The 56,832-nt window shown below is 69.6% G+C and carries 50 protein-coding genes (2 of these 50 only partly in view); 24 read left to right on the forward strand and 26 right to left on the reverse strand.

Annotated elements, in window-relative coordinates; all coding sequences use genetic code 11:
* The 6 genes from ACWGJP_RS06700 to ACWGJP_RS06725 form a co-directional block, all read right to left on the reverse strand.
* A protein-coding gene (locus ACWGJP_RS06700) for a glycosyltransferase (RefSeq protein WP_452328968.1) crosses the window boundary here: on the reverse strand, window positions 1-1,213 show its 5' portion. It extends 698 nt beyond the left edge of the window; only the first 1,213 of its 1,911 coding nucleotides appear in the window; its start codon is at window positions 1,211-1,213; its stop codon lies beyond the left edge, outside the window.
* Window positions 1,213-2,613, reverse strand: coding sequence for an SDR family NAD(P)-dependent oxidoreductase (locus ACWGJP_RS06705; protein WP_452328969.1), 1,401 nt, complete (start codon window positions 2,611-2,613; stop codon window positions 1,213-1,215). The genes ACWGJP_RS06700 and ACWGJP_RS06705 overlap by 1 nt, the downstream gene beginning before the upstream one ends.
* Window positions 2,610-3,791, reverse strand: coding sequence for a CDP-glycerol glycerophosphotransferase family protein (locus ACWGJP_RS06710; protein ID WP_452328970.1), 1,182 nt, complete (start codon window positions 3,789-3,791; stop codon window positions 2,610-2,612). The genes ACWGJP_RS06705 and ACWGJP_RS06710 overlap by 4 nt, the downstream gene beginning before the upstream one ends.
* Window positions 3,788-4,912: a CDP-glycerol glycerophosphotransferase family protein gene (locus ACWGJP_RS06715; protein WP_452328971.1), complete on the reverse strand. Its 1,125-nt coding sequence runs from the start codon at window positions 4,910-4,912 to the stop codon at window positions 3,788-3,790. The genes ACWGJP_RS06710 and ACWGJP_RS06715 overlap by 4 nt, the downstream gene beginning before the upstream one ends.
* A 141-nt stretch (window positions 4,913-5,053) precedes the next feature.
* Window positions 5,054-6,109, reverse strand: coding sequence for a CAP and S-layer homology domain-containing protein (locus tag ACWGJP_RS06720; RefSeq protein WP_452328972.1), 1,056 nt, complete (start codon window positions 6,107-6,109; stop codon window positions 5,054-5,056).
* A 46-nt stretch (window positions 6,110-6,155) separates the two neighbouring features.
* On the reverse strand, window positions 6,156-7,550 hold the full coding sequence (locus tag ACWGJP_RS06725; RefSeq protein ID WP_452328973.1) for an MFS transporter: 1,395 nt from the start codon (window positions 7,548-7,550) through the stop codon (window positions 6,156-6,158).
* A 137-nt stretch (window positions 7,551-7,687) separates the two neighbouring features.
* Between ACWGJP_RS06725 and ACWGJP_RS06730 the strand changes: the two genes are divergently transcribed.
* Window positions 7,688-8,878: an MFS transporter gene (locus ACWGJP_RS06730; protein ID WP_452328974.1), complete on the forward strand. Its 1,191-nt coding sequence runs from the start codon at window positions 7,688-7,690 to the stop codon at window positions 8,876-8,878.
* A gap of 222 nt (window positions 8,879-9,100) precedes the next feature.
* Here the strand turns inward: ACWGJP_RS06730 and ACWGJP_RS06735 are convergent, their stop codons facing one another.
* The 8 genes from ACWGJP_RS06735 to ACWGJP_RS06770 form a co-directional block, all read right to left on the reverse strand.
* Window positions 9,101-9,562, reverse strand: coding sequence for a DUF3817 domain-containing protein (locus ACWGJP_RS06735; protein ID WP_452328975.1), 462 nt, complete (start codon window positions 9,560-9,562; stop codon window positions 9,101-9,103).
* A gap of 302 nt (window positions 9,563-9,864) precedes the next feature.
* Complete coding sequence (locus ACWGJP_RS06740; RefSeq protein WP_452328976.1) at window positions 9,865-10,758, reverse strand: helix-turn-helix transcriptional regulator; 894 nt, start codon at window positions 10,756-10,758, stop codon at window positions 9,865-9,867.
* A gap of 39 nt (window positions 10,759-10,797) precedes the next feature.
* Window positions 10,798-11,559, reverse strand: a complete 762-nt coding sequence (locus ACWGJP_RS06745) for an ABC transporter ATP-binding protein (RefSeq protein ID WP_452328977.1) — start codon at window positions 11,557-11,559, stop codon at window positions 10,798-10,800.
* Entirely contained in the window at window positions 11,556-12,419 is an 864-nt protein-coding gene (locus tag ACWGJP_RS06750) for an ATP-binding cassette domain-containing protein (RefSeq protein ID WP_452328978.1), read from the reverse strand. The genes ACWGJP_RS06745 and ACWGJP_RS06750 overlap by 4 nt, the downstream gene beginning before the upstream one ends.
* Window positions 12,416-13,276: an ABC transporter permease gene (locus tag ACWGJP_RS06755; RefSeq protein WP_452328979.1), complete on the reverse strand. Its 861-nt coding sequence runs from the start codon at window positions 13,274-13,276 to the stop codon at window positions 12,416-12,418. The genes ACWGJP_RS06750 and ACWGJP_RS06755 overlap by 4 nt, the downstream gene beginning before the upstream one ends.
* Window positions 13,273-14,235 carry an ABC transporter permease gene (locus ACWGJP_RS06760; protein ID WP_452328980.1) on the reverse strand — a complete coding sequence of 321 codons (963 nt, stop codon included), beginning with the start codon at window positions 14,233-14,235 and terminating at the stop codon, window positions 13,273-13,275. The genes ACWGJP_RS06755 and ACWGJP_RS06760 overlap by 4 nt, the downstream gene beginning before the upstream one ends.
* Window positions 14,236-14,312: 77 nt before the next feature.
* Window positions 14,313-15,806, reverse strand: coding sequence for an ABC transporter substrate-binding protein (locus ACWGJP_RS06765; RefSeq protein WP_452328981.1), 1,494 nt, complete (start codon window positions 15,804-15,806; stop codon window positions 14,313-14,315).
* Between the two features lie 41 nt (window positions 15,807-15,847).
* Window positions 15,848-16,561, reverse strand: coding sequence for a DUF1684 domain-containing protein (locus ACWGJP_RS06770; protein ID WP_452328982.1), 714 nt, complete (start codon window positions 16,559-16,561; stop codon window positions 15,848-15,850).
* A 213-nt stretch (window positions 16,562-16,774) separates the two neighbouring features.
* Here ACWGJP_RS06770 and dnaK point away from each other — a divergent pair, with 213 nt between their 5' ends.
* From dnaK to ACWGJP_RS06845, 15 genes are all read left to right on the forward strand, one after another.
* The gene (dnaK, locus tag ACWGJP_RS06775; RefSeq protein WP_452328983.1) at window positions 16,775-18,631 is read left to right on the forward strand and encodes a molecular chaperone DnaK; all 1,857 of its coding nucleotides are present in this window, start codon (window positions 16,775-16,777) and stop codon (window positions 18,629-18,631) included.
* Window positions 18,631-19,227: a nucleotide exchange factor GrpE gene (locus tag ACWGJP_RS06780; RefSeq protein WP_452328984.1), complete on the forward strand. Its 597-nt coding sequence runs from the start codon at window positions 18,631-18,633 to the stop codon at window positions 19,225-19,227. The genes dnaK and ACWGJP_RS06780 overlap by 1 nt, the downstream gene beginning before the upstream one ends.
* Window positions 19,228-19,234: 7 nt before the next feature.
* Window positions 19,235-20,215 (forward strand): DnaJ C-terminal domain-containing protein, encoded by a 981-nt coding sequence (locus ACWGJP_RS06785; RefSeq protein ID WP_452328985.1) that lies wholly within the window; start codon window positions 19,235-19,237, stop codon window positions 20,213-20,215.
* A gap of 109 nt (window positions 20,216-20,324) precedes the next feature.
* A complete protein-coding gene (locus tag ACWGJP_RS06790; RefSeq protein ID WP_452328986.1) occupies window positions 20,325-20,768 on the forward strand; it encodes a heat shock protein transcriptional repressor HspR in 444 nt (147 codons plus the stop codon).
* Between the two features lie 178 nt (window positions 20,769-20,946).
* The gene (locus tag ACWGJP_RS06795) at window positions 20,947-21,636 is read left to right on the forward strand and encodes a GntR family transcriptional regulator (RefSeq protein WP_452328987.1); all 690 of its coding nucleotides are present in this window, start codon (window positions 20,947-20,949) and stop codon (window positions 21,634-21,636) included.
* The gene (locus tag ACWGJP_RS06800; protein ID WP_452328988.1) at window positions 21,633-22,577 is read left to right on the forward strand and encodes a carbohydrate ABC transporter permease; all 945 of its coding nucleotides are present in this window, start codon (window positions 21,633-21,635) and stop codon (window positions 22,575-22,577) included. Before ACWGJP_RS06795 ends, ACWGJP_RS06800 begins: the two co-directional genes overlap by 4 nt.
* Window positions 22,577-23,398 (forward strand): carbohydrate ABC transporter permease, encoded by an 822-nt coding sequence (locus tag ACWGJP_RS06805; RefSeq protein WP_452328989.1) that lies wholly within the window; start codon window positions 22,577-22,579, stop codon window positions 23,396-23,398. Before ACWGJP_RS06800 ends, ACWGJP_RS06805 begins: the two co-directional genes overlap by 1 nt.
* The gene (locus tag ACWGJP_RS06810) at window positions 23,395-26,073 is read left to right on the forward strand and encodes a family 78 glycoside hydrolase catalytic domain (protein WP_452328990.1); all 2,679 of its coding nucleotides are present in this window, start codon (window positions 23,395-23,397) and stop codon (window positions 26,071-26,073) included. Before ACWGJP_RS06805 ends, ACWGJP_RS06810 begins: the two co-directional genes overlap by 4 nt.
* 65 nt (window positions 26,074-26,138) lie before the next feature.
* Entirely contained in the window at window positions 26,139-27,398 is a 1,260-nt protein-coding gene (locus tag ACWGJP_RS06815; RefSeq protein ID WP_452328991.1) for an ABC transporter substrate-binding protein, read from the forward strand.
* Window positions 27,399-27,469: 71 nt separating this feature from the next.
* Window positions 27,470-28,336: a dihydrodipicolinate synthase family protein gene (locus tag ACWGJP_RS06820; protein WP_452328992.1), complete on the forward strand. Its 867-nt coding sequence runs from the start codon at window positions 27,470-27,472 to the stop codon at window positions 28,334-28,336.
* 42 nt (window positions 28,337-28,378) lie between these two features.
* Entirely contained in the window at window positions 28,379-29,890 is a 1,512-nt protein-coding gene (locus tag ACWGJP_RS06825; RefSeq protein ID WP_452328993.1) for an exo-alpha-sialidase, read from the forward strand.
* 123 nt (window positions 29,891-30,013) lie between these two features.
* Complete coding sequence (locus ACWGJP_RS06830) at window positions 30,014-30,997, forward strand: LacI family DNA-binding transcriptional regulator (RefSeq protein ID WP_452328994.1); 984 nt, start codon at window positions 30,014-30,016, stop codon at window positions 30,995-30,997.
* A gap of 95 nt (window positions 30,998-31,092) precedes the next feature.
* Window positions 31,093-32,622: an FGGY-family carbohydrate kinase gene (locus ACWGJP_RS06835; protein WP_452328995.1), complete on the forward strand. Its 1,530-nt coding sequence runs from the start codon at window positions 31,093-31,095 to the stop codon at window positions 32,620-32,622.
* 22 nt (window positions 32,623-32,644) lie between these two features.
* A complete protein-coding gene (locus ACWGJP_RS06840) occupies window positions 32,645-34,279 on the forward strand; it encodes a fucose isomerase (protein ID WP_452328996.1) in 1,635 nt (544 codons plus the stop codon).
* 137 nt (window positions 34,280-34,416) lie between these two features.
* On the forward strand, window positions 34,417-35,778 hold the full coding sequence (locus ACWGJP_RS06845; RefSeq protein ID WP_452328997.1) for an FAD-dependent oxidoreductase: 1,362 nt from the start codon (window positions 34,417-34,419) through the stop codon (window positions 35,776-35,778).
* On the opposite strand, the gene ACWGJP_RS06850 is transcribed toward ACWGJP_RS06845, so the two are convergent.
* Genes ACWGJP_RS06850 through ACWGJP_RS06870 form a run of 5 tightly spaced genes read right to left on the reverse strand, consistent with a single transcriptional unit; the run spans window position 35,735 to window position 39,592 of the window.
* Complete coding sequence (locus tag ACWGJP_RS06850; RefSeq protein WP_452328998.1) at window positions 35,735-36,388, reverse strand: Pr6Pr family membrane protein; 654 nt, start codon at window positions 36,386-36,388, stop codon at window positions 35,735-35,737. The two genes, ACWGJP_RS06845 and ACWGJP_RS06850, sit on opposite strands and share 44 nt — an antisense overlap.
* Window positions 36,389-36,431: 43 nt before the next feature.
* Complete coding sequence (locus tag ACWGJP_RS06855) at window positions 36,432-37,793, reverse strand: DUF2252 domain-containing protein (RefSeq protein ID WP_452328999.1); 1,362 nt, start codon at window positions 37,791-37,793, stop codon at window positions 36,432-36,434.
* 53 nt (window positions 37,794-37,846) lie between these two features.
* On the reverse strand, window positions 37,847-38,497 hold the full coding sequence (locus tag ACWGJP_RS06860) for a hypothetical protein (RefSeq protein WP_452329000.1): 651 nt from the start codon (window positions 38,495-38,497) through the stop codon (window positions 37,847-37,849).
* Complete coding sequence (locus ACWGJP_RS06865) at window positions 38,494-38,952, reverse strand: MarR family winged helix-turn-helix transcriptional regulator (RefSeq protein WP_452329001.1); 459 nt, start codon at window positions 38,950-38,952, stop codon at window positions 38,494-38,496. Before ACWGJP_RS06865 ends, ACWGJP_RS06860 begins: the two co-directional genes overlap by 4 nt.
* Window positions 38,953-39,004: 52 nt before the next feature.
* Complete coding sequence (locus ACWGJP_RS06870; protein WP_452329002.1) at window positions 39,005-39,592, reverse strand: hypothetical protein; 588 nt, start codon at window positions 39,590-39,592, stop codon at window positions 39,005-39,007.
* Window positions 39,593-39,720: 128 nt separating this feature from the next.
* On the opposite strand from ACWGJP_RS06870, the gene ACWGJP_RS06875 reads away from it, so the two are divergent.
* The 3 genes from ACWGJP_RS06875 (at window position 39,721) to ACWGJP_RS06885 (ending at window position 43,550) form a co-directional block, all read left to right on the forward strand.
* Window positions 39,721-40,929, forward strand: coding sequence for a glycosyltransferase (locus tag ACWGJP_RS06875; RefSeq protein WP_452329003.1), 1,209 nt, complete (start codon window positions 39,721-39,723; stop codon window positions 40,927-40,929).
* 8 nt (window positions 40,930-40,937) lie between these two features.
* Window positions 40,938-42,245, forward strand: coding sequence for a glycosyltransferase family 4 protein (locus tag ACWGJP_RS06880; RefSeq protein WP_452329004.1), 1,308 nt, complete (start codon window positions 40,938-40,940; stop codon window positions 42,243-42,245).
* 177 nt (window positions 42,246-42,422) lie between these two features.
* On the forward strand, window positions 42,423-43,550 hold the full coding sequence (locus tag ACWGJP_RS06885) for an AI-2E family transporter (RefSeq protein WP_452329005.1): 1,128 nt from the start codon (window positions 42,423-42,425) through the stop codon (window positions 43,548-43,550).
* On the opposite strand, the gene ACWGJP_RS06890 is transcribed toward ACWGJP_RS06885, so the two are convergent.
* Entirely contained in the window at window positions 43,551-44,069 is a 519-nt protein-coding gene (locus ACWGJP_RS06890) for a hypothetical protein (RefSeq protein WP_452329006.1), read from the reverse strand. It lies immediately after the preceding gene.
* Between the two features lie 27 nt (window positions 44,070-44,096).
* Window positions 44,097-44,255 carry a hypothetical protein gene (locus tag ACWGJP_RS06895; protein ID WP_452329007.1) on the reverse strand — a complete coding sequence of 53 codons (159 nt, stop codon included), beginning with the start codon at window positions 44,253-44,255 and terminating at the stop codon, window positions 44,097-44,099.
* A 111-nt stretch (window positions 44,256-44,366) separates the two neighbouring features.
* Here ACWGJP_RS06895 and ACWGJP_RS06900 point away from each other — a divergent pair, with 111 nt between their 5' ends.
* Window positions 44,367-45,332, forward strand: coding sequence for a GlxA family transcriptional regulator (locus ACWGJP_RS06900; protein WP_452329008.1), 966 nt, complete (start codon window positions 44,367-44,369; stop codon window positions 45,330-45,332).
* Between the two features lie 308 nt (window positions 45,333-45,640).
* Here the strand turns inward: ACWGJP_RS06900 and ACWGJP_RS06905 are convergent, their stop codons facing one another.
* Entirely contained in the window at window positions 45,641-46,324 is a 684-nt protein-coding gene (locus ACWGJP_RS06905) for an NRDE family protein (protein WP_452329009.1), read from the reverse strand.
* Window positions 46,325-46,406: 82 nt separating this feature from the next.
* Between ACWGJP_RS06905 and coaBC the strand changes: the two genes are divergently transcribed.
* From coaBC to ACWGJP_RS06920, 3 genes are all read left to right on the forward strand, one after another.
* Window positions 46,407-47,603: a bifunctional phosphopantothenoylcysteine decarboxylase/phosphopantothenate--cysteine ligase CoaBC gene (gene coaBC / locus ACWGJP_RS06910; protein ID WP_452329010.1), complete on the forward strand. Its 1,197-nt coding sequence runs from the start codon at window positions 46,407-46,409 to the stop codon at window positions 47,601-47,603.
* A gap of 55 nt (window positions 47,604-47,658) precedes the next feature.
* The gene (locus ACWGJP_RS06915) at window positions 47,659-49,803 is read left to right on the forward strand and encodes an ATP-dependent Clp protease ATP-binding subunit (RefSeq protein ID WP_452329011.1); all 2,145 of its coding nucleotides are present in this window, start codon (window positions 47,659-47,661) and stop codon (window positions 49,801-49,803) included.
* Window positions 49,804-49,913: 110 nt separating this feature from the next.
* Entirely contained in the window at window positions 49,914-50,915 is a 1,002-nt protein-coding gene (locus ACWGJP_RS06920; RefSeq protein WP_452329012.1) for an AraC-like ligand-binding domain-containing protein, read from the forward strand.
* A 32-nt stretch (window positions 50,916-50,947) separates the two neighbouring features.
* On the opposite strand, the gene ACWGJP_RS06925 is transcribed toward ACWGJP_RS06920, so the two are convergent.
* Complete coding sequence (locus tag ACWGJP_RS06925; protein WP_452329013.1) at window positions 50,948-52,510, reverse strand: GMC family oxidoreductase; 1,563 nt, start codon at window positions 52,508-52,510, stop codon at window positions 50,948-50,950.
* A gap of 211 nt (window positions 52,511-52,721) precedes the next feature.
* Here ACWGJP_RS06925 and ACWGJP_RS06930 point away from each other — a divergent pair, with 211 nt between their 5' ends.
* Window positions 52,722-54,134: an aldehyde dehydrogenase family protein gene (locus tag ACWGJP_RS06930; RefSeq protein ID WP_452329014.1), complete on the forward strand. Its 1,413-nt coding sequence runs from the start codon at window positions 52,722-52,724 to the stop codon at window positions 54,132-54,134.
* A gap of 129 nt (window positions 54,135-54,263) precedes the next feature.
* On the opposite strand, the gene ACWGJP_RS06935 is transcribed toward ACWGJP_RS06930, so the two are convergent.
* The 3 genes from ACWGJP_RS06935 to ACWGJP_RS06945 form a co-directional block, all read right to left on the reverse strand.
* The gene (locus ACWGJP_RS06935) at window positions 54,264-54,851 is read right to left on the reverse strand and encodes a nitroreductase family protein (protein WP_452329015.1); all 588 of its coding nucleotides are present in this window, start codon (window positions 54,849-54,851) and stop codon (window positions 54,264-54,266) included.
* 131 nt (window positions 54,852-54,982) lie between these two features.
* Window positions 54,983-56,107 (reverse strand): ABC transporter permease, encoded by a 1,125-nt coding sequence (locus ACWGJP_RS06940; RefSeq protein ID WP_452329016.1) that lies wholly within the window; start codon window positions 56,105-56,107, stop codon window positions 54,983-54,985.
* On the reverse strand, window positions 56,104-56,832 hold the 3' portion of the coding sequence (locus ACWGJP_RS06945; protein WP_452329017.1) for an ABC transporter ATP-binding protein. Its footprint extends 168 nt past the window's final position; the window shows 729 of its 897 coding nt (coding positions 169-897); the start codon falls outside the window, past its right edge; it ends in the stop codon at window positions 56,104-56,106. Before ACWGJP_RS06945 ends, ACWGJP_RS06940 begins: the two co-directional genes overlap by 4 nt.

Below are 56,832 nucleotides of genomic sequence, written 5' to 3' on the forward strand. Positions count from 1 at the left end.
CGATGCGCCGCTGCGCGCCTGCGATGGTGACGGCGCGGTCGGTGTCGGGAACCAGGACCCTGTGGGACTGCAGTGCCGCCTGCCCGAAGTAGTCCGGATGCCATGTCGTCGACGAAGCTTCCGCGGTATCACCCGTCGAGTAGGCCAGCAGCGTCGCGGTGCGCCGCCATCCCCGCGGCATCCGCGCGTACGCCCCCACCCAGCTCCACAGCGGCCTGTCGGTGAGGGCGAGGATCAGCAGGCGGCATTCGAGCGGAAGCGCGGTCGCGTCATAGCGCAGCAGGCGGTCGCCATCGACGTACGTGAGGCATTCCCTGATCGCCGCGAGCGCCTCCCCACGCTGCGCGTCATCGAGGTGGGCGGCGAAGCGTTCGGGCGACAGCTGCACCGGAAGCAGCCACTGCATCTCGTAGAGCACCATCGCCTGAAGCCAGTGCGGCACCACGCCGGATTCGGCGGCAGCTGCGAGCAGCGATGCGTATCCGTCGCGGAAACGGTCGACGTAGGTGCTCGGATCGATCCGGTAGCGATCAACGGCGGAGCTGCGATCCGCCCGCTTCCGGTATCCGTAGGCCGCATCGGCGGCGAAACCCGCGCGCGGAGTCCTGCTCAGCGAGAGGAGGTACTCGGCGACGAAGAGGGCGTCCTCCGAGGCGTGCAGCGCCGACCGGAAGCGGGCGCCGGATGCCCGGACGGCGCCCGCGGGAAAGGCTACCGACGCGACGTTCATCACGAACAGGTCGCCGTCCAGGTCGGCGACCCGGTCGCCTCCGGCGAAGCGGAATCTCAGCGGATGCGTGTCACGGAATCGTGGGTCGGGCTCGATCACGCGCTGCAGGTTCGTCGCGACGAGGTCGACGTGCGGCTGGGCGTCGATGAAGCCCAGAAGCCGCCCGAGGTAGCCGGGACCCAGGACATCGTCCGGGTCGGCGAAGCACAGCCAGGATCCGGTAGCGGCGTCGACGCCGCGATTCCGCGCCGCGCTCACGCCATGGTTCTCCGTGCGGAGCAGACGTGCGCGGTACCCGCTGCGTGCCATCCAGGCGTCCACGATCTCCGCGCTGCGGTCCGTGGAGCCGTCATCGACGAAGACGAACTCGAGGCGTTCTTCTCCCGATGGCTCCTCGATGCTTCCGAGGAACTCCGGCAGGTATCGCTCGACGTCGTGCACGGGGACGATGACGCTGAGCGAGGGGGCCTCTTCGGGTGTCATCACGGCGTCGGGCCCGCGGCGGACTGCTCGACGCGCACCGTGACGACCTGGCCGGTCATGCTCGCCCCGAGGACGCGGAGGCTGACAGCGGCGACATCTCCGGCATCCAGCAGCGAGCCGTCCGGCTCCTCGCCGAAGGCGGCGGTGCGCATCGGGGTCTTCGTTCGCTGCGGGTTGATGCAGTTGATGCGCACACCCTTGCCCGCCCACTCCTCGGCGAGGGCCTGGGTCAGGTTCACGACGGCGGCCTTGCTCGCCGAGTACACCCCGTAGTTCGCGCGCCCGCGCGTGTACGAGCTGGAGGTGAACAGGAGCACCTGGCCTCGGGTCTCGCGGAGGTACTTGTATGCGGCGCGCGAGACGATCACCGGCGCCAGGAAGTTCGTCTCGATGCTGTCCTCGATGTCGCGGACCTTCGTCTTGGCGAGCGGCCCCACCCGCAGCACCCCCGCCGACATGACCACGGCGTCGATGGCTCCGGTCTTCTCGTGCACCGAGCGAAGCGCCTTCTTGACTCGGGCGCGCGAGCGGACGTCGGTCCCCGTGCTCGTGCGGCTGAACTCGTGGACGTCCGCGCCCGCCCTCCGCGCGAGGTCGACGATGCTCGCACCGATGCCGTAGCTGCCGCCGAAGACGACGATCGTCTTGCCGGTGAGGTCGGGGATCTCTGCATCCGTCGAGAGCGTCTCGGACTGCAGCTGGAAGAGCTTGTCGGCGATGTGCACGTCGATCGGCTCCGTCACCTTCATGTTCTCCGGTGTGCCGTCGACGACGTAGATCGGGACATCGGGCAGATAGGTGAAGACGACCCCGCAGTCATCGGTCGCGTGGAAGGACTTGTCCCGCGCGGCCAGCTCGTACGCCTTGCGGATGGTGCCCAGCCGGAACCCCTGCGGCGTCTGGCCGCGTCGCAGCTGCGAACGATCAGGAATGCGCGTGATGTGCGACGCGGCGTCGACCTGGATGATCGTGTCGGCGGAGGGGATCGCGGTGTCGACCGCGTCGTAGTGATCCAGCGCCTCGACGCAGTCTCGAAGGATTCGATCGTCGACGAAGGGCCGCACGGCGTCGTGGAAGAGCACCTTGGTCCGCGGATCGTCACCGAGCTCGGCGAGAGCGGCCAGCGTCGAGTCGTTGCGGGTGTCGCCGCCGGGGATGATCCTGGTCAGCTTCGGAAAGCGCCGCGCATCGCGCAGGCCGTCCAGTTCGCTCAGCGACCCCGCATTCATGACGATCAAGATCTCGTCGATGTGCGCGCTCGCATCCAGCATCTCGAGCGTGTGCTCGACGATCGCCTTGCCTGCGATCTTGATGAGCTGCTTCGGGATGCCGAGCCCCACGCGCACGCCGATGCCGCCGGCGAGGATCACCGCGACCGTTCTGTCCCTGTTGCTGCTCATCGATGTGCCCCCTCGCGAGTGTCGATCGCCCCTGCGGGCAGCCCGTCGAGGACGACGGCCGCCAGAAGGTCCGCAGCGGGCGTGTCGCTGAGAGCGACCCACTCGGCGGCCAGTTCTTCAGGCTGCGCGGTCTCCCCCGCCCGCACCGCCTCCACCAGCTCCTGCACGGTCCGGGCGAGCGGGAGCCCGAGATCCTCCGGGTACCTCGCGTAGAAGTCGCGACCCACGACGTACTCGTCGAGGTCGGGGGCGAGCAGGTACGAGGGGACGCCGGCGACGGCCGCCTCGAACACCGCGGAAGAGTAGTCGGTGATGAAGACATCGGCCACGAGTAGCAGCTCCTGCGTCGACATGCCTGGCGCGGTGCGCAGTTGCGGATGCCGGGGTGCGGGCACGAGCGGGTGGAGCTTGGTGATCGTCGTGTAGCCCGCCGCCGCCAGTTCCTGGGTCAGCTCGACCGGATCGATCATCGCCTGCGAGGCGCCGGAGCGGAACGTCGGCGCGAAGAGCGCGATGCGTGCGTCCTTCAGGTGCGGGTACAGATAGTCGAAGGCCGCGCGCGCCCTCGCCCGCTCCCCCTCGTCGCGCAGGCGGTCGACACGCGGCAGCGGCGCCACCACCACCTTTTCGATGTCGACGCTGAACGCCTCGGCGAACGGGGCGCGGCAGCGCTCGGCGCTCGCGATCACCACGTCGTAACCGGCATGCATGCGCATCGCCCTCGCCAAGCGCGGATCACGTCCGCCCGCCTGGCCGAGCACGCTCAGCCCGAACTTCTTCAGGGCGCCGAGGGCGTGCCACACCTGAACTACGCGGAGCCCGTCGGAGTGCCGGACGGCGGAGGCGATGATCGAGTACCCGTCGACGATGAGCACCCGCGATGTCTCCGCGTGGTACATCTCCACGATCAGATGCACCGCGTACCCGAACTTGGGCAGGATGCCGGGAGGAACCATGCGGGCGATCACGACGACCTCGGCCGACGGATCCGCGCGCTGGATCGCCTGCTTCAGCATCGCGAAGTCCGACGGGACCCTGGAGCTCTGCCTGGTCAGCATGGTGACCTTGTTGCGCCGGGGCAGGGGCCTCAGTACCAGACTGACGAGGGTCAGCGCGAGCCTCGCCGCGTAGGCGGCGATGACGTCGAGGCGCAGCGTGCGCACGAGCCGGGCGATCATGCGGCCTCCGATCCGGTGCGGGCGAGCAACCGCTCGGCGATTCGGACGCTTGAACTGCCATCCAGCGCGCCGCAGAACTCGTCGAGGAAGGCATCCAGCCGTGCGTCATCGACCTCCGCGCCCGCAATGGCGTCCGCGAGCTCCTCGGCATCCGAGACCACTGGCCCCACCGCATACGCCTCGAACGGGCGATAGAACGAGCGGGCATCCGTGTACGCCTCGAGATCGGGAACGAAGAACACGATCGGACGCCGAAGCAGCGCGAACTCGAAGATCGCCGAGGAGTAATCGGTGACGAGCACGTCCGCCGCCATCAGCAGCTCGTTCATGTCGCTCACCGCCGCCGCGTCGATGATCCCCTCCGGCAGCGCACCCCTGGCGACGAACGGATGCTGCCGCACACCCACCTTCCATGCGGGCCCGAGCCGAGCGGCGATCGCCGCCCAGTCGGCATCCGGCGCCGCGACGGCGCTGCGCTGACCGTTCCCGCGGAAGGTCGGCGCGTACACGACGAACCTCTCCTCCTCGGTGACGCCGAGCGCCGCGCGCACCCGGCGGCGCGTCTGCGCGACGACCTGCTCGTCGAAGAACACGTCGCTGCGCGGCATCCCCCACGCATGCACGCGACCGCGCGGGATGCCGAACGCCTCCGCGTAGTCGTCGACGATCCCCTCGGAGCTGACGATCGCATCGGTGTAGTTGCGGTGGATCTCACTGCCGGGAGTCGGGCCGCCCGGCAGGCCGGCCCTGCTGTGGCCCACCTGCTTGAACGCCCCTGCGGCGTGCCAGATCTGCACGAGCCGCGTCTGCGGACGCATCCTGAACCGATAGATCAGGGGGTAGAAGTCATCCAGCACGATCACCCTGCTCGTCGCGATCAGCAGCGGCAGCCGGAGGAAATCCCGAACCGGCCGGCGCGCGGCGAGGCCGGGCTTGAACACGCCGATGATCTCGAGACCGGGATCCTGCGCAGCGAGGGCGTCGCGCAGGTACGCCATGTTCCCCGTGTAGCCGTCATGGGAGTCGGAGAGGAAGAGGATGCGCTTCGGCTGAACGCGCCGGATCGTCCGCCAGATCGCATAGGGGACCAGATAAGGCAGGAACCGGATCGCTCTCAACACCCGGCTCCCACGGAGCCGCTGTCGCAAAGAATTCACCAACTGTTCAAGAGTTCCGGGGGTCAGGTCGAGTATATGGGGTCGCCTTCGGAGGATTTCCCGTACGGCGCCGGGCCTGACCGTCGAACGGGTGACGCCTGCTCGTCAATGCGCGAGGCCGTACAGGAAGACGGACAGCGCAGCACGCGTCGTGCTCGATGCCGGACGATACGTCGTGCCGGTGGCGGCGCCCTGCTTCGACATCCACACGATCGCGGCGTATCCGGTCGAGGTCTTGGCGACATCGGTGAACGGCGACGCCGCGGTCGTGCTCACCGCCGGAGAGCCGGCCTGGCGATGCAGCATGATGGCGACGGACTGCCTCGTGACGGCGGAGCCCGGCGCATACGTGCGCGTGCCGTCGGCCTGCTTCGTGCCGGTCGAGATCCCCTTCGCATACAGCCACGCGATGACCTTGTACTGCGCGTGCGTCGTCGGAACATCCTTGAACGGGGAGGTCTTCGGCGGCGTGAACGCGGGGGATCCGGCGTACCGGTAGAGCATGGTCGCGAAGGCCGCACGGCTCACGACGGCATCCGGCGCGAAGGTCCGCGCCCCGGACGCGCCGCATGCCGTCCCCTTGTCGATGCCCTTCGACGACATCCACGTGATCGCCGTCGCGGAGGAATGCCAGCTGCGCACATCGAGGAAGGGCCCCTTCGCGTTCGCGGCGTACGCGGCGAAGTTCTGCGTCCCCCAGGTCGGATACTTCGTGCCCGTGCTGCGGACGAAGCCGATGCCGATGTCCGTCGCTCGGGGGTTCAGGATGTTCGCCTTGTGGCCGGCGGAGTTCATCCAGCCCGTCATCATCGCCGTGCCGCTCGTGTAGCCGGCCGCGACGTTCTCACCGGCCCACGTCCAGCCCGTCGGGATCTGCGTCGAGTACTTCGGATTGTGCGACATAGCGTTCTTCGCGGCCATCGCCTTCGACCAGTTCCGCGCCACCGTGTTCATCGCCGCGTTGCTGCGCACGACCGGCAGGCATGCCTTCAGGCGTTGGGCGTTGACGAGGGTGAGGATCGTCGCCTCATCGGCCGACGAGACGGTGACCGCGAGCCGCGCGGGCCCTGCCGCGGGCGCCGCCGACGCGGTGGCCGGGGGAACGAGGAGTGCAGCGGTGAGGATGCCGACGAGGAGCACCCGTGGGGGGAATCGGTGCATGCGGAGAACGATATCGCCTCCGAGGTTGCATCCGGTTCTGAGCGGCTCAGCGCCCCTTCACCGGCAGCAGCAGGAGGAACCCGGCCAGCAGCACGAGCACGATGCCGAGGATGCCGAAGGCGGTGACGCTCGTCAGGGCGATGAGCAGCGTCCAGGCCGCCGAGGAGATCCAGCTCGCCGCCCGCCCCGTGGTGGCGTAGAGGCCGAAGATCTCGCCCTCGCGCCCGGCCGGCGTGACCCGCGCGAGGAACGAGCGCGCCGCCGCCTGGGCGGGGCCGACGAAGGCGCACAGCAGCAGCCCGCCGATCCAGAACACGATCTGCCCCGCGTCCACGAGGAAGAAGACCGCGAGGCCTGCGACCACCATCGCCGCGAGCGAGAACAGGATGATCCGCTTCGGCCCGTACCGGTCATCGAGACGCCCGGCGAGGATCGTCGACACCCCCGCGATGAGATTCGCCGCGATCCCGAAGATGACCAGCTCGAGGAAGTCGAAGTCGAAGACGAGGTTCGCGATGACGGCGCCGAAGGCGAAGACCCCGGCGAGCCCGTCGCGGAAGACGGCACTGGAGAGCAGGAACCAGAACGTCTGCCTGGTCTGCGGTGTCCGGTACAGGCCGATCACGTCGCGGACGAGCAGCACGTAGGAGCGGAAGAAGCCCACCTTGCGCTCCGGGCGTCCGAGCGACGGCTCGGGGACGCTGAGGAAGATCGGGATGCTGAACACGATCGCCCATACCGCGCATCCGACCGCGATCAGTCGGAACGGGAGACCGTTCTCCTCCGGCAGGCCGAACCAGTCGGAGACGTAGAAGACGATGACGATGACGAGCGCGACGATGCCGCCGAGGTATCCGAAGCCCCACCCGAGCCCCGAGATGCGGCCGACCGTCTTGGGGCTGGCGATGCCGATGAGCATCGCGTTCGAGTTCACCGCGGCGATCTCGCCGAAGACGCTGCCCGCCGAGATCAGCGCGACGCCCAGCCAGAACAGCGTCGGCTGCGGCTCGACGAACCACAGCCCGAGCATGCACGCGACGAGCGCGCCCGTGCCGATGCCGAGCCACAGCTTCTGGCGTCCCGCCGCATCCGCCCGCTGGCCGAGCACGGGTGCGAGGAACAGGATCGCGAGCCCCGCGATCGTCGAGCCGAGCCCCAGCCCGGAGGCGAGATCGGCCTCGGCAGCGGTGCGGATCGGGTCGTCCTCGCCGAGCGAGGCGATGCTCTCGGGGAGGAACGCGTCCGTGGTCAGGTAGAGCGCGGTGAAGATGAAGGTGAGGATGACGGTGTTGAACGGCTGCGTCGCCCAGTCCCACAGCGCCCACGAGTAGACCTGCTTCTTCGGTGCGGGCTCCTCGCCGCGCAGGTCGAGCCCGATCACGCCGACCGCCCCGCTGCTCGCGGTCGCCTCGGGGCGCGGGATGCTGGCTTCGTCGTTCATGCTTCGAAGTCTGGCCTCGTCGGGTGAACGCCGGGTTGCGGCGCGCCGTGTCGGAATCCGGGGCGGCCAGGACGAACGGTCGGATGCGCAGGACGACCGATCGGGCGGAACGGGATGCGGCACGAGAGAGTGGAACCATGACGACGACCGCTCCCGTGCCCACGAACACCGCCGCACCCGTTGAGCGGATGCGATACGGCGGCCTCATCGTCGTGATGCTGATGAGCTTCCTGCTCGTCACGGCGGAGTTCCTGCCCAACGGCATGCTCACCGAGATGGCCGAGGGACTGGGCGTCACCCCCGGGCAGGCGGGGCAGACCGTGACGGTCACCGCCCTCGTCGGGCTGCTCGTCGCGCCGACCATCGGCCTGATGTTCCCGCGGCTCGACCGTCGGAGCCTCTTGGTGTGGATGGCGCTCGCCGCAGGCGTCTCGAACCTCATCGTCGCCGTCGCCCCGAACCTCATCCTCGTGCTCCTGGCCCGGTTCCTCCTCGGTGCGGCCATCAGCGCCTTCTGGTCGATGTCGATCACAGTGGCCGCCCGCATCGCGGGCCCCGAGCGGATCGGCCGAGCGGTGATGTTCACGACCGCGGGCACGTCGCTGGCCACCGTCGCAGGGGTCCCCCTGGGGGTCATGCTCGGCGAGCTGCTCGACTGGCGTGCGGTGTTCGCCCTCGCCGGGGTGATCACGGCTCTGCTGGCGATCGGCCTGAGGGAGCTGCTGCCCTCGGTGCCGGCGGCGCAAGCATCCAGCATCCGCATCCTCGTCGACACCGTCCGCCGCCCAGGCGTCGGGCCGGGGCTCGCGGGACACGTGCTCGTCGTGCTCGGCCACTTCCTGGCGTACACCTACATCCGCCTCGCGCTCGAGCGGATCCCCGACGTGGATGCCGGCACCATCATCGTGCTCCTCGCGCTCTTCGGTGCAGGAGGCCTCGTCGGCAACCTCGTGATCGGCCTCGTCGTCGACCGCGCCTTCGGCGTCTTCGCCGTCGCAGGGCCCGTGACCATCGCCGCGGCCGTGCTCGCCACCGTCCTGCTGCCCGGGTCGATCGTGGCCGTCGGGATCGCGGTCATCGCGTGGGGCTTCTTCTTCTCCTCGTGGCTCATCGTCGTGAACACCTGGGTCGGCCACCGGATGCCCGATCGGCTGGAGGCCGGCGGAAGCCTCGTCGTCGTCGGATTCCAGGGCGCGATCATGATCGCCGCCGGCGTCGGGGGAGTGCTCGTGGATGCGCTCGGGGTCGAGCTGAACTACGTCATCGGCGCGGCGCTGCTCGTGGCAGGTGCGCTGCTGTTCGGCGCGTCGAACCGGATCCGCGGCTGAGCGCGGCGGCGGGGCCGGCTCACTGCTCCGGCCTTCACCCGGGCGCGGGCCGCGCCGGGCTTGCATCCGGTCGCAGAAATGGCGGGGTCGGTGGCCCCTCACCTGCCTCTTGTGTGACCGGCCTGCCGGTCAGGTCGCTGGAATGGCTGGTCGACGGGGCTGAGGTCGCCCGTGGTGTGACTGGGGCCGGTGGCCCTGCCCGCGGAATCCCGCTGGGCGGCGTCACTTCCCGCCGGGAGGACCGATCAGCAGCAGGGCGACATAGAGCCCGACGATGGCCGCCGCCAGGAGCACCGCGAGCACCCACGGCCGGCGCAGGAACCAGCGCATCAGGCGGTCGTACCAGCGCCGGTCGCGCGGGTCGTCCGTCTCGGTGAGCCGCCACTCTCCTTCCAGCCGTCCAGAGCGGTGCAGCCAGATCTCCACCGGGATCGTCGCGTAGGGGATCACGGCGCTCGCGACGGCCAGGACGGCGACGCCGACGCTCCAGCGCTGATGGATCGCGACGAGAAGGGCGGTCGCGCCGTAGGCGAGGAAGACGAAGCCGTGGATGCCTCCGCCGATGGTGACCAGGAGAGGAGTCGCCCCCAGCGCCCTGGCGATGAGCGCCGCGATGAGGATCGTCCAGGTGATCGCCTCGGCGATCGCGAGCGCGCGGAACAGTCGGGCGGGTGCACGGAACACGGGTACTCCTCGGGTGGGGGTTCTCCCAGCCTACGAGAGCCGGATGAGAGCGGTGTGCGACCGACCCGGTCTGGGGTGACGTGCGGGGATCGGTCACGCTACCGGTGGCCTCTGCTCCCGCATCCGGCCATTCCCGTGACACGACGTGGCGGCCGGTCACACAAGAGGCGGGTCAGGGGCAACCCACCCCGCCGTTTCTGTGACCGGGGGTGCGGGCGTCGGGGCGCGGGATTCCGCCGGCGGGGAGACCCGGCGGGGAGGCCGGCCGGTGGCCGGGCGGGGATGCCGCGGCGGGGCCGGGCTCAGGCGGAAACCGCGAGTCGGCGCTCGCGCGTGCGCCACCGCGACGGGATCACCCCGGTATGGCGGCGGAAGGCGCGGCTGAAGCCCTCGTCCGAGGCATAGCCGAGCTCGCGCGAGGTCTCCGACACCGAACGGCCGTCGGCGAGCATCCGCTTCGCCGCACGCATCCGCACCTCGGTCACGTAGCTGACGGGCGACTGCCCGACGATCGTGCGGAACCGCTCGGCGAACACCGAACGCGACATGGCGCCGATGCCGGCAAGGGCGTCGACCGTCCACTCCCGACCCGGCTCGGCGTGGATCGCCGAGAGGACCCTGTCGAGGAACGGGTCGCCGCCGCGCGCGGGCCAGCCCTGCGGGGCGCAGCCGTTCTGCGCCCACGCGCGGATGACCGACAGCAGGACGGTCGTGACCATCATCCGGCAGATGATCGGGTCGCCGGCCGTCGGCGCGGCATGCGTCGGGCCGAGGTTCTCGGCGAGGGCGGCCGCCGCAGGCTCGAGCGAGGCGAAGCCGGTCACGAACACGAACCCGGGGAGCTCCGCGATCGCGCCGGAGGGATGCAGGTCGAGCTCCGCCGTCATCAGCCGCGCTCCGGAGACGGATTCCAGGGCGATGCCGTGTCGGCCGAGCGAGAGGAAGGCATCGCCGGCGAGCAGGGTGCGCCGGCCGTCGACCCTGGTGGTCTGGCCTGCGGGAACGTCCAGCGAGCACCCGGTCTCGCGCACGGCATCGGCGGTGATCTCGCCCTCCACCACATAGGCGAGCGTCACGGAACCGGTGGGGAGCGGCAGCATCCGTCCTGCACCGACGATCGTCCGCTCCGCGAATCCGACGCGGACCTCGACAGAGGTCAGCGCCTCCTCGAGCAGGGCGGGATCGATCGAGCTCATGATGATCCCAACGAAGCGCTCGCCGAGGCTATTCCGGTCTCAGGGCGCGGGAGGCAGACGCGGGATCGCCGACACGAGCGTGCGTGCGTAGTCGGTGGCCGGAGCATCCAGGATGCTGCGCGTCGGCCCCTCCTCGACGACCCGGCCATCCCTGAGCACGACGGTGCGCTCGCACAGCGCGGCGACGGCGCTCAGGTCGTGCGAGACCATCACCAGCGCCATGCCGGTCTCGGCTCTCAGCGCCCCGAGCAGCTCGATCACCTGGATGCGCGTCGTGACATCCAGCGCGCTCACCGGCTCATCCGCGAGCAGCACCCGAGGCTTCGAGACGATCGCGCGGGCGATGGCGATGCGTTGACGCTGCCCGCCGGAGAACTCGTGCGGGTATCGGCCGAGCACATCGGCATCCAGGCCGACAGAGCCGACGGCATCCGCCACCGCCCTCGTCGCCTCGTCGCCGCGCGCGAGGCCCAGGGACCGCAGCGGCTCGCCGACGATGCGGTCGATGCGCTGCCGAGGATCCAGCGAGGAGTACGGATCCTGGAAGACCGTCTGCACCTCGGACCGGAAGCGGCGCATGAGGCGCCGGTCTCTGCGGTCCAGCGTTGAGCCGTCGTAAAGGACCCTGCCCTCCTGCGGCGAGGACAGACCCAGCAGGAGCGAGAAGATCGTGGACTTGCCCGCACCGGACTCGCCGACGAGACCGACGGCCTCGCCGGGGGCGATCGCGAGAGAGACGTCGTCGACGACCGTGCGAGCGCCGTAGCCGAAGCGCGCGTTCTGGAGTTCGAGGATGCTCATCGGGCGCCTCCGAGGTCGGAGTCGGGTTCGGAGGGGTGCGCTTCGACGGGCTCAGCGAGCTGGGGGGAGGGGTGCGCTTCGCCGTCGAGGGCGGAGTCGAGGGCCCGTGCGCTCGCCACGAGACGGCGGGTGTACGGATGCTCGGGGGCGCCGACGATCCGGGCGAGCGCCCCCTGCTCGACCGCCGACCCGCGCTGCATCACGAGGACGCGATCGGTCATCCGCGCGACGACGGCCAGATCGTGGCTGATGAACAGCAGCGCCATGTCGCGCTCGGCGACCAGTCGGTCGAGCATCGTCAGGATCTCGTCCTGCACCGTGACATCCAGCGCCGTCGTCGGCTCGTCGGCGATGAGCAGCTTCGGGCGCCCGGCGAGGGCGATCGCCGTCGCCACCCGCTGCCGCTGTCCGCCGGACAGCTCGTGCGGGTATGCCCGCGCGATGCGCGGATCGGGGAGCGAGACGTCCGCCAGGGCGGTGTGCACGGCATCCTGCAACGCCGCCCCCCGGAGACCGAGATGCCGTCGCATCGGCTCGGCGATCTGCCGCTCGACGCGCATGAGAGGGTCGAGGGCGGTGAGCGGCTCCTGGAACAGGACGGCCGCGGCCGTGCCGCGCAGCGGTCGCAGGGTGCGGTCGGCGGTGCCGATGACCTGCGTGCCGTCGAGCAGCACCGACCCCGTCGCGTTCAGCCCACCGCCGAGGAGCCCTGTGACCGCGAGAGAGGTGAGCGACTTGCCGGACCCCGATTCGCCGATCACGCCGACGCGCTCGCCGGCCGCGACGGTGAAGGAGATCCCGTCGACGAGCGGCCGTCCTCCGGCCGTGACGGTGAGGTCTGTGACATCCAGCAGCGTCATCGCGACCTCCTTCGCGTCGGGTCGGCGAAATCGCGCAGTCCATCGGCGATGAAGTTGACCCCGAGGACGAGGACGACGAGGGCGACGCCTGGCGCGATGGCGCCGACGGGCGCGGTGAGCACCGTGCCCTGCGCCTCCTGAAGCAGGCGGCCCCAGGACGCGTTCGGCGGCGGAGCGCCCAACCCCAGGTACGACAGGCTCGCCTCGGCGAGCACGGCGGCGCCGAACTGCAGCGCGAGGTTCACACCGAGGGTGGGGGCGATGTTCGGCAGCACGTGGAAGGCGATGATCCCCGGCAGGCGGGTGCCGCTCGTGCGGGCGGCCGTGATGTACTGCTCGCGCAGCACACGGCGGGCGAGGATGCGGGTGAGCCGGGCGACCACCGCCGACATCGCCAGGCCGATCGCGAGGATCGCCGACCACAGCGACGCCCCCTGCACGGCGACGACGAGCATCGCCAGCAGCAGCACGGGGAAGGCGATGATCACGTCCAGGGTCGCGGACAGGGAGTCGTCGAGCCAGGGGCGCGCGAACGCGGCGACGAGGCCGATCGCGATGCCGAGGACGGCGGCGATGGCGACGGATGCCGTGCCGACGACAAGGGCGATGCGGGCGCCGATCATGAGCTGCGTGAAGAGGTCGCGCCCGAGCTTGTCCGTGCCGAGCAGGTGCTCGGCGCTCGGCCCCTCGAGGCGACCGCCGCTGATGTCGGACGGGTCGAACGGCAGCCAGAAGAGCGAGACGAGCGCCAGCAGCACCACGGCACCGGTGAAGCACGCGCCGAGCACGAGCGTGGTGTGCGTGCGGCGCCGCTTCGGCGCGGCATCCGCGATCTGCTGCTCGACGACGGCGCTCATCGGTTGCCCGCCACGGAGGTGCGAAGCCGCGGATCGACGAGCCGCTGGACGATGTCGGCGGCGAAGCCGACGAGGAGGACGAAGAGGGTGCTGACCACGAGCACGCCCTGGATGCTGGCGTAGTCGTGCTGCTCGATGCCGGCCAGCAGCATGCTCCCCAGCCCCGGCAGCGTGAACACGCTCTCCACGACGACCGCACCGAGCAGGGTGGTGGACAGCTCGATGCCGAGCACGGCGATCACCGGCACGGCGCCGTTGCGCAGGCCGTGACGCAGCAGCGCTTCGGCGAGGCCAGAGCCGCCGGCGCGTGCGGTGCGCAGATAGTCGCTGCCGAGGACGTCGAGGGTGGCGGATCGCACGTAGCGGCTGAGCGAGGCGCTCATGACGATCGCGACGGTGAGGACGGGGAGGGTCAGCGAGCGCAGAGCGTCGGCCGGGTCTTCCCAGTCATCGCGGGGGAACCCGCCGGAGGGCAGGATGCCGAGGCCGAGCGCGAAGATCCAGACGAGGATGATGCCCACCCAGAACACCGGAACGGCGATGCCGAGCTGGGCGAAGCCGCTGAGGGCGGCGCCGTACCAGCGGTCGGCCTTGACCGCCGCGGTGATGCCGATCACGAGCGAGAGCACGAGGGCGAGGGCGAAGGAGAGCAGCGTCAGCGGAAGCGTGACGACGAGGCGGGAGGAGATCTCCGGCCCGATCGGAAGAGTGGAGATGTAGCTGCTGCCGAGGTCGAAGCGCAGCATCTGCCCCGCCCAGGTGAAGAACTGCTGCAGCAGCGGCTGGTCGGAGCCGACCTGCGCGCGCGCCGCCGCGATCTGCTCCTCGGTGGCGTTCACCGAGAGCAGGGCGTTCGCCGGATCCCCCGGCAGCAGCCGCAGCAGCACGAAGATCACGATCATGGCGACGACGAGCGACACCACGAGGAACGCGAAGCGACGGGCGAGGTAGGCGAGCATGGGATCTCTCGGGCGGAACGGGCGACGCCTCGTGGATGGCGCCGGTGAGGGCACGACATCCACGAGGCGTCGAACGGTCAGGACTTGACGATGTCGTAGGCGAAGAACTGCGAGTTCAGGCCGTTGACAGGGTATCCGGTGACGTCGCTGGAGGCGACGACGATCTGCGGGTAGAGGTACAGCCACACGCTCGCGGCATCCTCCGCGATCTGCTCGTTGACCTTCTTCAGCAGCTCGGTCTGCTCCTCGACGGTCGCGGCCTGCTCCGCCTCGGCGACCCACTGCTGCACGTCGGCGTTGTCATAGCCCCAGTAGAAGTCGGGGTTGCCGTACCAGACGACATCGCGGTCGTTGACGTGCTCCTGCAGCGTCGCCTCGAAGTCGCGCTCCTGGTAGACCTTCGTGTACCACTCGTCCGCGCTGATCGTGTTGATCTCCACCGTGACGCCGATCTCGGCGAGCTGCGACTGCAGGAACTCGGCCACGGCCGGGTGCGGGTCGTAGCTGGGGGTGTCGAGCGTGAACGAGAAGCCGTCCGGGTAGCCGGCCTCGGCCAGCTGCTCCTTGGCCAGGGCGACGTCGTAGGGGTTCACATCGGTGAGGTCCTCGTACCAGGGGTCGGTCGGCGGCACCATCGATCCGATGAGCGTGCCGTAGTCGCCCCAGATGGAGCTCAGCAGCTTCTCCGTGTCGACGGCCGAGTAGATCGCCTTGCGCACGAGCGCGTCGTCGAACGGGGCGACACGGTCGTTGAACGCGAGCAGCTCCTTCGTTGTGGAGGTGCCCTCGGTGATGACGTAGTCGTCGCCGGTGAACTGCTCGAGAGCATCCGGGCTCTGCACCGTGGTGATCAGGTCGATCTCGCCGGTGAGCAGGGCGTTGTTCTGCGCGGTCGCGTCGGTGAAGTAGGTGTAGACGACCTCGGCGTTCGCCGCGGACTCGCCCCAGTAATCGTCCCAGCGGTCCAGGGTCAGCGTGCTGCCCTTCTTCCACTCGTCCAGCGTGTAGGGGCCGGTGCCGTCCTCGGCGGTGGTGAGGTCGCCCGCCTCGGCGTTCACGATCCAGACGTAGCTGAGGTTGTAGAGGAACGAGATGGAGCGCTCGGAGAGGGTGAAGACGACGGTGGAGTCGTCGGGGGTCTCGATGCCCGCGATCACACCGAACGCCGACTTGCGCGCCGACTGCGAGTCCTCGGCGGTGACCGCCTCGATGCTCGCCTTGACGTCGGCGGAGGTGAGCTCCTTGCCGGAGTGGAAGCTCACGCCGTCCTTCAGCGTGATCGTGTAGGTCAGGCCGTCTTCGCTGACCTCGGCGTCCTCGGCCAGCAGCGGCTCGACCTCGCCGTCGTCGGTGAGCTTGTACAGCCCCTCGTAGACGTTGCCGGTGAGGGCCTCGGTCACGCCCTGGCCGCCTCCGGCGACGTTCGAGAGGTTGACGGGCTCGTACAGCGAGCCGATGTACACGGTGGCGTCGGCGCTGTCTGCGGCGGTGTCGTCGGATGCCGTCGAGCAGCCGGCGAGCACGAGCGCCGAGACGAGCACGGTCGCGCCGAGCGCGAGGGACTTCTTCACAGAGTTCTCCTGATGTTTCGGGTAGGGGTCGGGATGCCGCGTCAGGCGGAGTAGATGTCGAAGCCGCCGGTGAAGACGACGTTCTTCTCGCCTGCACGGATGGCTTCGGCGAACCGGTTCTGCGCCGGCGGCAGCGGGCAGTTGTACTGCGCGGAGAAGCCGCACGGCGGCACGAAGGCGCGGTTGAAGTCGAGCACGACGGGGCCCGCGTCGCCGAAGGCGCTGTCGTCGTCGCGGCGGACGAAGAGGAACCTGCCTGAGCCGTAGGTCTCCGGCCCGTTCGTGGCGTCGCCGAACACGAGCAGCAGCACGCCGCCGTCGTCGAAGGCGGCGAGGCGGTGCTCCTCGCCGTTCAGCGTGAACGTGATGTCGCCCGGTACGACGAGCTCGCGCGTGCCGCCGTTGTCGCGGATGTGCTCGAAGGGCACGGTGCGTCCGGCATCCACCGGGGTGAACCGCGCGTCGATGACCCAGGCGGGGTCGTAGTCGTAGGCGTCGATGCGGTCGAAGGCGCGGATCGCCGGGGCATCCGCATCCCAGACGCGCAGACCGTGCTCGGCCGAGCCCGTGGAGATGTCGGTGCGCTGGATCGGCGTGACGGTGACGGATGCCGGGGATGCTGCCTGCTCGGCCTCGATGTCCGGGCGCTCACCGCCTGTCCAGCGCGTCTCGACGAGGGCGAGGTTGCCCGTGGGTGCGGTGACGGCTTCGCGGCGCTTCTGGCGCCAGGCCGCGTGTTCTTCAGCTGCAGACATGACTCATCAAGGGTAAGGAGCGGGGGAGGACGCGAGAAACCGCACGTCTCATGGTGAAACACCGCAGGGGGTGCTCGGCATTCCCGCTCTCAAAGTTGAGCGAACTCATATCAAGTTTGTTTGACAGCGATCCTGTCGCGAGGTACAGTTGAGCCATCGCGACTCAGGTTTCTGAGGACGCGCCCCAGGACTTCAGCAACAAAGGAGAATCACATGGCACGTGCTGTTGGAATCGACCTCGGTACGACGAACTCCGTCGTCAGCGTCCTCGAGGGTGGCGAGCCGAAGGTCATCGCCAACGCCGAGGGCTTCCGCACGACCCCGTCGGTCGTCGCCTTCACGAAGGACGGCGAGGTGCTCGTCGGCGAGACCGCCAAGCGTCAGGCCGTCACCAACGTCGACCGCACCGTCGCATCCGTCAAGCGCCACGTGGGCACCACCTGGACGTTCGACGTCGACGGCAAGAAGTGGACGCCGCAGGAGATCTCCGCGCGCATCCTCCAGAAGCTCAAGCGCGACGCCGAGGCGTACCTCGGCGACACCGTCACGGATGCCGTCATCACCGTTCCCGCGTACTTCAACGACGCCGAGCGCCAGGCCACCAAGGAGGCCGGCGAGATCTCCGGCCTGAACGTGCTCCGCATCATCAACGAGCCCACCGCCGCGGCCCTCGCGTACGGCCTCGACAAGGGCAAGGAGGACGAGCTCATCCTCGTCTTCGACCTCGGTGGCGGAACCTTCGACGTCTCGCTGCTCGAAGTGGGCAAGGACGACGACTTCTCCACCATCCAGGTGCGCGCCACCGCCGGCGACAACCGCCTCGGCGGCGACGACTGGGACCAGCGCCTCGTCGACCACCTGATCAAGCAGTTCAAGGAGACCAGCGGCGTCGACGTCTCGGGTGACAAGATCGCCCTGCAGCGCCTCAAGGAGGCTGCGGAGCAGGCGAAGAAGGAGCTGAGCTCCTCGACCTCGACCTCGATCAACCTGCCGTACCTGTCGCTGACGGAGTCCGGCCCGGTGTCGCTGTCCGAGACGATCACCCGTGCGAAGTTCGAGGACCTGACCAAGGACCTCCTCGACCGCACCAAGAAGCCCTTCGACGACGTCATCCGCGAGGCCGGCGTCAAGGTCGCCGACATCGACCACATCGTGCTCGTCGGCGGATCGACCCGTATGCCCGCCGTCGCCGAGCTCGTCAAGCGCGAGACCGGCAAGGACGCCAACAAGGGCGTCAACCCCGACGAGGTCGTCGCCGTCGGCGCCGCCCTGCAGGCCGGCGTGCTGAAGGGCGAGCGCAAGGACGTCCTCCTCATCGACGTGACCCCGCTGTCGCTGGGCATCGAGACCAAGGGCGGCCGGATGACGAAGCTCATCGACCGCAACACCGCGATCCCGACCAAGCGCAGCGAGACCTTCACCACGGCGGACGACAACCAGCCGTCCGTCGCGATTCAGGTCTTCCAGGGCGAGCGCGAGTTCACCCGCGACAACAAGCCGCTGGGCACCTTCGAGCTGACCGGCATCGCCCCTGCTCCCCGCGGCATCCCGCAGATCGAGGTCACCTTCGACATCGACGCCAACGGCATCGTGCACGTGTCCGCCAAGGACAAGGGCACCGGCAAGGAGCAGTCGATGACGATCACGGGCGGCTCCTCGCTGTCCAAGGAGGACATCGAGCGTATGGTGCGCGAGGCCGAGGAGAACGCCGCCGAGGACAAGAAGCGCGCAGAGGCCCTCGAGCAGCGCAACCAGGCCGAGACGCTGTCGTATTCGATCGAGAAGCTCATCAAGGAGAACGAGGACAAGCTCCCCGCCGAGGTGAAGGACGAGGTCCAGGCCGACGTCGACGCTCTGAAGACGGCGCTGGCCGGCGAGGACGACGACGCCGTGAAGGCCGCGTTCGACAAGCTGAACGAGTCGCAGGGCAAGCTCGGCGAGGCGATCTACGCGCAGTCGCAGGCGGATGCCGCTGCCAGCGAGCCGCAGGCGGATGCTTCCGCAGACGCCTCCTCCGATGAGGATGTCGTCGACGCCGAGGTCATCGACGAGGACGAAGAGAAGAAGTAATGACGGACAAGAACTTCGACGAGGTTCCTGAGGACGAGGGGTCGGATGCTGCGGCGTCCGGCCCCGCGCCGCAGGATCAGGCATCCCAGGAACCCGCGGACGCGGACCTGACGGTCGAGGACATCCTCGGTGCCGCGCAGACGGAGGAGGCCGCGGCATCCGACGCGGCCATCGCCGACGCGGAGTCCGCTCTGCTGAACGATCTCAAGCGTCTGCAGGCCGAGTACGCCAACTACCGCCGCCGCACCGAGGAGCAGCGCCACATCGAGATCGCCAGGGCGAAGGGCGAGGCCGCCAAGGGCCTCATCCCCGTCCTCGACGACCTCGACCGCGCGGCCCAGCACGGCGACCTCGTGGAGGGCACTCCCTTCGCGGTGATCGCCGAGAAGGTGCGCTCCGTCGTCGAGAAGCTGGGCGTGGAGTCCTACGGCGAGAAGGGCGAGGAGTTCGACCCGCAGCAGCACGAGGCGATCTTCCAGCAGCCGACCCCCGGCGCCACGACCACGACGATCCTCGAGGTCGTCGAGGTCGGCTACCGCCTGGGCGACGTGGAGCTGCGCCCGGCGAAGGTCGTCGTCGCCGTCCCGGCAGAGTAGGGGACCGATGGCTAGCCAGGACTGGTTCGACAAGGACTTCTACAAGACGCTCGGCGTCGACAAGAGCGTCAGCGATGCGGACCTGAAGAAGACGTACCGCAAGCTCGCTCGGAAGTATCACCCGGACTCCAACCAGGGCGATGCCAAGGCCGAGGCGACCTTCAAGGAGATCAGCGAGGCGTACTCGGTGCTCTCCGACCCCGAGCAGCGCAAGGAGTACGACGAGATCAGGGCCATGGGGTCCGGGGCGCGCTTCACCGCCGGTGGCGGAGGAGCGGGCGGGTTCGAGGACGTCTTCAGCCGCTTCGGGCAGCGCGGTCAGTCGAACGCCGACTTCGAGGACATCTTCGCGATGTTCAACCAGGGGCAGGGCGGATCGTTCGGCTCAGGACGGTTCGGCCAGACCTCCGGCGGATTCCGTGGCTTCGGCGGCCCGCAGCGCGGTGCGGACATGACGGCTCGCACCACGATCGACTTCGTCACCGCCGCGCAGGGAGAGACCATCACCCTGCAGGGCGAGGACGGCAAGCCGTTCAAGGTGAAGATCCCCGCCGGCGTCTCCGACGGCCAGAAGATCCGCCTGCGCGGTCGTGGTCGTCCCTCGCCGGATGGCGGGGAGAGCGGCGACATCGTCGTGAGCGTGACCGTGCGCCCGCATCCGGTCTTCACCAGGGACGGGCAGAACCTCAGGGTGACCGTGCCGGTGACCTTCACCGAGGCGGCGCTCGGCGCGACCATCGAGGTGCCGACGCTCGGCGGCGACGTGGTCAAGCTCCGTGTCGCTCCGGGGACGCCGTCGGGGCGCGTGCTGCGCGTGAAGGGGCGGGGCATCTCGAACAGCAAGGGCACCGGCGATCTGCTCGCCGAGCTCCAGGTCGCTGTGCCCTCCCACCTCGACGAGGCCGCGCGCGCCGCGCTCGAGGCCTTCCAGGCCGCCGAGCCCAAGGAGAACCCGCGCGCCGACCTCATCGCGAAGGCGCGCGGCTGATGAACCCCCGGGCCGTCGCAGGCATCCCTGTCGCCTTGGGCGGATCCTCTGCGGATCTGCTCGTCGCGATGCGCATGCCTGCGACGGCGTCCGGACAGAGGAGAGCGGCATGACGCCCGACGACGAGGACGCCCCGGTCTTCGCGATCGCGGTCGCCGCCGAACTCGCCGGCATGCACCCGCAGACATTGCGGCAGTACGACCGCATCGGGCTCGTCGTGCCCGGTCGCACGAGGGGCGGCTCGCGACGTTACTCGGCCCGCGACGTGCAGCAGCTCCGCGAGGTCGCCCGGCTCTCCGGCGAGGGCATGAGCCTGCCCGCCATCGCGCGCCTGCTCGATCTCGAGGACGAGGTGCGGATGCTCCGCCGTCGCGTGCTCGAGCTCGAGGGTGCGCTCCGCGCCGAACGGGAGAACCGCCCCGGCGTGCGCGTCTTCGCCGCCGGTGCCACCGGCTCCATCGTCACCGTGCCCTCAGGCAGGCGCGTGCGCCGCGCCACCGAGGTCGTGCTGTGGCGGCCGGGACTGCGCTCCGGCGACGATTCCGCCGACTGAACCGGACCGCTCGCTAGTCGCTCGCTGAGCGGCTTGCCCCTGCTCGCTGAGCCTGTCGAAGCGCAGCTTCTCGCGCCGCGCGCGCATTCGACGATGCCGTCGAAACTGCCTCGGGTTGACTTATGAAATCGATTGCAGTTTACTGTATTTCGTTAACGGTACACGAAGAGGTGGATTCATGGTCACGATGCGACCGACCCGCGCCCCCGCCCTGGGCGATCAGCTCGCCGGCGTCCTGCGCGATCAGATCATCCGTCGGCAGGTGCTGCCGGGCACCCATCTCGTCGAGGATGCGCTCGCCGCCGAGTACGACGTGAGCCGCGGCCCCGTGCGCGACGCTCTGCGTCAGCTCGAGTCGCAGGGCCTCGTCGAATCGCGCCGCCGCGGATTCTTCGTCGTCGGCCTGAGCCAGAGCGACATCGACGACCTCTACGAGCTGCGCGAGTCCATCGAGCTCGTCGCCGTCACCCGTGCGATCACCCACGCGACCCCCGAGCAGCTGCGCATCGGGCGCGAGATCGTCAGGGAGATGATTGCCTGCGCCGATCGCTCCGCGGCCGCGGAGTTCGCCGATGCGGACATGCGCTTCCACGCCCTGCTCTACCGGATCGGCGGCAATCGCCGGCTGGTGGATGTGTGGGAGGCGTACGAGCCCGTCTTCGCGAGCCTCATGCAGCTCACCGTCGAGGAGGACGTCGACCTGCATCCGTCCGCACACGATCACGGCCGACTGCTCGATCTCCTCGAGAGCGGCGACGCCGCGGCGATCCAGGCAGAGCTGCGCGAGCACCTCGACGGTGCACGCGGCCGGATGGCGCATGCCGTCGAGGCGCTGACCGAGGCCGCCGATGAGGAGCGCGCATCATGACCCTGCTCGAAGACCGTACGGATGCCGTCGCCGCCCCGGCAGAAGAGACGCAACCCACCCGCCGCCGATTCGTCGGTGTAGCGCAGTCGCGCACGCTCCTCGTCCTGGCGATCCCTGCCCTGATCTTCTACGGCTTCGCCGTGCTCGTGCCGACGATCCGCGGGGCGGTGCTGGCATTCACGAACTGGGACGGCCTCTCCCAGACCTACGACTTCGTCGGCTTCGACAACTTCATCCGCATCTTCACGACGCAGAGCTCGCTCGAGGCGCTGAAGATGACGCTCATCTTCGCCGTCGCCGTGACGATCCTGCAGAACGGGATCGGTCTGCTGCTCGCCCTCGGCGTCAACAGCGGGCTGAAGTCGCAGAACTTCCTGCGGGTGCTGTTCTTCGCCCCCGTCGTGATCACCCCCGTGGTCGTCGCGTATCTCTGGAAGTTCCTGCTCACGCCGGACGGAGCGGTCAACACCCTTCTCGCCGGCGTCGGGCTGGGAGATGTCGCCCCGAGCTGGTTGGGCGACCCGTTCTGGGCGGCCGCCTCGGTGGTCATGATGATCGTCTGGCAGCACGCCGGCTACTCGATGGTCATCTACATCGCCGGCCTCCAGTCGATCCCACAGGAGCTGAACGAAGCGGCCGCCGTCGACGGCGCAGGCTCCTGGCGGCGGTTCTGGTCTGTGACCTGGCCGTTGCTCGCCCCGGCGACCGCGATCAACGTCATGCTCACGATCATCGGCGGGCTGAAGATGTTCACCGAGGTCTTCGTGCTGACCGCGGGAGGCCCAGGCGGATCGACCGAGACGATGTCGACGCTGCTCTACAAGTCGGCGTTCCAGTTCAACGAGTTCGGCTACGGCATCGCCCTGGCGCTCGTGCTCGCGGTCGTCGTCGTGTTCTTCTCCGTCGCGCAGCAGCGCCTGAGCCGGAAGGGCGGCCGCTGATGTTCCGCTACACCAAGGCCACCTTCGTGCGCGAAGTGGTCATGCTCCTCATCGCCCTGGTGTTCGTGTTCCCCGTCTACATCCTGGTGAACATGTCCCTGCGACCGGCAAACGATGCGACCTCGCCGCTTCTGCCCTCGGCGCGGCCGACCTTCGACAACTTCGCGCAGGCGTGGAGTCAGGCGGGCCTCGGGCAGGCCCTGCTCAACAGTGCCATCGTCACCGTCACGAGCGTCGTGCTCATCGTGGCGATCTCCTCGATGGCGGCGTACCCGCTGTCGAGGGTGATGTCCCGGTTGTCCACGACGGTGTTCTGGATCGTGCTCGTCGGCATGATGATCCCGTTCCAGGTCGCGCTGATCCCGCTGTACCAGACCATGCGCGATCTCGGCCTGCTCGGGTCGCTCGCCTCGCTGATCCTCTTCTACACGGGCAGCCAGGTGCCGTTCTCGGTGTTCCTCTACACCGGGTTCCTTCGCACTCTGGAGAGGGACTACGAGGAGGCGGCCGCTCTCGACGGTGCGGGCACGTTCCGCACGTTCACGAGCATCGTCTTCCCGCTGCTGCGTCCGATCACGGGCACCGTGATCATCCTCAACGCGATCACGGTGTGGAACGACTTCCTCGTTCCGCTCCTGTACCTCAGCGGCACCCCTCAGCAGACGGTCACCGTCGCGCTGTACGCCTTCGTCGGACAGTTCGTCTCGAACTGGCCCGTGGTGTTCGCAGGACTCGTGATCAGCGTCGTCCCCGTGCTCGCGGTCTACTTCCTCATGCAGAAGCAGATCATCAAGGGCTTCGCCGGAGGTCTGAAGGGATGAGCCTGACCGCATACGCCCTGCGTGTCGACGGACAGGCGGAGCCGCAGGGCATCGTCGCCGCTCCCGTGTTCTCCTGGCGTCTTGCCGCCGACATCCGAGGGGCCCGCCAGTCGGCCTATCGCATCACCGTCGCCCAGCACCTGCCGGGCGGGGACACCGCGCGCGTCTGGGACTCTGGGTGGACCCCATCGGATGCCACGACCGGCATCGCCTACGAGGGCGGACCTCTCACGAGTTCCGCCGACTACGCCTGGGAGCTCGAGCTGCGCGACCAGGGCGGCGCCAGCACGAAAGCCGGCGCGCGGTTCGCCACCGGCATCGTGCACCGCGACGAATGGCGGGCCGTGTGGATCGGACGCAATCCGCTCTTCCGGCACACCGCGCTTCCGCCGCAGGACACCGACATCAGCTTCACCGTCAACAAGCTGCAGCCGGTCCGCCGCTTCGTCAGGCACTTCACCCTCGACGAGGTGTCCGCCGTCGCGAAGGTCCACGTCTCGGCCAAGGGTGCCTATCGGCTGTACGTGAACGGGACGAAAGTCGGCACGGACGAGCTCGCGCCGGGATGGACCGAGTACCGCGACCGCATCACCTACCAGTCCTGGGACATCACGCCGCTGCTGCGCCGTGGCCGTAACAGCATCGCAGCCCTCCTCGGCGACGGCTGGTATGTCGGCTTCATCGGCACCGACAGGCGCCATCAGGCGCAGCACTACGGCAAGGAGCCGTCGCTGTTGGCGCAGGTCGTGCTCGATTCCGGCGACGGGGGTCGACGGGTCGTGGCGACCGGCGACGGATGGAAGGAGGATGCCTCGGACATCCTCTACGCCGACATGCTCATGGGCCAGTACGAGGACTCCCGCCGTGCCGAGCCCGGCTGGCACCTGCCGGAGCACGACATCTCCGGCTGGTCGGATGCCGTGGTCAAGGACACCTCCGTCGACCTGCTCGTCCCGGAAGCGGATCCCGGCGTGCGCGCCACGGTGCGCCTGCCGGCGGTGTCCGTCGAGCCACGGGGCGACGGCCGTTTCATCGTCGACTTCGGTCAGAACCTGGTCGGGCGGCTGCGCCTCACACTTCGCGATCAGCCGGCGGACCGCCGGATCCAGCTCGATCACGCGGAGGTGCTCGACGAGGGCGAGCTCTACACCGCCAACCTGCGCACGGCGGAGCCCGTGGACGTGTTCTGGACCAACGGCGACGCCGAGCAGGTCTTCGAACCGCGGTTCACGCTGCACGGCTTCCGCTTCGCCGAGGTGCGAGGCATCCACGGAGACCTCGCGGCGGCGGACATCGAGGCGGTTGTCCTGCACAACGACGTCGAGTTCGTCGGGACATTCTCGTCATCTGACGCCCTCCTCGATCGGCTGTACCAGAACGTCGAATGGGGGCTGAGGGGGAACTTCGTCTCGATCCCCACCGATTGCCCGCAGCGCGACGAACGGCTCGGCTGGCTCGCCGATGCGCAGGTGTTCGCGCCGACCGCCCTCGCGATGGCCGATCTCGGCCCCCTGCTCCGGCGCTGGATGCGCGACGTGCGCAGCGCGCAGAACGACGACGGCGCCTTCCCCGACATCGCCCCGCACCTCATCCATCTCCGCGAAGGCGCGCCCGCGTGGGGCGACGGCGGGGTGACGATCCCGTGGAACGTGTACCGGGTGACGGGCGATCGGTCCGTGCTCGCCGAGGCCGCGGACTCGATGGTCGCGTGGGTGCGGCACATCGAGCGGCACAACCCGGATCTCGTCTGGCGCGAGCAGGTGGGCAACGACTACGGCGACTGGCTGCAGATCGGTGAGGAGACACGCAAGGACGTTCTGTCGACGGCCTACTTCGCGCGCAGTGCGGACCTCACCGCACGCGCGCTCAGGATCCTGGGGCGGACGGAGGAGGCCGAAGGCATCGCACGTCTGCACGAGCGCATCCGCGCGGTGTACCGCGAACGCTTCGTGGCAGAGGACGGCACGGTCGCCGGCGACACGCAGGGCGGCTACCTTCTCACCCTGGCCTTCGGGCTGCACGCGGCGGACGACCTCGATCTCATCGCGCAGAAGCTGGTCGCCGCCGTCGAGCGGCGCGACGTCTCGCTCACGACCGGGTTCGTGACGGTGGGGCTCCTCTGCCCCGTGCTCGCCAGGATAGGCAGGGAGGATCTGGCCTTCCGCCTGCTGCACAACGACCGGTACCCGTCCTGGCTGTACTCGGTGCGCAACGGCGCGACGACCATCTGGGAGCGTTGGGACGGCTGGACACCGGAGCACGGCTTCCAGTCGGCCCGCATGAACAGTTTCAACCACTACTCGCTGGGCTCGGTCGGGGAGTGGTTCTTCTCCGGCATCCTCGGCATCGACCAGGCCGATGCATCCGCCGGCTACCGGGAGATCGAGCTCGCACCTCGATTCGATCCGGCGCTCGATCACGCAGCCGGCTCCCTGGAGACCACGCGAGGTCGGATCGCGAGCACCTGGCGGCGTGAGGGAGACCGCATCGTCCTGGTCGTCACGATCCCGCCAGGGCCGGATGCCTTCCTCACCGTGCCCACCGCGGAGGAGATCACGGAAGGAGGCGAGAACGCGACGCACTCGCACGGCGTCACCCTGATGGATCGAAGTCCACGGAGCACCCGACTGCGGCTGGAACCCGGAACCTACGAACTCCGGTTCCTGCCCTGGTGATCCCGAAACCCCTACACCCTGACCCGGGGGCTCCCGCCCCCTTCCTGCATTGGAGTCTAGCCACCATGAAATCGCGTTACATCGCCGTCGTCGCCGGTGTCGCCGTCGCGGGCCTCGGCCTGTCGGCGTGCTCGTCTGCGGAGCAGCCGTCGAGCACCGAACCAACGGATTCGCTCACGATCGCCACCACGTCCAACAACCAGGCCCCCATGGAGGCGGTCGTCGCCGCCTACGAGGAGAAGACCGGGATCGACGTCAATCTCACGGTCGCTGACACCTCGCAGTTCCAGACGACGATCCGCACCCAGCTCTCCAGCGGAACCGCGCCGGACGTGTTCACGGTCTGGGCCGGCGGCGGCAACCCCGGAGCCATCGACGTGCTCCAGGGCGCGGGCTACCTCGCCGACCTCTCCGACCGCGACTGGGTCGCCGACGTCGATCCAGGGACGTCGGAGACCCTCCAGATCGACGGAAAGACCTACGGTCTGCCCTCCAAGCTCGACGCGGTCGGCGCCATCTACAACACCGCCACGCTTGCGGAGCTCGGTCTCGAGGTCCCGACGACGTACAGCGACCTGCTGACCTACTGCGCCGACGTCGCCTCGGCGGGCAAGGTCGCCTTCGCCCTCGGCATCCAGACCGACTGGGTCACCCAGCTCGTGCCGTACGCGCTCGTCGCGTCGACGGTCTACGCCGACGACCCCGACTTCGATGCGCAGCTCACCGACGGCTCTGCGACGTTCGACGGCTCCGGCTGGGGCGACGCCTTCGACAAGTACACGGAGATGAGCGAAGCCGGCTGCTTCAACGACGACCCGCTCGGCACGGACGTGACCGCGTCGTACGGGCTGGTCAACTCGGGCGAGGCCGTGGGTGTCGTCCAGGTGCTCGCGTCGTACCCGCAGATCGCCTCGACCGCTCCGGAGGGCACCGAGTTCGGCTTCTTCCCGCTGCCGGGCGACGACTCTGGCACGCCGTCGATCCCGCGCGGTATCGGTGTGAGCTTCGCGGTCAACGAGAACGCCACCAACGCCGTGAACGCCCTCGACTTCGTCGACTGGCTGGCCACGCCGGAGGCGACCGGCGTCTGGTTCGAGGCCGCGCCCGGCATCCCTGCACTGACGACCGCCGAGGTCGAGCTGGACCCGGTGATGCAGACCGCGGCGGACATCATCGCCGAGGGCCGCACCGCCCCCATGCCCGACCAGGGCTGGCCGAACGCCAAGGCGCAGGCCGCGCTGTTCGTCGGTGTGCAGCAGCTCTTCTCCGGACAGGCGGGCACGGCCGACGTGCTGCGCTCGATGGACGAGGCCTTCGCAGGCTGACCCCCCCCGGGTTCCGGGGCGCAGGGCGCCCCGGAACCCGCCCCACCTCTCCCGGAAAGACCTTCACACGCATGCCATCGCACGACATCATCACCGCCGTTCCGCTCGCCTTCGATGAGCACGGAGCGCTCGACCCGGCCGGCACCAGGGCCATCCTCGAGTACGTCGCCGCCTCCGGCGTCCAAGGGGCGCTGGTGCTCGGGACCACCGGGGAGTTCCCCGCGCTCTCCATCGAGGAGCGCAACGCGGTCGCCCGCCTCTCGCTCGAGGTGCTCGCGGACATCAGGGTGATCGTGCACGTCGGAGCCGCGAGCCGTTTCGAGGTCTCGCAGCTCATCGCCGGCGCACGCGCTGCGGGCGCGCAGGAGATCGCGGTGCTCACACCGTACTACCTGCCCGCCCCGCCCGATGAGGTCTACGACTTCTTCCAGGAGGTCGTCGCGGAGGCGGAGGGGCTCGATGTCTACGTCTACATGTTCGAAGCGCGCACCGGCATCCCCGTCGACGAGGAGCTCATCGTGCGCCTCGCAGAACTGCCGGGGGTCGTGGGGGTGAAGGTCAGCGGAGAATCGCTCGACCTCATCGCGTCTTTCCGCAGCAGGCTGCCGGAGGACTTCCTCATCTACACCGGCTCGGACGGCGATTTCGCCAGAGCGGGTCGCGCCGGCGCGGACGGCGTGATCTCCGGAGTGGCCTCGGCTTTCGCGCGCCCCTTCGTGGCGATGCGCGAGGCGCTGCTCGCCGGCGACGCCGCCCGGATCGAGGAACTGCAGACAGACATCGACGAAGTCGTCGCGGCGGTGGACGGGTCCCCCGCGCGCATGCGCGCCGCCCATCGCCTCGCCGGGCGCCCGGTCGGAGGGCGGCGCATGCCGATCCCCGAGCCGGATGCCGCGGTGCTCGCGCGACTCGCGCGCGACGTGCCGCATCACCAATAGAACGGCACCCGCAGGGGGTGCCGGAAGATGAAGGAGCAAGCAATGTCGCCCTCACGCATCTCCCTCCGTCGGCGTCTCATCGCCGCCGGAGGCCTCATGTCAGCCGCAGCGCTGTCCGCCACGTTGATGGCAGGGCCGGCGATCGCGGTCGACGAAGCACCACCGCCCATCACCGTCGCAGACGGCCTCATCGACACCGCCGACCTGAATGCGCTCGGCCTCCCGCAGGCGCAGAACGCGGAGACGGTGACGATCTTCTCGCCGGGGGATGACGACCATGCGTTCAACCACGGCACCGTTCTCATGGCGTTCAAGGGGCGTCTGTACGCGCAGTGGCAGAGCTCGCTGCGCGACGAGGACGCTCCCGAGACGATCGTCCGCTACAGCGTCAGCGACGAGAGCGGGGAGAACTGGTCCGCGCCCATCGATCTCACCGCACCGCGCACCGACGGCTACACCTCGAACGGCGGCTGGTGGACGGACGGGGAGACGCTGGTCGCCTACCTGAACGTCTGGCCGGCGGCTCTCTCGCCCCGCGGCGGATACACGCTCTACGTCTCGAGCACGGACGGCGTGAACTGGAGCGAGCCCGCGCCGGTCACCGACCAGAACGGGGATCCCGTACTCGGCATCATCGAACAGGACACCAAGGCGCTGGCGAGCGGGCGGCTGCTGACCGCTTTCCACGTGCAGCCAGGCCTGCAGGTGAAGCCGTACTACACCGATGACCCGCTGGGCGTGACAGGGTGGACGCAGGGCGAGCTGGAGAACCAGCCCTATCTGCCGGATGAGATGTCGCGCGAGCTGGAGCCCAGCTGGTTCCAGCAGCCGGACGGCGACATCGTGATGACCTTCCGCGATCAGGGCGGCAGCAGCATGTTCAAACTCGCCTCGATCAGTCACGACGACGGGGTCACCTGGTCGGACTCGGTGGTCACGGACATTCCGGACTCGCGCACCAAGCAGAGCGCGGGGACGCTTCCGGACGGCACTGCGTACCTGGCCGGAAGCCTGACCGGCACGAAGACGCGGTACCCGCTCGTGCTCGTCCTGAGCGCGGACGGCGAGACCTTCACCGACGGCTTCGTGCTGCGCGATGCGGCCGATCTCCAGCCGCTTCGATATGCCGGAAAGTCGAAGAACCTCGGCTACAGCTACCAGAAGAGCTACGTCTGGGGCGACGACCTGTACGTCTCGTACGGGACGAACAAGGAGGACGTCGAGTACACCCGCGTTCCGCTGGCTGACATCTCGCTCCGCCAGGCTCCTGGAGCGGTCGATCGGCCGCTCGTCGAGGGAGCCGGGCGCTCGCTCGTGGTCGATTGGGCGGCACCCGCCTCCGGCGGATCCGCGATCACGGGCTACGCGGTCACCGCCGAGTCGCGTTCGGGCGTCGTCGTGGAGACGACCGTGTCCGCGGATGAGCTCGGCACGACTCTGACGGGTGTCGCACCGGGACGCTACCGCGTCACGGTGGCCGCGGTGAACGCCTACGGCCAGGGCGAGGCGTCCGAACCGTCGGTGTGGGTGACGGTCACGGGCAAGCGCCACTAGTCGCTCGATCTCGGTCCGGCGTCGTCGCGGATGACGCCGGACCGGGATCGCCGCGCATGGCGCGGCAATCGATTTCACGTCGTTCGCGGTACTGTTTCCTCACGCCAGGAAGCATGAGGTCCGATGTCCACGATCTACGACGTCGCAAGACTCGCCGGGGTGTCCCCGGCGACCGTGTCGCGACTGTTCAACGGCACCAATGTCTCGCCGGCGAAGGCCGCGGCCATCCGCAAGGCGGCCGAAGAGCTGAGTTTCGTTCCCAACCGCACCGCCAGGACGCTCAGGCGGCAGAGCTCTCAGGTCATCGGGCTCATCATCCCCGACATCGAGAACCCGTACTTCACGGAGATGGCACGCGGCGTCCAGGACGTCGCGGCAGATGCCGGGCTCTCGGTCGTGCTGTGCAACTCCGACTCGGAGTCGGACAAGGAGCAGACGTACCTCGACATCGCGGTCGCCGAGCACATGTCGGGCGTCATCATCGCCACGGCGTCCGAGGACTCCCGTCTCGATGCCGTGCTCGCCGCGGGCCGACCCGTCGTCGCCGTAGACCGGCACACCTCCCACGACGTCGATGCCGTCGTGATGGCCAACCGGGCCGCAGGCGTGAGCGCGACGAGGAGCCTGATCGACGCCGGGTACCGCCGGATCGCCTGCATCAACGGGCCGGAGTCGATCGACACCGCCGCCGAGCGTGCGGCGGGCTGGCGGGACGCCCTCGCCGATGCCGGGCGCGAGGTCGACGAGGATCTCCTGCGTTTCTCCTCCTTCCGCGTCGATGGGGGCAGGGAGGCGATGGCGCGGCTGCTCGAGCTGCCCACTCCGCCGGATGCCGTGGTCGCGGGCAACAACCTCATCGGCGTCGGGGCGATCCAGGTGCTCAGCGAGCAGGGGCTCACCCCGCCGCGGCTGGGAGTGGCGGTGGTCGGCTCCCTCCCGTTCACCACGCTGTCCCCTGCTGCGGTGACGGTCGTCCGTCTGCCGGCCCGCCACATGGGCGTCACGGCCGCCCGGATGCTCCTCGATCGGATCGAGGGCGATGCGCAGCCGGCGAGGACCGTCGTGCTGCGCAGCGAGCTGCAGCCCGCCACCGCGGCGCGCGACTGATCGCCTCTCTTCCCGGCGCTCCGCGTCTTGAGTTGATTGATGAAATCGATTTCGCGTAGGGTTAGGGAAAGCCATCCGCGATCGAGGAGGACGCCATGCGGTGCACGATCGGGGTCGACGTGGGGACGTCGAGCACCAAGGGCGTGCTCGTCGCGGCGGACGGCGAGATCCTGGCGTCGGCGACACGCACGCACGAGGTGGACCGCCCGCGGACCGGCTGGGTGGAGATGGACGCCGCCCTCTGGTGGGACGAGTTCGTCTCCATCGCGCGAGAGCTCGTGGCGTGGCGCGCTTCGACAGGCTCAGCGAGCGATGGGAGCGGTGGCTCAGCGAGCGCCGTAGAGATCGTCGCCATCGGCGTCAGCGGCATGGGCCCGTGCGTGCTGCTCGCGGATGAGGACGACATTCCGGTGCGCCCGACGATCCTGTACGGCGTCGACACCCGCGCGGGCGCCCAGATCGCCCGGATGACCGAGGAGCTCGGCGAGGGGGAGATCACCCGCATCGGCGGCTCGGTCCTCACCTCCCAGGCCGGCGGCCCGAAGCTCGCCTGGGTCTCGGACGCGGAGCCCGAGGTTTTCGTCCGTGCGCGGCGACTGTTCATGCCGGCATCCTGGCTCGTCAGGCGGCTCACCGGTTCGTACGTGCTCGATCACCAGTCGGCCAGCCAGATGAGCCCGCTCTACGACATCGAATCGGAGTGCTGGCACCGCCCATGGTGGGATCGCTACGCGCCGGCGGTCGAGCCCCCGTCGCTGAGGTGGGCGGGCGACATCGCGGGAGTCGTGACGTCGGATGCGGCATCCGCCACGGGCCTTCCCGAGGGTGCACCCGTCATCGCAGGGACCATCGACGCATGGACCGAGGCGGTCAGCGTCGACGCGCACGGCGACGGCGACCTCATGCTCATGTACGGGACGACGATGTTCCTCGTCGCGACCGGCTCCGCGCCGCTGCGCACCCCGTCGATGTGGACGACGGCTGGTGCGTTCGAAGGCACGCGGAACCTCGCCGGCGGGCTCTCCACGTCCGGCGCCCTGACCGGATGGTTGAAGGAGCTCACCGGTGCGGACTATCCGGACCTGCTCGCCGAGGCCGAGGAATCCGGACCCGGCGCGAAGGGGCTCCTGATGCTGCCCTACTTCGCGGGTGAGCGGACGCCGATCCAGGATCCGGATGCCAGAGGCGTCATTGCCGGGCTCACGCTCGAGCACGGCAGGGGTGACCTCTACCGCGCGGCCCTGGAGGCGACGGCCATGGGGGTGCGGCACAACATCGAGACGATGCGCGCCGCCGGAGCGGACATCCGCCGCGTCGTCGCGGTCGGCGGCGGAACGCAGGGGCGGCTGTGGATGCAGGTCGTCTCCGACGCCACGGGCGTCGCCCAGGAGCTCCCCCGCACCACGATCGGCGCCAGCTACGGCGCAGCCTTCCTCGCCGCATCCGCCGTCGCAGACAGAGGGTCCGTCCCGCGCATCGCCGGCTGGAACCCGATCGTCGAGACCATTCAGCCGGACCCCGACGCGCGCCGGATCTACGACGCCCTCTACGACCGCTACCGACGCCTGTACGAGGCATCGAGAGACATCGTCCACGAGCTCGCCGCCACCCAGCGGACCACCTGAACAACGAGAGACCGGAGCCATCATGACCGCTTACGCCTTCCCCACCCCCGCACCCCGTCCTTCGTCCGCGCCGCGGACGGCCTATCTCATCACCTCCGGCGATCTGCGCGAGTCCGCGAACGTCGCCGGCTGGCCCACGCAGGTGGAGCTCGAGGCCGGCGTGACGCGTGTCTTCGAGCAGCTCGGTTGGAGCGTCATCCGCGCCTTCGACGTCGATCCGGCGACCGGCCACGGCTTCATCTCCAGTCAGCGCATGGGCATGGAGGTCTTCAAGAACATCCCCGTCGATGCGCCGCTGATCGTCGCGACGGCCAACTGGCAGTACTCCCACCACGTGCTCGCGGGGCTGCGCACTCACGAGGGCCCGATCCTCACGGTCGCGAACTTCGCCGGCGACTGGCCGGGGCTCGTCGGGCTCCTCGGGCTCAACGCCGGGCTCACCAAGATGAACAAGCCCTACGCCACGACGTGGTCGGTCGACTTCACCGATGACGCCTTCGTCGACGGCATCCGCGAGTGGACCGAGACCGGGACCATCACGCACGACGCCTCGCACGTCCGACCGCTGCCGGTCCTTGCGGACAGCCCCGAGAAGCGTCTGGGCGAGGCGCTCGCCGCCGAACTGCTCGCGGACAAGGCCATCATCGGCGTGTTCGATGAGGGCTGCATGGGCATGTACAACGCGATCTTCGACGATGAGCTGCTGAACAAGACGGGCATCTACAAGGAGCGCCTGTCGCAGTCCGCGCTCTATGCGGAGATGCTGAACGTCACCGAGGCCGAGGCGGACGCCGCGTACGACTGGCTCATCGAGGCCGGGATGACGTTCGTCTACGGCGAGGATGCCGCCACCGAGCTCACCCGCGAGCAGGTGCAGTGGCAGCTGAAGATGTACATCGCCGCCCTCCGCATCGCCGATGACTTCGGACTCGACGCGGTGGGCATCCAGTACCAGCAGGGTCTGAAGGACCTCGTGCCGGCATCCGACCTCGCCGAAGGCATCCTGAACTCGACCGAGCGCCCGCCGGTGACCTCCCGTGACGGCTCGCGCGTCCTCCACGAGGGACGCGCCTTCCCCCACTTCAACGAGGCCGATGAGGGCGTCGCCGTCGATGCCCTCATCACCGACCGGGTGTGGCGGGCGATGGGCCTCGTGCCGGACAACACGTTGCACGACGTGCGCTGGGGCGAGGAGTACGACGGGCAGTTCGTGTGGGTGTACGAGATCTCGGGTTCGGTACCCGCTTCGCACCTGGGCGGATGGCAGAACGCCGAGGGCTGGCGGCAGGGACATGTGTTCTTCCCCGCCGGTGGCGCAACGATCAACGGAGTGTCCCAGCCGGGTGAGCTCGTCATCTCGCGCGTGTTCATCGCCGACGGCATCCTTCAGGCCGACATCTTCCGCGGATCAGCGATCACCCTGCCGGAGGACGAGACGCAGCGTCGCAAGGACGCGACGAACCCGGAATGGCCGATCGCGCACGTCGTGCTGCACGGGCAGAGCCGTGACCAGTTCATGGCCAGGCACAAGGCGAACCATGCCCAGGTCGTCTACGCGCCGGACGCAGAGACCGCCGACAAGGCCCTCATCGCGAAGGCCGCCTTCTTCGAGGGAATCGGGATCAAGGTCAACCTCGTCGGCGACGTGAACCTCTGAGCGTCGCGCTGACTGCTCGCTGAGCTGTCGAAGCGCGTCCTCCGTTCGCTCGCTGAGTCTGTCGAAGCGCGCCCTCCGTTCGCTCGCTGAGCCTGTCGAAGCGCCGTGCCGAGCCAGGGCGGTAAGGTGGCGACACGATGAGGATCACGCGTCGGACGTTTCTGATCGGTGCCGGCGCCGGTGCCATCGGCGTGCTGCTGGCGTCGTGCACGCCGGAGCCGGCGCCGTCCCCGACGCCCACGCGCACGCCTTCACCGCTTCCGACGATGCCGGTGCCCGCGCCGGCGGCGAGCATCCGCAGCGCCTGGTCCGCCGACCCGTACGCGGAGGGCGCCGTGAGCTACACCCGCGTCGGGGTCCAGGCCCAGACGCGGGCCACACTCGCCGAGCCTGTCGAACGACGCCTCTTCCTCTCCGGCGAGGCGACCGATGTGGAAGCACCGGGAACGATCCTCGGCGCGGTGCGCTCCGGCCTCGATGTCGCCGTCCGGGTGCGGTCGGTGATGGTCGGGGACGAGCGCGTCGCCGTCATCGGTGCCGGTCTCGCAGGCGCGGCCGCCGCATCGGCGCTCGTCGAGGCCGGCGCCGCCGTCACGGTCTTCGAGGCGCGCGATCACGTCGGCGGTCGCGCTGCCTCGACCATCGAGCAGGGCTGGCCGATGCCCGTCCAGCTCGGCGGCTGGCTCATCCGACCGGAGGACGCCGAGGCGGCGGGTGTCGCCGACGTCGATGCGGCGGTCGTGGACGCGCCGTGGTGGCGCTCCGCCGATGCGGACGTCGAGCCTCTGACGGATGCTCCGATCACCGCGGCGATCGATGCCGCCGTCGATCTTCCCACCGACGTCTCGCTGAGCCAGGCTCTCGTCGATTCCGGCGCGGACCCCGACGATGCGCGACTGGCCGCGCTGCTGGCCTCTCTCGTGTCGACCGCGGGTGCCGAGCCCGACCTGCTCTCGACGTGGTTCCCGCCGGCGCTGCCGCAGGCATCCTCCCTCGCGCTGCTCGGAGATCTCGGCGCGCACGTCGAGAGCCTGCTGGAGGGCGCGCGGCTCAGCCTCTCCTCCCCGGTCTCCCGCATCGCCTACGACGACGCAGGGGTCAGCCTCCGGCTCGGCACGGGCGAGTCGGTCTCTTTCGACAGGGTGGTTGTCACCGTTCCCCTCGGCGTGCTGCAGGCGGACGCCATCGAGTTCGCGCCGGCGCTGCCGTTCACCCACCGCGGCGCCGTCAACGCGCTCGGCATGGGGGACATCGAGACGATCTGGCTCCGCTACGACGAGCCGTTCTGGAACTCCGAGGCGACGATCTGGCAGGTCGTCGGGTCCGAGGGCCTCATCCGGACATGGGTCAACCTCCAGCCGCTGACCGGCGAGAGCATCCTCGTCGGCATCGTCGGGGGTGCGGATGCCGAGGAGTTCGCCGAGCTCGACGACACCGGCGCGCTGGCCGCCGCGCTCAGCTCGCTGGAGGTCTTCCTGCCCGTCGACGAGACGGGCTGATCCGGCTGATCAGCGCGAGCAGGGCGGCAACGGCGGCGAACAGCGCGAGGGCGAGTCCGCTCGTCACGGCGAACTCGCCGAAACCGCTCACCTGCCGAAGGTCAAGGAAGTAGTACGGATACCAGCCGATGCGGGGCCCGCGCCACATGGTCACCGCGCCCCAGACGATCGGGAACGCCAGGGAGTACGGCACGGTCCACCAGCTGACTGAGCGATGACCCGGTGTCACGATCCACGCGAGCGCGGTCACGGCGGGGAGCCAGAAGTGCAGCACCTGATCGGACCACGGCACGTCGACACGGATGCCCCGCAGACCCGCCTGCCAGACGATCAGGGCGAACGCGATCCCCGCCGTGATCGTCCACGTCAGCGTCAGCGACAGCGCGATGCTGTACCAGCGGGGATCCTCCTCGCGCAGCCAGGCGATCACCGCGCCGGCGATCAGGAGCGCCACGAGCGCGATGTTCGACTCGACCGTGAGGTAGGCGAAGAAGTTCTCCCCGGCGATGGTCTGCGAGCTCAGGCCCCAGAGCAGTCGGTGCACGAGGGCGATCGTGCAGACGGCCGCGGTGAGCAGGCGGAGCATCCCGAAGGTCGTCCGTGCCGTCACCGTCGATCCGCCTCCTTCCCCGCTGCCTGGCCTCCCGGCGAGTCTACGATCCGGCCGTGCTCGCCCGCTGGGCCGTGAAGGCCTCGAAATCGGCCAGCGACACGGCCGCATAGGCGTACGCCCACCGCAGCAGCGCCTCGGTGACCGTGCGGCCGCCGCCGATGTAGCCGGCGACGATCGTCGATGTCTCGGACTGGCTGTGCGCCCGCGCGAGCGTCGCGGCACACGCCTGGGCGTACGTGACGAAGGGGCCGTCGTCGAGCTCCTCGATCTCGATGCCGCCCTTCATGTCGTGGAACTGCCTGGCGTAGTAGTCGCCGTTCGCGCCGCGGAAATGACCGAGGAAGGGATCGGACAGCGCCTGCAGGATCCGCTGCAGCGAGACCACGCGTGCGCCTTCGCCCTTCGCCTCGATGAGCCGCTGGAGGAGCCTCGGCTGCGGGATCCGGCCGAACTCGACGAGCACGCTCCGCTTCGCCTCCTTCGGCTGCATGAGCAGGGTGTTGTCCTCGCCGTCCTGGAAGAGCACGAGGTAGCAGCGGGTGCCGACGCTTCCCACCCCGACCACGCGGCGGGCGACGTCCGCGAGGGTGTAGTGGTCCAGCAGCAGCGAGATGTCGGCGCCGGCCGAGGTGCGGTACTCATCGATGAGGTCGTGGACGACGGCCTCGACCTCCGACTCCACGGCTGTCGTCGTCGGCGGCTGATGCACGAAGCGACGGCGCCCGTCGTCGCCGAGGGCGGTGAGCCGACGGACGGCCCGCTCACCGGTGCGCTTCTGCGCGTGCCTGATCGAGCGGCGGACGGCCCGCCTGGCGTCCTGGTCGAGCAGCGCGCGCGTGGACTCCACGTCGAAATGGGTGAAGTAGCGCTCCGTCGGGCTGGTCCTGCTGCCGCGGCGGATGCCTCGGACGTAGCTGCGCACCGCCTCGCGGACCGCCTGCTCGATCACGGCGTCCGATCGGCCGGATGCCTGACCGCCGACCACGACACTGGCGACCAGCCGCTTGAGATCCCACTCCCACGGCGCCCACGCCGCCTCGTCGAAGTCGTTCAGATCGAACATCAGATCGCGCTGCGGCGAGGCGTAGAAGCCGAAGTTCGACACGTGCGCGTCGCCGCAGGAGGCGACGAGGATGCCCGAGTGCGGTGCGTCGGCGAGATCTGCGGCCATGAGCGCCGCCGTGCCGCGGTAGAACGCGAACGGGCTCGCCGACATCCGCTCCGCGCGGAGCGGGACGAGCTCGGGGACGCGACCGGCGTCCTGCGCGGCGAGGATGCCGAGCGGATCGCGCTCGCCGGAGGACAGCACGGCGAGCTCGGTGCGGGGGATCTGGGTGCGGACCGATCGCCCGCGCTCCACGAGTTCCGCGCGGGAGGCGGGGCGCGTCCAGTCTGTGCTCATCCGCTCATCATGGCACCGGTGAGCCCGCGCGCGTGCCGCGGGGTCCGGCCGGGTCAGGCGGCGGTGAGGAACGGGCGTGCGGCGTCGAGATAGGCGCGCGGGTCGTCCGCCCAGAGCCGGATGCGTTCGACCCGATGGCTGCCGCCCTTCGGCGGCAGGCCGGGCAGCCGTACCGTCACGGGACGCTCCAGCTCGATCTCGATGTTGGTCTCGTCCTGCACCCGTTCGGCGTACTCGACGCCTGTGATGCGCTGCTGCTTGGGCTCGTCGACCCTTCGCGCGATAGCGATCGAGGCGATGTCCTCCCAGGACACCGGGACGTCGACCTCCAGACCGGCGCGCACCCTCACTCCGTCGGGGCCGACGATGTGCGGGCGCATGAGCATGGCGCAGAGCAGGCCCAGCATCCAGGTCACGCCCCAGATGCCGAGGACCAGCATGATGATGCGCACGACGGGCCACCGGTGCACGATGAGGTCGATGATCGGGATCTCCACGGCCGAGAGCCCGATGAAGATGAACAGCACCGTCAGCACCGGGCGGTGATAGCCCAGCCCCGTGCCGCCGGCCGGCACCGCGGGGCGCCGCGTGACGGCACGGGCGATGCTGGAGTACACCCGGAGCTCGGCGAACAGCGCTCGGCGCAGCGCGTCGATGACGCGAGCCCCGCGCGAGGGCGCGATCCGGTCCGCCGTGTCCGTCATGAGCCGGCCTTCGTCGTGGCGGCTGCCGCATCGTCCACCAGCGAATGCAGGCGTTCGACGACGGCCGCGAGTCCTCGGTCGACCGCATCGCGATCCTCCGGTGCGATGGCCGAGCGCAGGGCCGCGTCGAGTTCGGCGTGCTCCTGCTGCATCCGCGCCATCTCCGCGGCCGCGGTGTCGGTGAGCTCGACGAGCACAGCCCGACGGTCCGTAGGGTGCGGCATGCGCCGGACGTGGCCTGAGCGCTCGAGCGCATCGACGAGACCGGTGATGTTGCGGGGAGTCACCGCGCACTCGCGCGCGAGCGCCTGCTGCGTGAGGGGCCCCGCGTGGTGGAGCACCCAGAGCAGATGCACGCGGGCGGTGGTGAGCCCTGTTCCGACGAACGCGCGCGACATGTCCTTCTGGAACAGATCGGCGATCTGGAGCAGGCGATCGATGAGCAGGGGCGACATGATTGTTACCCTACTGCATTATTACCTATATTCACGATTTTGAGAGATGCGGTCACGCAGGCGGAAGTCTCAGCACGCCCGGTGCTTCGCCGCCGGTGAGGTCCTCGGCGATCCGGATGCTGCGGGCGAGCTCGTCCGCCGCGGGGATCACCGTGCCGAAGCGTTCCCGGTCGCTGCACACGATGTTCAGTGTGATCAGGTGCGTACCCGTGTCCCAGGTGTAGGTGGCGAACGGCGGGGACGACGGTGACGGAGGGATCGGCATCACGAGTTTCTCGCCGACACCGAGCGGTGTGCGGAACTCCTCGGTGTCGTCGTATTCGATCGGCATCGTCGCCCTGGCCATCCTGACCTGCGGCGTCAGCTCCTGGGTCGTCGCCAGCGCTACGAGCAGCTCCGGATCCGCCTTCCACGTCCAGGCGAGCACGCGGCCGTCCGCCTGTCGCATCGCGAAGGGCGCGGCCTGGCTCATCAGCCATGCGCCGAGCCGCGAACCAGGCCGCTCCGCGGCGCCCACCGCCTGGTTCGCCTGCCCGAGCAGCATCCGCAGCGCCGCCTTGCGATGGCGGCGGCCCTTCCAGCCGAGCGATCCGGTCACGGGGATCCACAGGGCGGGGTCGGCGGATGCTGTCAGGCGCATGCCTCCACGGTAGACGCTCGGGCCATGGACCGCGCGGCCTGCCTCCTCTGGGAGATCAGCCCCCTCGGGTAGAGTGGCGTGCGCCCGACCAGGCTCCCCGTGGCCGCCAGACCGTAAGGCAGCATCCCGTGACCTCATCCGACGATCAGATCGATGCGTCGAACGCTCCCCGTCCGCTGAAGATCCTGATCGGGTGCGACACCTTCGCGCCCGACATCAACGGCGCCGCCCGCTTCGCCGAGCGCCTCGCCGCAGGTCTCGTCCAGCGCGGGCACGACGTGCACGTCGTCGCGCCGAACCAGGCGTACCGCACGGCGAAGGCGCGCACGGAGGTCATCGAAGGCGAGCCGATGACGCTGCACCGGCTGCCGTCGATCCGCTGGGCTCCGCACGACTGGCTGCGCTTCGTCTGGCCCTGGCGGTCGAAGCACTACGCGAGGAAGGTGCTCGACGAGGTGCGCCCTGACGTCGTGCACATCCAGTCGCACATCGTCATCGGCCGCGGGCTCTCGCGCATCGCGCACGAGCGGGGCATCCCGGTCGTCGCGACCAACCACGTGATGGCCGAGAACGTCCTCGAGCACACGCGGATGCCGCAGTTCATCAACGACCTCATCCTGCGGTTCGCCTGGGCGGACGCCAAGCGCACGTTCGACCTCACCCGCGCCGTCACCACACCGACGAGGCGCGCCGCGGACTTCCTCGAGCGCACCGTCGAGGTGTCCGGTGTGATCCCGGTCAGCTGCGGCATCGACCGCAGCCAGTACACCCCCGTCGTCGCGCCGCGGGACGAGAACCGGATCGTGTTCGTCGGCAGGCTCACCGCCGAGAAGCAGGTCGAGGTGATCCTGCAGGCGATGACGAAGCTCGACCCTGCGCTGGACGTGCACTTCGACATCGTCGGCGGCGGCGACCAGGCGAAGAACCTCGAGGCGCTCACCCGCCAGCTCGGTCTCGCCGAGCGGGTCACGTTCCACGGCAGGACCACGGATGGCGAGCTGCGAGCCGTCCTCTCTCGCGCCAGCCTCTTCGTGATCGCCTCGATCGCGGAGCTGCAGTCCATCGCGACGATGGAGGCGATGGCCTCTGCCCTGCCGATCGTCGCCGCCGATGCGGTCGCGCTGCCGCACCTCGTCCACGACGGCGAGAACGGCTACCTCTTCACCCCCGGCGATGCTGATGACCTCGCCGACAAGCTGACCCGTGTCCTCACGGCATCGGATGCCGAATACGCGCGGATGCAGCACGCCTCCCTGGACGGGGTGCTCGTGCACGACATCAACCGCACGCTCGACACCTTCGAGGCCCTCTACCGCGACGAGCCCCTGCCGGAGTAGGAGCCGAGATGCACATCGTCTTCTTCGGCGATCAGCACCTGGAGTCGCTCGGCGGTGCGCAGGTGTCCATGCGGTTGCAGCGGAGATTCCTGGAGCAGGCAGGGCACACCGTGACGGTCGTCGCGCCGCGGATGCACGCGTCGAGGCCGGGGGGCTCGCTGAGCCCGGACTCCCCAGGCTCGCCTTCTGCTAGCTCGCTGAGCCCGTCCTCTTCTAGCTCGCTGAGCCCGTCCTCTTCTAGCTCGCTGAGCTTGTCGAAGCGCGCCGATGCCTACCTCGATACCCCGTCGATCCCGATCACCCTCGACCGGGAGTACTCCATGACGTGGCCGGGGCGAGGTGTCGACCGCTTCCTCGACCACGCCTTCGCCGTCCGCCCGCCGGTGGACGTCGTGCACGTTCAGGCGGATTTCTGGGGGGCGTTCATCGGTCACCGGTTCGCGCATCGTCACGGCATCCCTGTCGTCCACACCATGCACAACAGGGTGGACGTCGGCATGGCCGCCGTCACGCCGCTGCATCGCCCGGCCCTCGCCGTGCTGAACCTCTGGCGTCGCACCGCGATGCGGGGGATCGGCGCCGCCGTGCCCGGCCTCGACGGCTGGGCGTACCTGCGCGGCATCGCGCAGGGCGCGTCGGCCGTGACGGCCCCGTCGGGGCACTTCGCGGCTCGCCTGGAGGAGCACGGCGTCTTCGACCACGTCGACGTGATCTGGAACGGCATCGACGATGAGGTGCGACAGGCGACGCTCGCCGCTCGCGGACCTCGGCAGTCGGGCCGTCCGCGCTTCGTGTGGCTCGGCAGGATGAGCCCCGAGAAGAGGCTGCTGCCGTTCCTGGAAGCGGTCGTCGCCTCCGGCGTCGACGCGGACGTCGAGGTCATCGGCGGCGGCGGGCAGCGCAAGGCCGCGGAGCGCATCGCGCGCGGACACTCCGGCATCCGCTTCGCCGGCAGGCTGACCTACGCCGAGACGCTCGCCAGGATCGCGGCGGCGGACGCTCTCGTGCAGACCTCGATCGGGTTCGAGACGCAGGGGATGACGCCGTTCGAGGCGGCGACGCTCGGGACCCCGTCGGTGATCAGCGATCCCGACATCGCCGCCGAACTGCGGGGCGGGCTGTGGCAGGTGCCTGCGGCATCCGGCACGGAGCCGGAGCGCATCGACGCCCTCGCTCTGACGCTGCGCGAAGCGGCGGCTGACATCGTTGCGGGGCGCTCGCCCGTGCCCGTGCCGGAGGTCGCGGAGGAGTTCCGCCAGTCCTCGCGGACGGCCGCGATGATCGCCGTGTACGAGCGCGTGCTTGCGGAGTCCTGAGGGCTGGCCTGCTCGCGGGCGGCCGGGCTGGTCGCCCGCGGCTGGGTGGTCGCTCGTGGTCGGGATGCGGCGTGCATTGCGGCGTGAAGTGCCAGGTGAAGCGGGCGGCGGTGTGGCGTCGTCAGCGGCGGGGCGTGGACGCGGGAGCATGTCGGCGCGGCGGGCTATCCTGGCCGGGTGACAGGCCCCGCACAGACCTCCGACCGATCGTTCTCACCGAGTCTGCGCGTGCTCCTCACCCTCGCGGCGACGGTGATCGTCATCGCCGGGCTCCACTTCGCCGCACAGATCGTCGGGCCGATCGCTCTCGCCGTCGTCATCGTGATCATCTGCGAGCCCGTGCGCGCACCGCTCGAGCGGCGGGGCTGGCCGCGCTGGCTGTGCTCGACCGCGGTGATCGCGCTGGCATATGTCGTGCTCGCGGCGATGGGAGCGCTGCTGTGGTTCGCAGCCACGCAGTTCGCCCGCCTCATCGCAGAGCTCAGCACGGGCGACGCGCTGACCAGGCAGGTCGACGACATCGTCGGCTGGCTGGAGTCGCTCGGCTTCCTGGAGGAGGCGACGGATGCTGTGGCATCCGCGTTCGATCCCGAGGCCCTTCTCGGCATCGTGCAGAGCGTCGGCGGCGCGATCGTCGGAGTCGCGACGGCGCTGTTCTTCGTCTTCGCCTACATCATCTTCATGGCGGTCGACGCCGCCCGCTACCGGCAGGCGCCCGCGCTGTTCGCCGCGACGAGGGCCGGCGTGCTCGGCCGCATCGTACGACTGAACTCCGGCATCCGGCGGTACTTCGTCGTCAATGCGATCTTCGGTGCGATCGTCGCGATCGTCGACGGGCTGGCGCTGTGGTGGATGGGGGTGCCAGCGCCGCTGGTCTGGGCGATCCTGTCGTTCGTCACGAACTTCGTCCCGAATGTCGGATTCATCCTCGGACTCGTACCGCCCGCGATCCTGGCGTTCTTCGTGGGCGACTGGCCGCTGATGCTGGGTGTGATCGCCGTGTACTGCGTCGCCAACGTCGTGCTGCAGGTGCTCGTCCAGCCGAAGTTCGTCAGCGATGCGGTGGACATCAGCCTGACGCTGAGCTTCTTCTCGGTGATCTTCTGGACCTGGGTGATCGGGCCCCTCGGAGCGATCCTGTCGATCCCGCTCACTCTGCTCACCCGTGCGCTCATCCTGGAACCCAATCCGGATGCGCTCTGGCTGCGATGGCTCTCCGGCGATCGGACGGCCGTCCCGCCGCCGCCTGAACCAGAGCCGGTCGCGGTCAGGGTCAGGCGCCGCCGGCGATGGCCGTGGGGATGATCAGAAGACGGACATGAGCGTGTGCAGTGCGGAGAGCAGGAAGCTGAAGAGGCCGCCGAACACTCCCGCGATGCCGAGCCCGGTGGCGATGCCGGCTGCGCCCCGCGGTGCGTCACGACGGCGCAGGCCGATGATCCCGAGGATGAGGGCGACCACGGCCGCCAGTGTCGAGAGGACCGAGCCGATCCCGTTGACGACGCCGTACGCCTCGTAACCGCCCAGCGAACCGGAGTAGAGCAGTGCCTGGGTGGCGATCGCGAAGATCCCGCCGAGGGCGAGGCCGATGATGCCGATGATCAGCCCCGCGCGCCCCGCGCCGTTGCCGGCGCCCGCCGTGGGCCCCGCGGCCGGGTACGCCGGCGTCGCCGGGTAGCCGGCCGGTGCGGCCTGGGCGGATCCGGGGTAGCTCGGCTGGGTCGGATACCCGGGTGCCTGAGCGGGGTAGCCGTTCTGCGGCGCGGCGTACGGGGGCTGCTGGGGCGCCGGCTGCGGGACGCCCGACTGCTGAGGATCGCTCATGCCGCCGAGCATAGCGCGGGGCTCGGACTAGGGCAGGATGCGGGGGCCGGCGGCCGCATCCTCGTCCCGTCCGGATACGCGCGTCCAATCCGTCGCGCAGGGGCCGTAGCCGTCACGGCGCACCTCCACGAGCGTCGCGACGGCGGCCCAGATGGCGAGGGCGGCGAGGAGCAGGAGGAAGATCATGGCAGAAACGCTATGCTCGACAGATTCATGCCACGAGTGGCAGAATGGTCATGGTTCGCGCGAAAACTGCCACCCCTGTTCGGGTGCCGTGGAACGAGGAAGAAGGATGCCATGAAGACGGTCGCCTGTGTCGTGCAGGACGGATTCGCACCGTTCGAGTTCGGAGTCGCCTGCGAGGCCTTCGGTCTGGATCGCTCCTCCGACGGCGTGCCGAACTTCGACTTCCGCGTCGTCGCACCCCGGCCGGGCATCGTCGCATCGAAACTGGGCTTCTCCCTCAACGTGGAGCACGACCTGGCCTTCGCCTACGAGGCCGATCTCGTCGTGGTCTGCCCGCTGCCCCGCGAGCGCTGGGCTGGCATCGACCCGCTCGTGCTGGATGCGGTGCGCCACGCCGCCGCGCGCGGCGCATGGCTGCTGAGCGTCTGCAGCGGATCGTTCATCCTCGCGGCATCCGGCGTCCTCGACGGGCGGAGGGCGACGACGCACTGGATGTACGCGGACACCATGGCCGAGATGTATCCGCAGATCGACGTCGACCCTGACGTCCTCTTCGTCCAGGACGGCAGGATCATCACCAGCGCGGGAACGGCCGCAGGGCTGGATGCCTGCCTGCACCTGCTCCGCCAGGAGATCGGCGCAGAGCTGACCAACCGGGTGGCGAGACGCATGGTGGTTCCCCCGCAGCGGGACGGTGGTCAGGCGCAGTTCATCGACCGCCCTCTCCCCGCGGTGCAGAACGACTCACTGGCCCTCGTGACCGATTGGGCGATGGAGAACCTGCGCGAGGATCTCTCCGTCGAGCAGCTCGCCTATCGCGCGCACATGTCGCCTCGGACGTTCGCGCGTCGGTTCAAGGCCGAGCACGGTGCGACGCCTGCCGCATGGCTGGCCAGGCAGCGCATCATCCAGGCGCAGCGGATGCTGGAGCGCACCGACCTCGGCCTCGACCGCATCGCCGCCGAATGCGGGTTCGGATCGGCGGCCGTGCTGCGGCAGAACTTCCACCGGGTGCTGGGGACGACGCCGACGGCCTACCGCGCGACGTTCTCCTGCACGCAGGATTCCGCCGCCTGAGCGCCGGCTCGCTGCTGCCGTAGCTCGCTGAGCCTGTCGAAGCGTGCAGCTCGCTGAGCCCTGCCCCCGGCCTAGCTCGCTGAGCCTGTCGAAGCGTGTAGCTCGCTGAGCTTGTCGAAGCGTGCGGCGGGCTCCCTTCGACAGGCTCAGGGAGCGGGAAGCGGGGCTCAGGGGGACGGGGCGGGGCCGAGAAGGCGGCTTGCTGAGCTCGCCCCTGTGTAGCTCGCTGAGCTTGTCGAAGCGTGCGGTGGGCTCCCTTCGACAGGCTCAGGGAGCGGGAAGCGGGGCTCAGGGAGCGTGCGGTGGACTCAGGGAGCGGGGCTCCAGTGGCCGGGTCGGGGGAGGGCGGCATCCTCGACCGCGACGCCATCGGCCGTCACCGTCGCCGTGCAGTACAGCAGTGACTGCGTCGGGTAGCCGTGCGGACGGTTGTCGCGGATGATCGCTCGGTCGTCCTCGGCGGGCAGTTCCGCCGTCTCTGCGAGCAGCTGCGTCCACGCATCCGGGTCTGTCGAGCGGAACCTCTGCAGCCAGGCCGCGATGCGCGGCGTCCCCTGATCGTCGAGCTCGTCGTGGGCGATCATGTGGATGCCCTGATCGATCGGCGTCTCACGGAGGCGCTCGCCGTCCCAGGTGATGACGCGTGCGGCATCCGGTGTGGCCTCGACGAGGTTGAACCCGTGCATCCGCGGCGACCCCTGCGGCGACCGTCCTGCGACGGACTCCAGGGCGAGGGAACCCCGCGAGAGGGCGTCCTCGGGTGCGAGGTCGAGCACGTCGGCGCGGTTGAGAAGGACGGCGAGGCGGTGCTCTGCGGGGTTCACGGCGAGCCACGCGCCGCCCGCTCGCCTGTCGCGGATGCCGATCACGCCGGGGTACGCGTCCGGCCACCACTTGCCGAGATGGTCCCAGGAGCGTTCCGGGTCCTCGTCGCGCACGGCGAGCAGGCGCGAGGCCCCGGAATCCGCGACGTCGATGATCACCGTGCACACGCGGACCAGCCTATCCGCCCGATGTGTGCGCGGTCCTCGCCGGACGGCCCCGTGACAGGCCGCGGCAGGGGAGTATGGACGCATGAACATCGTCGTCGGAGTCACGGGCGGCATCGCCGCGTACAAGACGGTCCACCTGGTGCGACTGCTCATCAAGGCGGGGCACGATGTCACCGTCATCCCCACCGAAGACGCGTTGCGCTTCGTCGGCCTTCCCACCTGGGAGGCGATCAGCCGCAACCCGGTCACCACGAGCGTGCACGACGACGTCGCGCGCGTGCGCCACGTCGCCGTCGGCCAGGCGGCCGATCTCGTCATCGTCGCCCCGGCGACGGCCAACACGATCGCCAGGATGGCTGCCGGGATCGCCGACGACCTGCTCGGCACCACCCTGCTCTCTACGACCGCGCCCGTGGTGATCGCACCGGCCATGCACACCGAGATGTGGCGGCATCCGGCCACGCAGGCCAACGTCGCGACCCTGCGCGAGCGCGGCGTCGGCATCCTCGGGCCGGACGATGGCGAGCTGACCGGCGGCGACGCCGGTCCTGGTCGGATGCTCGAACCGGACGTGATCGGTGAGCGCGCGCTCGCGGTGCTTGCCCCGAAGGACCTCGCCGGCCTCAGGGTTGTCGTCTCCGCAGGCGGCACGCGGGAGCCGATCGACCCGGTGCGCTTCCTCGGGAACCGTTCCAGCGGGCGCCAGGGTGCGGCGCTCGCCGCAGAGGCGGCCGCGCGCGGGGCCGCCGTGGTCCTCGTCGCCGCGAACATCGCCGCCGAGGTCCTCGCGGATGCTCACGGCGTCGAGGTGCGGGCGGCGGGCTCGGCATCCGAGCTGTCCGTCGCGATGAAGGATGCCGCGTCCGACGCCGATGTCGTGATCATGGCCGCCGCGGTCGCCGATTATCGGCCGGCGCAGGCATCCGATCAGAAGCTCACCAAGGAGGCGGGCGTGCTCACACGCATCGACCTCGTGGAGAACGAGGACATCGTCGCCTCGCTCGCCGCGGCGAGGCCGGTCGGTCAGACCGTCGTCGCCTTCGCCGCCGAGACGCTGCGCGATGCGCAGGAGCGCAGGGCGCGCGCCAGGCGCAAGCGCGAACGCAAGGGCGTGGACCTGCTCGTCGTGAACCTCGCCGATGCCGAGCATGGGTTCGAGAAGGCGGACAACGCGGTGGAGGTCATCGGTGCGGGCGGGGAGGTCGTGGCTGATGCTGTCGGCTCGAAGCGTCACGTCGCCCATGTCGTCTGGGACGCCGTGCTCGCCGCTCGGCGCTAGTGCTAAACTTGAGCCAACTTCACTCAAGTTTGAAAAGGAGCCCCAGGAGGAACAGATGACCACGCCCCAGACCGACGACCAGCAGTCCGCCCTCGAGCAGTTCGGCATCAACCTGACCGACCGCGCCAGGCAGGGAAGGCTCGACCCCGTGATCGGCCGTGACAGCGAGATCCGGCGCGTCAGCCAGGTGCTCACCCGGCGCACGAAGAACAACCCCGTGCTCATCGGCGAGCCGGGCGTCGGCAAGACCGCCGTCGTCGAGGGCCTCGCACAGCGCATCGTCGCCGGCGACGTCGCCGAGTCGCTCAAGGACAAGGAGCTGATCACCCTCGACATCTCGGCCCTCGTGGCAGGGGCCATGTACCGCGGCCAGTTCGAGGAGCGTCTGAAGCAGGTCCTGAAGGAGATCACCGAGTCCGACGGGAAGGTGATCACCTTCATCGACGAGCTGCACACCCTCATGGGCGCCGACGGCGGAGAGGGGTCCGTGGCGGCATCCAACATGCTCAAGCCGATGCTCGCGCGCGGCGAGCTGCGGCTGATCGGTGCGACGACGCTGAACGAGTACCGCGAGTACATCGAGAAGGATGCCGCGCTGGAGCGCCGATTCCAGCAGGTGTACGTCGGCGAGCCGTCCGTCGAGGACACCATCGCGATCCTTCGCGGACTCAAGGAGCGCTACGAGGCGCACCACAAGGTCGCCATCGCCGACGGAGCCCTGGTCGCCGCCGCGTCCCTGTCGAACCGGTACCTGCCCTCCCGTCAGCTGCCGGACAAGGCCATCGACCTCATCGACGAGGCGGCATCGCGCCTGCGCATGGAGATCGACTCGGCCCCCGTCGAGATCGACGAGCTGCGTCGGCATGTCGACCGCCTGAAGCTCGAGGAGCTCGCCCTCAAGCGCGAGAAGGACGCGGCATCCAAGGAGCGCCTCGCCGCACTGCGCGAGGATCTCGCCGGCGAGGAGGCACGGCTGAAGGAGCTGCAGGCGCGCTGGGAGCGCGAACGTGCATCGCTGAACCGCGTCGGTGATCTGAAGACCCGCCTCGATGCGGCGCGCAGCGACGCAGAGCGCGCGCAGCGCGAGGGCAACCTCGAGAAGGCGTCCCGGCTGCTGTACGCCGAGATCCCCGGGCTCGAGCGCGAGCTCATGGAGGCCGAGCGCTCCGAGGCTTCCGAGGACGGCGCCGAGCGACGGATGGTCAACGAGCAGGTCACCGACGAGGACATCGCGGGCGTGATCGCGGCGTGGACGGGCATCCCGGTCGGCCGACTCCTGCAGGGGGAGAGCGAGAAGCTGCTGCACCTGGAGGCCGAGCTCGGCAAGCGCCTGATCGGTCAGAAGGAGGCCGTCGCGGCCGTGTCGGATGCCGTCCGCCGCTCGCGCGCGGGCATCAGCGACCCCGGTCGCCCCACCGGATCGTTCCTGTTCCTCGGACCGACCGGCGTCGGAAAGACGGAGCTCGCCAAGGCCCTCGCGGAGTTCCTCTTCGACGATGAGCACGCCATGGTGCGCATCGACATGTCCGAGTACGGCGAGAAGCACTCCGTCTCCCGACTCGTCGGCGCCCCTCCCGGATACGTCGGATACGAGCAGGGCGGCCAGCTCACCGAAGCCGTCCGGCGCCGCCCGTACAGCGTGGTGCTCCTCGACGAGGTCGAGAAGGCGCACCCCGAGGTGTTCGACGTGCTGCTGCAGGTGCTCGACGATGGCCGGCTCACCGACGGGCAGGGCCGCACGGTCGACTTCTCCAACGTCATCCTCATCCTCACGAGCAACATCGGCTCGCCGATCCTCATCGATCCGACGCTGTCGGTCGAGGTCAAGCGCGAAGAGGTCATGGCGCTGGTGCGACAGGCCTTCCGCCCGGAGTTCCTCAACCGCCTCGACGACGTGGTGATGTTCCAGGCGCTGAGCGAGGACGACCTCGCCCAGATCGTGGAGCTGTCCATCGATCAGCTGCAGCGCAGGCTGCATGAGCGCCGGCTCACGCTCGCGGTGACGCCGGATGCGCGGTCGTGGCTCGCCGAACGCGGCTACGACCCGATCTTCGGGGCTCGTCCGCTGCGGCGCCTCATCCAGACGGAGGTGCAGAACCGGCTCGCCACGGCGCTGCTCTCGGGCGGCGTGCGCGATGGCGACACCGTGCGGGTGGATGTGGCCGCCGACGGTTCAGGGCTCGTGCTCACGACCGTGTGAGCCGAGGCAGGCGCAGGCAAGGGTCGCCGTCGGGTGCGGTGGCCCTTGCCTCTTCCCGACCGATCGTTCAGTATTGAGGGATCATCGCTCACGAGGAAGTGGAGCATCGTGTGATCACCGACGTCGTCCCCGCCGGCAGCGCCGCATCCGCCAGAGCCGTCCTGGACTGCTCCATGGTGCAGGCCTCCGAGCGGTTCGACGCCTGGTCGGCCGCCGTCGCGGAGAACTTCGTGCCGTTGGCCGCGATGCCCAAGGAGCGCGACGACATCGGGTTCGCCGGACGCCTGGTCTCGCAGCCCATCGGCCGCGCGGAGATCAGCACGGTGCACGGCTCGGCCGTGGCGGTGCAGCGCAGCTCCAAGATGATCGCGCGCAGCGACCCCGGCCACATCAAGCTCGGGCTGCAGCTGCGCGGTTACAGCGTCATCTCGCAGGACGGGCGGGATGCGGCCCTCGCCCCGGGCGACTTCGCCCTCTACGACACGACCAGGCCCTACCTGCTGGACTTCGAGGACACCTTCGCCATGTTCGTGGTGATGTTCCCCATCGATCTGCTCCGCATCGACCGCAGGACGCTCGCGACCGTCACGGCGTCGCGGTTCTCCGGGCGCCGGGGACTGGGGGCGGTGACGTCCACGTTCCTCGCGGAGATGAGCAGGCAGCTCGACGATGAGCCGCTCGGCGGCGGCATGCCCCTGTCGGACGCGGTGTTCGACCTGCTGACCGCCACCCTCGCCGAGCGGATCGGTGCGTCGGCCGGTGAGGAGGCATCGCACCGTCGCGCGCTGCTGCTGCGGATCGAGGCGTACATCGCCGACCGGCTCGCCGACACCACCCTGACGGTCAGCGCGGTGGCCGACGCGCACCACGTCTCGCTGCGCTATCTGCAGAAGCTGTTCGAGGAGAACGGCGAGACGGCCAGCGGATGGATCCGGCGGCGGCGGTTGGAGCAGGCCCGCCGAGACCTCGCCAATCCGGTGCTCCAGGCCCGCAGCGTCGCAGCGATCGGGGCGGGATGCGGCTTCGCGGACGCCGCCGGTTTCGCGCGCGCCTTCCGCGGGGAGTACGGCGCGTCGCCGAGCGAGTTCAGAGCGGCCTCTCGCGCGGCGTGAACGGGGCCGGCGCGCAGCCGGCCCCGTTCTGGTCAGACGACCGCGGCCTCTCGGGCGGAGGACGCCGCGACGGCGGCGGCATCGGCGAGCAGGAGGTCGGATGCCTTCTCGCCGACCATGATCGAGGGTGCGTTCGTGTTGGCGCTGGGCACAGAGGGCATGATCGAGGCATCCGCCACGCGCAGACCCTCGACGCCGCGCACCCGCAGGCTCGGATCGACCACGGACCGCTCGTCGACGCCCATCCGGCACGTGCCGACCTGGTGGTGGTAGGTGCCGGCCGTCCGGCGGCAGAAGTCGCGCAGCTGGTCACGGGAGACGACGTCCGGTCCCGGCGCGAACTCCGACGCGCGCATCCCGGCGAAGGCATCCTGCCCGCCGATCTCGCGGCTGAGGATCACGGCATCCACCATCGCCTCGAGGTCGCGCTCATCGGCGAAGATGTTCGGATCGACCAACGGCGCCGCGGCGGCGTCCGCGGAGGCGAGCTTCAGCGTGCCGCGCGAGTACGGCCGCACGATCCCCGCCGCGATCGTGTAGCCGTGTTCGGGGACGGCACCGCCATCGGTCGGGTACGGCAGGTGGATGAACAGCGGCTGCAGGTCGGGCGCCGGCCCATCCCAGGCGCTGCTGCGGGCGAACAGCTGGCTCTCCAGGAGGTTGTTGCGGCCGGCCGGGACCGGCGCGTTCGCCTCGTAGATGACGCTCACGAGCAGGTGGTCGTGCAGGTTCTCGCCCACGCCGGGCACATCGGCGACGACGGGGATGCCGAGCGCCTCGAGGTCGGCGGCCGGTCCGATGCCGCTGAGCAGCAGGATCTTCGGTGAGCCGATGGCGCCGCCCGAGAGGATGACCTCCTTCTCGGCGCGCGCCTGGTGAGTCATGCCGCCGGCGGAGTATTCGACGCCGACGGCACGACCGTCCTCGATCACGACCCGGTGCACGAGCGCTCCCGTCGTCACGGTGAGCGCTGGATGATCGATCACCGGCACGATGAAGCTCTGCCAGGCGCTGGCGCGCCGACCGTCGCGGGTCGTGGTGTGGTTGAAGCCGACGCCGTCCAGCGGGCCTGTGTTGAAGTCCTCGGTCTCGGGGATGCCGACCGTCTTCGCCGCGTCCACGAAGGCCTGCGCGGCGGGATGCCTGGTCTCCACGGCGATGCGCTCCACGTGCAGCGGTCCGCCGGTGCCGTGGTGCGCGCTCGCTCCGTCCGCATGGTCCTCGGAGCGCAGGAACAGCGGTTCGACGTCGGCCCAGCTCCACCCCTCTGCGCCTTCCGCTGCCCACGAGTCGTAGTCGCTGGCGTGCCCGCGCATATAGATCATGCCGTTGAGCGAGCTGCTGCCGCCGAGCGTCTTGCCGCGCGGCCAGTACAGCGGGCGATCCGCGGCGTGCGCCTGCGGGACGGTCATCACGGCCCAGTCGTTCTCCGACATGAGCAGGGCGGGCCAGCCCTGCGGGCTGTGGATGTTCGGGTCGCCGTCGACCGGCCCTGCTTCGATGACGTGCACGCTGTGTCCGGCATCCAGGAGCCGACGGGCGACGACGCTTCCCGCCGAACCGGCTCCGACGACGATGTAGTCGCTGGTGGGCATTGTGTTCCTCCTCGAACGAATGCGAGGCCGGGGGCATCCGGCCGATCTCCACTATCCGCCGCCTCAGGACGCGCTCGCTGTGCCGCACGCGCACGACGGCATGCACCGCGCGCACGACTGCCACGCCGGCATCCCCCTGCGCCGCCGCGGCGATCTAGCATGCTGTGCGACGGGACGCCGACGTCCCTCGCGATCAACCTGGAGGAAGACCATGTCGACCACTGCGATGTCGATCCTGGACAGCATCACCGTTTCGGAGGGCACCGGCCGGGCGATCCCCGACGCGGCCACCCGCGAGATCATCGGCCACGCGCCCGTGCATACCGTCGCGGACCTGGACGCGGCCATCGCCGCCGCCCGTGAGGCGCAGCCCGCCTGGAACGCCCTCGGCCACGCCGAGCGCTCGCGCATCCTGAACGCGATCGCCGATGACATCGAGGCGAACGCCGAGGAGCTCGCGCACCTGCTCTCCCGCGAGCAGGGCAAGCCCCTGGACGGCCCGAACGCCCGGTTCGAGGTCGGCGCCTCCGCCACGTGGACCCGTAACGCCGCAGACACCGTGCTCGAGCCGGAGGTCGTGTTCGAGGCCGGAGAGTCGCGCGCGGTCGTCACCTACGATCCGCTGGGCGTCGTCGGCGCGATCGGGCCGTGGAACTGGCCGATGATGATCACGGTGTGGCAGATCGCCCCTTCGCTGCGGATGGGCAACACCGTCGTCGTGAAGCCGAGCGAGTACACCCCGCTCTCCGTGCTCGCGCTCGCCGAGATCTACAACCGCCACCTGCCGGATGGCGTCCTCACGGTGATCTCGGGCGACCGTGAGGCGGGAGCTGCGATGGCCGGTCATCCCGGGCTCGACAAGATCATGTTCACAGGGTCGACGGCGACCGGGCGGCGGATCGTGGAGGCATCCGCGGGCAACCTCGCCCGCCTCACGCTCGAGCTCGGCGGCAACGATGCGGGCATCATCCTGCCAGGCACCGACGTCGCGGCCATCGCGGACAACCTGTTCTGGGGATGCTTCATCAACACCGGCCAGACCTGCGCGGCCCTCAAGCGCCTGTACGTGCACGACTCCGTCTACGACGAGGTCGTCGACACGCTCGCCGGCATGGCGAAGGTCATGCCGATGGGCAATGGACTGCAGGAGGGCAACGTCCTCGGACCGCTGCAGAACGAGAAGCAGTTCGACATCGTCCGCGGACTCGTCGACGACGCGCGCGCGGCCGGAGCCAGGATCGTCGTGGGCGGTGAGCCGGCGACTGAGCTCGGACCGCTGTTCTACCGCGCCACCGTCGTGGCGGACATCGAGGACGGCACGGCCCTCGTCGACGATGAGCAGTTCGGCCCGGTGATCCCGGTGATCCGCTACTCGGACGTGGACGACGCCGTGCGTCGGGCGAACGCATCCAGCCAGGGGCTCGGCGCCTCCGTCTGGTCGGACGATGCGGATGCCGCGACGCAGATCGCCGCCCGCATCCAGGCCGGCACGGTCTGGATCAACAACCACGGCGCCATCAACCCCGTCGTCCCGTTCGGCGGGATCAAGGCCTCCGGCTACGGCCAGGAGTTCGGGGTCGCGGGGCTCAAGGCGGTCTCCAACCCGAAGGTGATCTCCCGCTGATCCCCGGGCGGGGATGCTCGTCCCCGTACCGAAGACCGGATGCCCCCGGCGCGTCGGCTCCCCGAAGGGGGGCGACGCGCCGGGGGCATCCGGGATTCCCGCACGACGCGACCGCGCGGGACGCGGGTTTCAGGCGCTGAGGATGACGCTCTCGTCGACCGGACGGCGCACGCGCGGGGCGACCTCGCGCTGCTGGAGCACCTCCGGGAGCGCCTCGACGTCACCGAACTCGCCGACGGCGATGACGGTGACGGCCGAGAAGCGCGGTGCGAGGTCGGCGAACTCGCGGACCACCTCCGCGTCGAAGCCGCTCATCTGGTGGACGTAGAGGCCCTCGTGGTGGGCCTGCACGGAGAAGTGCGCGACGGCCTGGCCCAGGTCGTAGATCGCGTGAGTGATCGGGGTGCCGTCCTCGGACGCCGTCTCGGCGACCGCGACGACGAGCACCGCGGCGTTGCCCGCCCACGCCTGGTTGAAGCCGACCAGCGCGTCGACGATCTGCGCGTGCAGGGCGGTGCCGCGGCGGGCGACGATGAAGCGCCACGGCTGGGTGTTGTTGGCCGAGGGCGTCCAGCGGGCGGCCTCCAGGGACGCCGCGAGCTTGGACTCGTCGATGGCGCTCGTCGCATCGAAGGCGCGCGGGCTCCAGCGCCCGGCCAGGACGTCGAGCACGGGGTGGTCGGTGGGGGCGGTGCGGTCGAGGAGGGGAGTGGACATGGTCGGCCTTTCGGGGTTCATACGCTGATGCCGACGCCATCGTCCGCGCTCTCACCCAGGCTAAACCTGTGCATGCGGGTGCATATTCCACGTGTCACAGAGCGACACGCGGGAACATGCACCCGCATCGCTCAGCGGCGCAGCGCCTCGCCGAGCTTGACCCTCGCCCCCATCTTGAGCAGGGAGTTCTCGTAGATCTTCGCGCCGATGAGCACGACGACGGCGCAGGTGACGAGCAGGATCGCGAGCGCCGCGACCGGCTCCCACCAGGACGCCTCGTCGAAGAACAGCCGGATGGGCATCGCCACCGGGGCGGAGAACGGCACGTACGACAGGATCGTCATCACGAGGGGATTCTGGCCGAGGAAGAGCACCAGATAGAACGGCGCCATGATGAGCAGCATCATCGGGGTGTAGACGCTGCCGACGTCCTCCTGCCGCGAGACGAGGGACCCTGCGGCCGCGAACATCGTCGCGATGAGCACGAAGCCGAAGAGGAAGAACACGCCGAACCACACCAGGGGCGCTCCGACGCCCTGCAGCATCTCGGTCTGCCCCGAGACGATCAGGCCTATCACCGCGACGACCACGAGCAGCAGGATCTGCGTGATGGCCAGCAGGGTGTTTCCGACGACCTTGCCCGCCAGGAGCACGCGCGCGGGGATCGCGGAGAGCAGGATCTCGATGATGCGGGTCTGCTTCTCCTCCACGACGCTGGTGGCGATGGGCGAGCCGAAGCTCAGCGCGGCCATCATGAACACCAGCCCGAAGATGAGCCCGAGGATGTACCGCATGCCGAACGTCGGCGCATCGGGGTCGAGGAGCTCGACGGTCGGTGTCACGGAGAACGCCGCCACGAGGGCATCCGGCGCGGACTGCCCGGCGATGATGACGACACCGGTGGGTGCTGCGGCATCCGCGACGATCGCCGCATCGACGTCGCCGGCCTCGACCAGGGCGACGGCCGCGTCCCGGTCGGCGGCCTCGGTGACCTCGAAGGGGCCGTCCTCCGGCAGCAGTGCCGCGGCCTCGCTCGTCGCCGCGATCGGCGTCGTGCTGGTGGTGCCGGACGAGGCGCCCATCCAGATCACGCCGACGAGCGCGACGATCAGCAGGATGCCGGTGGAGATGAGGAACGCCTTGCTGCGCAGGCGCGTGGAGAGCTCGCGCTCGGCGACGAGCCACATGCCCTGGCCCGCGGAGAGGGTCGGGCGGGTGCCGGAAGTGTCCCGCGCTGAGCCTGTCGAAGTGTTCACTGGATGACCTCCTTGAAGATCTGGGCGAGGGTGGGGCGCTGCGGGGCGAAGCGGGCGACATCGCCATCCGCGAGGGCGCGGCGGAGCACGCGCTGCGCCGTGCCGGGAGCATCCACGTCGAACACCGCGCTGCCGCCCTCGAAGTCGACGACCGTGACGCCCGGCTCCTCGCGGAGCCAGCCCGTGTCGCCGCTCGTCTCGATCTCCCAGCGCGGTGCGGAGTACCGGCTGCGCAGCTCCTCGCGGGCGCCGGATGCTCTGATCACCCCGCCGGCGATGATCACGAGGTCGTCGCAGAGCCGCTCGACGACGTCGAGCTGGTGGGAGGAGAAGAGCACGGAGACGCCGCGGGAGGCCCGCTCCTGCAGCACCCCTGCGACGGTCTCGACCGCGATCGGATCGAGGCCGGAGAACGGCTCGTCGAGGATGAGCACCTCTGGGTCGTGCACGAGCGACGCCGCGATCTGGGCGCGCTGCTGGTTGCCGAGGGAGAGCGCCTCGATGTTGTCGTTCAGCCGTTCGCCGAGCCCGAGCTCTTCGAGCAGCGCGGTGGCCCTCGTCGACGCATCCGCCTTCGAGAAGCCGTGCAGCCTGGCGAAGTACGCGACCTGCTCGAGCACTTTCATCTTGGGGTAGAGCCCGCGCTCCTCCGGCATGTATCCGAAGTCGCGGCGGATCTCGGGCGTGAGCGGCGCCCCGCCGAGCGTCACCTCGCCCCCGTCGGA

This window comes from Microbacterium sp. NPDC055903, from assembly GCF_053615555.1.

What these genes read in the sequence shown, in the direction of transcription:
- ACWGJP_RS06705 (WP_452328969.1), bottom strand. Translation starts at nt 2,613, where the DNA reads ATGAGCAGCAACAGGGACAGAACGGTCGCGGTGATCCTCGCCGGCGGC.
- ACWGJP_RS06710 (WP_452328970.1), bottom strand. Translation starts at nt 3,791, where the DNA reads ATGATCGCCCGGCTCGTGCGCACGCTGCGCCTCGACGTCATCGCCGCC.
- ACWGJP_RS06720 (WP_452328972.1), bottom strand. Translation starts at nt 6,109, where the DNA reads ATGCACCGATTCCCCCCACGGGTGCTCCTCGTCGGCATCCTCACCGCT.
- ACWGJP_RS06725 (WP_452328973.1), bottom strand. Translation starts at nt 7,550, where the DNA reads ATGAACGACGAAGCCAGCATCCCGCGCCCCGAGGCGACCGCGAGCAGC.
- ACWGJP_RS06730 (WP_452328974.1), top strand. Translation starts at nt 7,688, where the DNA reads ATGACGACGACCGCTCCCGTGCCCACGAACACCGCCGCACCCGTTGAG.
- ACWGJP_RS06740 (WP_452328976.1), bottom strand. Translation starts at nt 10,758, where the DNA reads ATGAGCTCGATCGATCCCGCCCTGCTCGAGGAGGCGCTGACCTCTGTC.
- ACWGJP_RS06745 (WP_452328977.1), bottom strand. Translation starts at nt 11,559, where the DNA reads ATGAGCATCCTCGAACTCCAGAACGCGCGCTTCGGCTACGGCGCTCGC.
- ACWGJP_RS06750 (WP_452328978.1), bottom strand. Translation starts at nt 12,419, where the DNA reads ATGACGCTGCTGGATGTCACAGACCTCACCGTCACGGCCGGAGGACGG.
- ACWGJP_RS06755 (WP_452328979.1), bottom strand. Translation starts at nt 13,276, where the DNA reads ATGAGCGCCGTCGTCGAGCAGCAGATCGCGGATGCCGCGCCGAAGCGG.
- ACWGJP_RS06760 (WP_452328980.1), bottom strand. Translation starts at nt 14,235, where the DNA reads ATGCTCGCCTACCTCGCCCGTCGCTTCGCGTTCCTCGTGGTGTCGCTC.
- ACWGJP_RS06770 (WP_452328982.1), bottom strand. Translation starts at nt 16,561, where the DNA reads ATGTCTGCAGCTGAAGAACACGCGGCCTGGCGCCAGAAGCGCCGCGAA.
- dnaK (WP_452328983.1), top strand. Translation starts at nt 16,775, where the DNA reads ATGGCACGTGCTGTTGGAATCGACCTCGGTACGACGAACTCCGTCGTC.
- ACWGJP_RS06780 (WP_452328984.1), top strand. Translation starts at nt 18,631, where the DNA reads ATGACGGACAAGAACTTCGACGAGGTTCCTGAGGACGAGGGGTCGGAT.
- ACWGJP_RS06785 (WP_452328985.1), top strand. Translation starts at nt 19,235, where the DNA reads ATGGCTAGCCAGGACTGGTTCGACAAGGACTTCTACAAGACGCTCGGC.
- ACWGJP_RS06790 (WP_452328986.1), top strand. Translation starts at nt 20,325, where the DNA reads ATGACGCCCGACGACGAGGACGCCCCGGTCTTCGCGATCGCGGTCGCC.
- ACWGJP_RS06795 (WP_452328987.1), top strand. Translation starts at nt 20,947, where the DNA reads ATGGTCACGATGCGACCGACCCGCGCCCCCGCCCTGGGCGATCAGCTC.
- ACWGJP_RS06800 (WP_452328988.1), top strand. Translation starts at nt 21,633, where the DNA reads ATGACCCTGCTCGAAGACCGTACGGATGCCGTCGCCGCCCCGGCAGAA.
- ACWGJP_RS06805 (WP_452328989.1), top strand. Translation starts at nt 22,577, where the DNA reads ATGTTCCGCTACACCAAGGCCACCTTCGTGCGCGAAGTGGTCATGCTC.
- ACWGJP_RS06810 (WP_452328990.1), top strand. Translation starts at nt 23,395, where the DNA reads ATGAGCCTGACCGCATACGCCCTGCGTGTCGACGGACAGGCGGAGCCG.
- ACWGJP_RS06815 (WP_452328991.1), top strand. Translation starts at nt 26,139, where the DNA reads ATGAAATCGCGTTACATCGCCGTCGTCGCCGGTGTCGCCGTCGCGGGC.
- ACWGJP_RS06820 (WP_452328992.1), top strand. Translation starts at nt 27,470, where the DNA reads ATGCCATCGCACGACATCATCACCGCCGTTCCGCTCGCCTTCGATGAG.
- ACWGJP_RS06825 (WP_452328993.1), top strand. Translation starts at nt 28,379, where the DNA reads ATGTCGCCCTCACGCATCTCCCTCCGTCGGCGTCTCATCGCCGCCGGA.
- ACWGJP_RS06830 (WP_452328994.1), top strand. Translation starts at nt 30,014, where the DNA reads ATGTCCACGATCTACGACGTCGCAAGACTCGCCGGGGTGTCCCCGGCG.
- ACWGJP_RS06835 (WP_452328995.1), top strand. Translation starts at nt 31,093, where the DNA reads ATGCGGTGCACGATCGGGGTCGACGTGGGGACGTCGAGCACCAAGGGC.
- ACWGJP_RS06840 (WP_452328996.1), top strand. Translation starts at nt 32,645, where the DNA reads ATGACCGCTTACGCCTTCCCCACCCCCGCACCCCGTCCTTCGTCCGCG.
- ACWGJP_RS06845 (WP_452328997.1), top strand. Translation starts at nt 34,417, where the DNA reads ATGAGGATCACGCGTCGGACGTTTCTGATCGGTGCCGGCGCCGGTGCC.
- ACWGJP_RS06855 (WP_452328999.1), bottom strand. Translation starts at nt 37,793, where the DNA reads ATGAGCACAGACTGGACGCGCCCCGCCTCCCGCGCGGAACTCGTGGAG.
- ACWGJP_RS06860 (WP_452329000.1), bottom strand. Translation starts at nt 38,497, where the DNA reads ATGACGGACACGGCGGACCGGATCGCGCCCTCGCGCGGGGCTCGCGTC.
- ACWGJP_RS06865 (WP_452329001.1), bottom strand. Translation starts at nt 38,952, where the DNA reads ATGTCGCCCCTGCTCATCGATCGCCTGCTCCAGATCGCCGATCTGTTC.
- ACWGJP_RS06870 (WP_452329002.1), bottom strand. Translation starts at nt 39,592, where the DNA reads ATGCGCCTGACAGCATCCGCCGACCCCGCCCTGTGGATCCCCGTGACC.
- ACWGJP_RS06880 (WP_452329004.1), top strand. Translation starts at nt 40,938, where the DNA reads ATGCACATCGTCTTCTTCGGCGATCAGCACCTGGAGTCGCTCGGCGGT.
- ACWGJP_RS06890 (WP_452329006.1), bottom strand. Translation starts at nt 44,069, where the DNA reads ATGAGCGATCCTCAGCAGTCGGGCGTCCCGCAGCCGGCGCCCCAGCAG.
- ACWGJP_RS06895 (WP_452329007.1), bottom strand. Translation starts at nt 44,255, where the DNA reads ATGATCTTCCTCCTGCTCCTCGCCGCCCTCGCCATCTGGGCCGCCGTC.
- ACWGJP_RS06900 (WP_452329008.1), top strand. Translation starts at nt 44,367, where the DNA reads ATGAAGACGGTCGCCTGTGTCGTGCAGGACGGATTCGCACCGTTCGAG.
- coaBC (WP_452329010.1), top strand. Translation starts at nt 46,407, where the DNA reads ATGAACATCGTCGTCGGAGTCACGGGCGGCATCGCCGCGTACAAGACG.
- ACWGJP_RS06915 (WP_452329011.1), top strand. Translation starts at nt 47,659, where the DNA reads ATGACCACGCCCCAGACCGACGACCAGCAGTCCGCCCTCGAGCAGTTC.
- ACWGJP_RS06925 (WP_452329013.1), bottom strand. Translation starts at nt 52,510, where the DNA reads ATGCCCACCAGCGACTACATCGTCGTCGGAGCCGGTTCGGCGGGAAGC.
- ACWGJP_RS06930 (WP_452329014.1), top strand. Translation starts at nt 52,722, where the DNA reads ATGTCGACCACTGCGATGTCGATCCTGGACAGCATCACCGTTTCGGAG.
- ACWGJP_RS06935 (WP_452329015.1), bottom strand. Translation starts at nt 54,851, where the DNA reads ATGTCCACTCCCCTCCTCGACCGCACCGCCCCCACCGACCACCCCGTG.